The sequence below is a fragment of the Aquimarina sp. AWH4_224 genome (genome assembly GCF_056160245.1).
Window position 1 is genome coordinate 519,044 of the sequence record NZ_JBSWWU010000003.1, and the last position, 57,671, is coordinate 576,714.

Consider the following 57,671-nt stretch of genomic DNA (forward strand, 5'->3'; position numbering starts at 1 on the left):
AAAGAGGAAGCGTATTATGCCACAAATGTGTAATATCTCCATGTATAAAAGGGGAAAACAATACCCCTCTGAGTCCCATGAACGTTCTAGGATACACCCCAAACTGTTTAATATCTAACCCCAGTCGTACTTCTGCCCAAAATACGATCCAGATCAGTAAAACAAACAATATAGGGTATCCAATAACTCCGGTATTAAACTCAAATAACTCCTGATCTCTTTTCATACCCTATAAAGTATCAAAAAAAAGTCCAAAACACCAAATACAGCTAAAATGGCAGTTTTAATTCCCAGGTAAACGATCTATCCTATATTTCTTGTTAAGGATTGTAACTAGCTTTGTACCTTTGTACGTATGGATACAAATCAACCTTTGGCAGAACGGATACGTCCTCAATCGCTTGAAGAATACTTGAGTCAGGAGCACTTGGTAGGGAACGATGGCGCTCTAAGACAGCAAATAAAAAGAGGAGTTATCCCTTCGTTAATCTTATGGGGACCACCAGGTGTAGGAAAAACCACATTAGCTAACATCATTGCCAAAGAGTCTGAACGTCCTTTTTATACTCTTAGTGCCATCAATAGTGGTGTTAAAGAAGTACGTGAAGTTATCGACAAGGCAAAACAAAGTGGAGGGCTTTTCACTTCAAAAAATCCTATTCTATTCATCGATGAAATTCATAGATTTAGTAAATCACAACAAGATTCCCTGTTAGGCGCCGTAGAAAAAGGGTGGATTACACTTATAGGAGCTACCACCGAAAATCCCAGTTTTGAGGTGATCCCTGCATTACTATCCCGCTGTCAGGTATATACACTTAACCCATTTGGCAAAAAGGAGCTAGAAGCCTTGCTTAATAGAGCAATGCTGGAGGATAACCTCTTAAAATCCAAAAATATTGTCCTGGAACAAACCGAATCTTTGTTACGACTGAGTGGTGGAGATGCCAGAAAGTTATTGAATATTTTTGAGCTAATAGTTTCTAGTCAAGACACCAATCCTATTATAATCACAAATGATCTCGTTCTAAAACTTGTCCAGCAAAATACTGTACGGTATGACAAGACTGGTGAACAGCACTACGATATCATCTCAGCTTTTATTAAATCGGTTAGAGGTAGTGATCCTAACGCAGCTGTCTATTGGTTAGCAAGAATGATAGAAGGCGGAGAAGATCTAAAGTTCATTGCAAGAAGGTTAATAATACTAGCTTCAGAAGATATCGGAAACGCTAACCCTACAGCATTAATACTAGCAAATAACACCTTTCAGGCTGTAAACACCATAGGTTATCCTGAAGCCAGGATCATCCTAAGTCAATGTACGGTTTATTTAGCTAGCTCTGCCAAAAGTAATGCTTCTTACATGGCAATAAAAAACGCACAACAATTGGTAAAACAAACCGGGGACTTATCCATCCCTCTACACATTAGAAATGCTCCCACCAAGCTCATGAAAGAACTAGGATATGGTGAAGATTATAAATATTCTCATGATTATCAAAACAATTTTGTAAATCAAGAGTTTTTACCAGACGAAATCGCAAATACCAAACTGTATGATCCTGGTGATAATCAAAGGGAAAATGTGTTTCGAAATTTCCTTAAATCAAGATGGAAAGATAAATATGATTATTAATCAGCTTATTGACGAGCTAAAATATCTTTAATAACTTTATCAGTTACCGGGTTCACTCGTTCCAGGACAAAGTTCCCGAAACCGTCAAAATAACCAGAACCACTCAGGTCTCCCGCATTAATCAGGTAACTATTGTTTCGTTCCAACTGATATATTTTACCTTTAGTACCAGACTGATCCTGATGTAATTCAAATCCAAAACTAGTTTTCTTTAACGTATATGTATTTCCGTTTAAAAGATATTTACTACTTTCTTTTACTGTAGACGCTGTAGGATTTGGTTGTGGTTGTAATTCCTTTTCCTGACTCTTTGGGGTACTTACCGCAGATTCCTTTTCAACAGCTGTTGGTTTTGGTGCCTGTCTTGCTGCCTGTTGCCCTGATCGCGCTCCACTTTCTGCATTACCATTATAACTGTAATTTAGCTCTTCTACACTCTTAAAAGCATCTCTCAAAGCCGCATGATACGCTGTTTTAAAATCCTTTTCTTTGCTTGTACCTTCTGCCGAAGCAAAGACTTCTCTACCATTACAATCCTTTAGCGTAACCACTAGCTTGGTAATAAAAAGTCCAGAATTTTTGGTCACATCCGCCTGTAATCCCTTGCAGCCATTAGTGATAAGATCTGCAGGAAGCTCCTGACCTTGCAATATTGCATGAAAGCCATATTTCTTAAACAAAAACTGAGTCAATGAGTTTAACTGATAGGAATCGTCTTTCTTTAAAAAATTATATCTAGTAGGTACTATTACATATTTATAGTCATTTACACTCTTTTGCGCATTCCCACTAAAAACCATAAAAAAGGCAAGCACTAACAAAAAAACTCTTAACATATCTTTTTACATTATAATATTAAACCCCAATTGAACCGAGGCACCCCTCGCTTTTGCCAGATTGGTGTACTCGAATACATTATTTGCTGAAAGATAAAAATTAAATTTATTAATATGCGTCGAAACTAAAAAACCTAGGTTATATGGTGAAAAATCATCTACAGTATAAGTCACTTTGGTTCGTAAAAAATGAAATAGTCTTTTATAGTAAAACAAAGATGCCGCGTATTGAGGCCTATTTGGCCTGAACTGAGTAAATACCTGAAAACCTACAGCATCTAGGTAAGGAGGATCTTCTCCCTCTATACAATAATAACATCTTCCGTCATCATATTGATTAAATGAATATCGAATAGAGCCATTTAATTTCATCGGTCGCATATTGACGTAAGTATTACTTAAGGTATCCAAGGGAATAGCCTCTTCTAATTCATCAATAAAATTCTGAGACTCTTCTCCAGAAAATTGAATTGGTGTCTCAAATCCTTCAAATATATAATTCCCTCTTGCCCGGTAAGTCTCCACATCGTTAGTATAAAAGACTACACCAAGATCATTTACACTTCCCGTAACACTTAGTTGATCATTAATATTGTGTGTAAATCCAACATCAACTCCAACCCCTAGATTACCTCCTAAAAGTGCTCTTCCAATTAATTTATTAACTGCATTTTTTACTTGATCAGAACCCGTTTCTTCCTCGAGATCTCGTAGAGAAGCATATCCAGATGTGCTCAACTCTACATCAGCATTGCTAACAATATGCTGATATATATTTCTTCCTTGCGGTGTTTCTACTGTTGTAAAAGTCCCTGTATTTCTCGCTGATCGCGCATGAATTATACTCGAATACAATTTAGCTCTTGCTCCAAAAGTAAATTTCTTATTCACTCTTTTATTATACCCAAAATGATATACCATAAGCAACTCACCAGAAGCATTTATCGTAGAAAATCGGAAAGGAACGTTAATAAAATCCCTATTCCCCTGATAAGCCAGCACAGCAAAATCTTTAGGAAAAAAACCAATTACATCTAATTCTTGATAAATCCCAGCGGAAAAATAAACATCCTCATTTCGTTTGCTCTCCCACCCAAAATTGGCAATTTCTAACTGCTGTGTAAGCGTTACATAATCATTGCTCGTAAGGGTATTAAGAGTGGTTTCGATTTTCTCATTGATATCTCTGCCATCATCACCAAAAACATCAAATAAAGAAGCTCCTCTAAATCCCGCATTCAAGTGGATTTGAGATAAAAACGGAATACCTAGATGCTTTTTAAACCCAACCTTGGCTCCTGGATTAAGCATTAAAGATTGAGGCAAATCATTAAAATCATATAAAGTCTCCTTATTTTGAGAATATATATGAGAGCCCCAAAAGATAAAACATAACACTAAAACTGCTCTCATAACTCGTAATTGATAAAATAAGTACCTTTAGATCTTAACTCTAACACCCCTTCCAACCCACTGTTTACATTCTCAACACGTATCGAAGATATCAATCTTCTTGCGCCTCCTAGAACGTCTATGGTAGCACTATCCAAAACAATAACTTCTGTGGTAACCACGGGCTCTGTACCCGGACCGTTACCAGCAGCTGCGGTAAAACTAAAGGCAGGACCGACAATTTGGTTGGCATCATTCAAGAAACCAAAATCAAACTCAAAAGCTCTTTGGATGGTATTTCTAAATTCGAAAGTTAATTCTATTTGCTCCAGATTATCGACAATGAAATCTGTTGCTAAAAGATCATAATCCAAAGTATCTCTAACGACTACTTCTGGAATCACGATTGTTGGATCAATACCAGGATCCACAAATTCGTCGGTTTCAAATCTGGAAAATATAAAATCCACTTCAAAGATGGGGGTAAGTACCACATCTTCTACCTGATCAAAATCCAAATCCTTAACACAAGAAATCGACATCAATGCTATGCAAAATAGGCATAGCAATCTCACTATTTTTTTTGTTTTCATCGTAGGGGCAATGTTTATAATTAACTAAAATACAAATATTTATTTCTAAAGATGATTTTTGATACTTTTTAATTCTGTTACCTGAATGTTGGATGATGGTAAAGTTTCATTGTGATAATTAAAACAAATCGTCTTAAAACCCAAGGCCTCGGCACCCAGAATATCAGCTTCATAGTTATCCCCAATCATTACGCTATGAGTTGTTTTTGCGCCCGATTTTTTTAATGCGTGCTCAAAAATAACAGGGTTGGGTTTCTTCACTCCAACCTCTTCACTATTCGTTACAGTTTTAAAATAGTTATGTATGCCCGCTTTTACCAATTTTGTTTGTTGCACTTCTTTAAAGCCATTGGTAATAATATGCATTTTGTATTTGGGATGTAGATACTCTAATAACTCCTTGGCACCATCAATCAAATAATTATTAAGTGGCAAAAAGTCAATATAATCATCAGACATTTGATCAATCACCTTCGTATCAAACTGCATATCAAAACCAGAAAAGGTCTCTGTGAGTCTTGCTCTTCGCAATTCTTTTTTACCTACTTTTTCTTCTCGATATAGCTTCCAGTACTTCATGTTTATAGGACGATATACCTTCAAAAATTGATCCAATTCTAAATCAATCTGAAACTTTTTAAATATCTCCCCAAAAGCTAAGGATGAATTTTTATCAAAATCCCAGAGAGTATGATCCAAATCAAAAAAAATGTGTTGTATTGAATTATTCATTTTCTATATTCCAAATAAATTCAAAAATAGATTTCCAAAATGATTGATGTTCATGATTCTCACTAAGTACTGTATTAGAGAATACTGTAATAAAAACACCTTTAACCTCTTTTACCCTACCCATTAGGCCCATCATTTCTTTTCTTATTTCATCTTCAGGAGTCAAATCTACATCTTGTCCTACATTCGAAAAGCAAAATGAGTGAATTACCAAAGGGGTCTGCACCTCATAATCCAGGTCGTAAAACATAAACGGAGTACAAGTACCTGCCCTAAACCCAGAATACTTTGCATACCCCATAGAAAAATCCTCTTTTACTTCAAGCTCAATAAAATTACGGTAAGCTTCGGGTAATTTTAATTTAAAAAAAGAACAGATGGTATATTTTAACCTTCGATTTAGAATTCCTTCTATTCTTATTTTTTCCTTTTTAAGGATTTGAAGACTCTCTATCGCTTCATAAGAAGGTTTAAGTCCTACTTCTACATAGTCGGCTATATGTTTTATAACCGTGCGATGCTTAGGTTTATTGTAACCAATGTTTTTTTCGTAGTTAGAAAAGTCTCCTATTCCAAATAAAACTTTAGCTTTATTGGGTTTGCTTTTTTGCAAATCAATAATAAAATCAAAAATATCGTAAGGATCTCTCATGAATCCTAAAAGTACACGTAGGCGATCCCCAAATTCATCTAATTTAAGTCTCCAAAGATCACGAATACCTCCACCAATCGATCGCAAAACCCCTTTGTTTTTGTAAGCAAAAGTTTGACTTACCGCCACAATCGGCATGACCGAAAAAGTTTTTTGTTTAAAGATAAGATCAGGGTATTTCTCTAACAGAATCTTTTTAAATCGATGTGCCCAAATGTCGACAACTGGATCTTTTAAAAAATCATTTTGAAAAGCTATACTTTCGGTAGCAGGAAAACGTCCCATTTGATCTTTTACATGCGGCATATATTCTTCGTACCGGGAGAGTAGATAAAAAGTAGCTGCAAAAATATCATAAGGTAACGCCGCATCTTCATGTTTTACCTCAAAAAAACATTTTACACCTTCCCAATCCGAAACCTGAACCTCTACATCGTTCAAGCCCTGTTCAAAAAGTAAATCAACACTCTGAAAGTACAATTCTTTACCCAAAGGTTGTTTTCCATAGGAAAATTTAGGACCATCGTGTGCAATAAATAGTTCAATTTTGGAAGTTAAATCAATGTCAAGCCCCAAAATTCTCTTACAAATTTGCTTAAAAGTGTAAGAAACTCTGGAAGTGACTTTTTGGGTATGCATCAATAACATAATCTGAGCTACGAGTAAATTGAATCCTGTACCGAATCCTACAACATTGCATCATCGGCAAAGCTAAAATAGCTTTTTTCGCCTATAATCAAGTGATCAATGACCTTAATATCCAAACTTACCCCTGCTTGCTTTAGCTTTTGGGTTAAATTAATATCGGCAGTACTAGGTTTTAACCCTCCACTTGGATGGTTATGACCGATGATGATGTTTGTTGCTCCATACTCTAAGGCATTTCTAAAAACTACCCTAGGGTCTACTACAGTAACTGTCTTCCCGCCAACGCTAATTTGTTTTTGTTGAATCACCTTATTTCCATGATCTAAGTAAAGCACCCAAAACTCTTCATGTTCAAGATCTCCCATAACTCTATCGAATAAAACATACGCATCTCTACTACTAGTAATTACAGGTAGGACTTCAATACCTTCTCCCCTTCTTCGCCCCAACTCTAATCCTGCGATAATCGAAATTGCCTTAGCCTCACCAATACCTTTAAACTGCATGAGATCCTTTAACGATAATTTGCCTAATCTATTTATTTTATGATCGACGCTTGCCAAAATTCTTTTACTTAAAGCCAATGCGCTTTCATCCCTATTTCCAGACCCAATAAGTATAGCTACTAACTCGGCATCCGTAAGCGCATTCTTACCTTTGACGATTAATTTCTCTCTTGGACGATCATTTCCACTCCATTTCTTAATAGAAAAGGAAGAATTTTTATCGATCATATGTTAATTTTTATCGTTAAACAAAAAAATATCCAGAGGTATAATTACAAACTATTTCCCTCAAAAACAATACATTATTCCCCTAAATATCCACAAAAAAACCCAATTCTATTTAACAATCCTTTAATATTATATAGCATATATTTGTTTGAAAATGAAAGTTTTACTATATTTGGGCACCCTTAATCCAAAAATGAATAATTTAAAACCTTCAAATTAACCTATTTATGAAGAATATTTTTACTATCGTTTTATTCCTTACTGCACTTAATTTTTACGGTCAAGACAATAAAGTTTCCTTTCTAAACTTAGTAGGAAATAACATACAAGTCCCAAGAGGATGTGAAGCTGTTTCAGAATATGAATTACAGGCATGTAATGGTACCTCTATTAAGTGGGATTATTATACAGATGATATGTTATCTGCTGTATTCGATGCAACTATTAGTGCTTTCGCTGAAGGTAGCGCTGCAAAGACTGAAGTAAAGTTTACTTCTTTTGGTTCTGAATTAAAAGGTTTCAAATTTAAAACAGGAAACACATATCAGTTCTTCTTAAGAGGAACTATTAAGGATCAACCATTGATGATCAACTTAGGAACTCCTAATGATATAGCTAGCGAAGATGATCTAGACGGTTTCTTAAGTTTATTCTTTGATAAAGTAGGTTAAAATCAAACATATATATTTAGAAAGGCGAGTTAATAAAACTCGCCTTTTTTATTTTTATATAAATAATGTTTTATTTTTGGTATGCATCTATCCAAAAATACCCTCATTATGAAATCACTTTTTGAAGAATCAACCTTACAGGAAATAGAAAATCGCATAGATCAAATTTCTGACACCACTTCTCCTGCCTGGGGAAAAATGAATGCTTCGCAAATGTTTCATCATTGTCAGTTTCCTTTGAAAATTGCTTTGAAAAAAGAGCATCCTGAACTCAAACCTAATTTTCTAGCCAAACTATTCTTCAAAAAATCCATGTATAATGACAAACCTTGGAAAAAAAATCTACCCACCCATTCCAAATTAAAGGTCGAAGATCAAAAAGAGTTTGAGTCTGAAAAACAACAATTACTGGAACTCACAAAAGAGTTTTCGAACCAAAGAGACAAACAGCAATGGGGTCCACACCCGATGTTTGGTAAATTCACCCGAGATCAATGGGGAAAAATGCAATACAAACATTTGGATCATCATCTTAAACAATTTAACGCATAATTCGTGTATCCACCAAAACATCACCAAGATTACAATACAGAAACGATTAAAAGTGTAGCCAAAGCTTATCCTTTTGCTACTCTAGTTTCTTCAGACGGATCCGTTCCTTTCATAACACATGCACCTTTGATATTTCGCAATGATAAACTTGTAGGACATATCGATCGCAACAACCCACATGTTAATTTATTGAAGGAAAATCATTTTGTTACTGCTATTTTTCAGGGACCAAACACTTACATCTCACCTTCAATTTATACAACAAAACAGCTTCCTACCTGGAATTACATTATCGCACATGCCAATGGTAAGGCTAAAACGCTTATAAATCCCGAGGAGATTAAACAATCGATTGTACGAATGACTGAGTTTCTGGAAGGACCCAATCAAAAGTTCATTCTGGATATCGATGACCCACGAATGGATCGATTAGTGCCATACATACATTGTTTCGAAATAGCGATTGATACTTGGGAAGGGAAGTTCAAAATCAGTCAGGATAAAAACCCTAATGACATAGAGAACGCCAAAAAAGAATTAATACAAAACAATCAAAAACAAGTTGCTGATTTTGTAAACCAGATGTACGAACTACACTTTTCGTCTCATTAGATATTAAAACCAGCTCTTTACCTCATCAAAATTTAACCCTCCATAGTTACCACTGCTCATCAAAAGTAGTACGGTATCTGTAAAATCCTGCTGCCTTAAAAAAGTCTGAAATTCATCAGGATTGGTATAAATGATCAAATCATCGCGTTTGAAAGCGCTTTCAATCTGATCTGCAGAAACCTCTTCTAGTTGCTTAATTTTTACGGCATGGGGAGAATAAAATACCACCGCTTTATCTGCAGAGTCAAGAGCTCCTTCGTATTCTTTTAAAAACTCTGCATTGAGACTACTATACGTATGTAACTCCAAACAAGCGATGACTGTCTTGTTTGCATATTGCTCTTTGACAGCTTTTGTAGTAGCACTCACTTTAGACGGGCTATGCGCAAAATCTTTATACGCCACCGAGGTCGAATTCTCGGCTATTTTCTCCAATCGTTTTGACGCTCCTTTGAACGAAGCAATAGCTTCATAAAAATCATCTTCATCGACTCCCATATGTTGGCATATCCATTTGGCTCCAGCCAGATTACTTAGATTATGCGCCCCAAATACTTCTATAGGCATCTCTCCTTCGGGAGTATCGAGAAGGGTACTCCCATCCTCGATGCTATAGACTGGTGTAGTATAAGGAAATTTTCGGATCGGAATTTCGATTGCCTCTGCTAGCTGTTTCACCTCGGCATCTTCTTCATTATACACCAGAGCACCCCCATTAACAATAGAGTTCATAAAAATCCTAAACTGGTCCACATAGTTTTCGTAAGTAGGAAATACATTGATATGATCCCAGGCAATACCGCTTACCAATGCAATATTGGGTTGATATAGATGAAATTTTGGTCTACGATCGATAGGAGACGACAGATACTCATCACCTTCGAGAATCATAAAATCGTTCTCTTCGGTAAGGCGTACCATGGTATCAAAACCTTCTAGTTGTGCCCCTACCATGTAGTCTACATCTTTATCATGATAGTGCAATACGTGCAGAATCATCGATGTAATGGTGGTTTTACCGTGAGACCCCCCAATAACTACACGCGTTTTATTTTTGGATTGTTCATAAAGAAATTCGGGATAAGAATATATAGTAACTCCTAATTCTTGAGCTTTTAGTAATTCTGGGTTATCTTTTTTTGCATGCATCCCCAAAATAATAGCATCAAGATCAGAAGTTATTTTTTCTGGAAACCAACCAAAAGTACTTGGTAATAAATCATATCGATCTAATCTCGATTTTGAAGGTTCAAAAATGGTATCATCGCTTCCTGTAACCTGATATCCTTTTTGATGTAAGGCAATAGCAAGATTGTGCATGGCACTCCCTCCTATTGCTATAAAATGTACACGCATAGCTATTCTTTAATTCTAACGGTAAATATACAAACCAATATGGCATAAGGAAAAGATCCTATTCAAAAATACAGACACACTCAATCAAACCGCAGTTTTACTCATTCCCGGTTTTTTACGTTAGTAATTCTACTTTTTTTAGCATCATCGTATACTTAAAATGTATTTTAAACGATAAAATTATTGTAAAGACTCATTTCAAATATGTAGCTTTATATTGTTTTTAATAAGCATAAAACACTTACTTCAAAAAATGGTATGCCTATTGTTTGAGTTTATTTGACAACCTATAAATCAGTATGATGAAAAAGTATTTTATTCTTACCATATTCTGTCTAACAAACCTATTTTTTATGAACGGTCAACATAACTATCAGGAGGATTGGAAAAAAGTAGTCACTTTTGAACAAAAAGGATTGCCCAAATCTGCCATAGAAGTGGTAAAGACTATATATACCAAGGCTAAAAAAGAAAATAATGATCCTCAAGTCATCAAAGCGTTGTTGTATAAATCAAAGCACTTATTGACCCTAGAAGAAAATGCACAACTTACGATAATCAATGATTTTAAGACCGAAATCAACGAAAGTGCATTTCCCAAGAAAAATATATTAGAAAGTATTCTTGCCAATTTGTACTGGCAATATTTTCAACAAAATAGATGGAAATTTTATAATCGCACAAAAACTGCACAAAAGGTAGATGAGGAAGATTTTAGAAGTTGGGATCTGGACACCTTGTTTGAGGAAATACACACCCATTTTCAAAAGTCGATTCAAAATGGAGTGCTAGCACAGCAAACAGATCTCAAAAAATTTGATGAGATTCTGAACACTTATTATGATTCAAAAAAGTATCGCCCCACGCTTTATGATTTCTTAATGCACAATGCGCTTCAATTTTATAAAACTTCAGAAACTGGTATCACCAAACCTTCGTATGCATTTCGCTTAGATAACCCAAGTTTTTTAAGTGATCATAATACATTCTCTACTTTACGAATTGAATCCAAAGACACCTTGTCTCTACAAGGAAATGCCTTGAAATTATACCAAGACCTCATCCAATTTCATAAAAGAGACACTACTCCAGTAGCGCTTACCGAGGTAAATATCGAGCGCTTAAAATTTATTTATGAACACGCAGTGTTTCCTGACAAACAAGAAGTTTTGTTAAAAACATTACAACTCGAAAAAGAAAAACACAGCCAACACCAGGTATCTGCATTATACGATTTTGAAATTGCATTGCTATATAAAGAACAAGGTTCCTCTTATATTCCAGGACAAAATGAAACGCATAGATGGCGACTAAAAGAAGCTTTAGAAATTTGCAAAAACACCATCGAAAAGTTTCCAGAATCAAGGGGTGCGGATAATTGTGAAGCCCTAAAAGATGAAATTCTTGATCAGCAACTTGACATCAAAACTGAAAAGTTTGTCCCTATACAAACCCCAGGACGCTTATTGGTGTCATACAAGAACCTAAACAAACTATACTTTAAAGCCCTAAAAATAACTCCTAAACAACTCGAAACACTTGAAAGAATCTATGAATTAGAGAAACAGATCAAGTTCCTGAATGGATTGAGAGTTAGTATCACTTGGGATGCCGAAATACGGAATGAAAACGACTACCAAAAACATGATACAGAAGTATTGCTCCCAGAACTAGATGCTGGTTTTTATCTCATATTGGCTACTCAAGAATCAGAGTTATCCAAAGAGACCATGTTTTCTTATGGACATATGCAAATCACAGATTTATCTTTGATTGAACACACTGCTCCTTCTGCATCTATTTTTCAAGTACTAAATCGTCATAACGGAGCACCAGTCTCTAATGCCAAAATACATTTAAAATCTTCTAACCAAGGGTATCGACAAAGTTTGGATAAAACCATCTATACAGACGTTAATGGGCAAGCTTCTTTAAAGCTTAATGAATATTATTATGATGTGACGATTACCGTTACCCACGAAAAGGATAAAGCTATTTTTGAAGGATATTACTTAAACAGAAACTACGAGCCTAATCAAAATGATGACAGCACCCGTTATTCTACATTTCTGTTTACCGATCGCAGCATTTACCGACCTGGTCAAACAGTATATTTTAAAGGAATAAGAATGTCTTCTAAACGCAAAGAAGACTTCAAGGTGGTTCCTAACACTTCTGCTTTTGCCCGCCTAAGAGATGTGAATGGTCAGGAACTAGAAACTTTGCAATTTACCACCAATGAATATGGATCTTTTGCTGGAGAGTTTATCTTGCCTTCTTCTGGACTAACAGGTTTATATACTATACAAACAGACGATTATCAGAGTATTTCTTTTTCGGTAGAAGAATATAAACGCCCAAAGTTTGAAACCAATTTCAACCCTGTAGTAGAAACTTATACTGTTAATGACACTGTAAAGCTTACCGGAACTGCAAAAGCGTATGCCGGTAGTAATATAACTGATGCAAAGGTGGTGTATCGAGTACATCGAAAAGTACAATACCCACGGTGGTGCTACAGGTTTCCTAGCTATAATTCAGATTCGCAAGAAATTGTAAATGGCGAAACTACCACCAATCAAAATGGAGAATACTTCATTAATTTTAAGGCTTTACCAGATCCGACGGTTCTAAAAGAAAATCAACCCATTTTTAATTATGAAGTTACTGCTGATGTTATTGATATCAATGGCGAGACTAGAAGTACCACCACTATTGTTAACGTTGGATATCATTCGATAACGGCTGGTCTAACTATAAATGGAGTCATTAACAAAGAAGAAAAAGATCAAACGATTAGTGTTACCACCACAAATCTTAATGGAGAAGCGGTAGCTGCTAGTGGCACCATCAAAATCTATAAGTTAGAAGCTCCTACGCACCCTTTGCGTAAACGCCCTTGGGCAGCACCCGACTACCCTGGGTTTGAAAAAGAAGCTTTTGAAAAACTGTTCCCTCACGACGCTTTTAAAGATGAACACGATTTTAGAAAGTGGAAAAAAGGAACCTTGGTTTTGAATACCAATTTTAATACGAACACCACCAAAAGTAATCCTTTGGGTAACCAACAAATTACGCTGGGGAATATCAAAAAATGGGAGTCTGGCAAATATGTTGTTGAACTAGAAAGTAAAGACCCTTTTGGGCAGGCAGTAAAAGATATCAGATATACAACGCTCTATCAACAATCTGATAAGGTGATAAGCGATAATCAACTATTTGAAATCACAACCGATAAATCCACGTATAAGAATGGTGATGTTGCTTTGGTGAAATTAAGTTCGGCTTCTGAAGATATCACGGTGACTATAGATATTGAAAAAAACTACAAAATTGTAGAGACACAACTTATCCGACTTTCAAAGAACAGCAAAGTCATAAAAATACCAGTAACCAAAGATGATCTTGGTGGGTTTTCTGTGAATTATAGTTTTGTAAACTATAATAGTTACCAACATGGGGTACTTCCTATTGCAGTACCTTATGAGCCTACGGAGTTAAGCATAGAGACCAAAACATTTAGAGACAAATTACAACCAGGACAGTCTGAAACCTGGAGTTTTACCATCAAAGGACCAAAAGGCGATAAGGTAAGTGCTGAACTATTAGCTAGCATGTATGACATGTCGTTGGATCAGTTCAAACCGCATCAATGGTATTTCACCCCTGTAGCAAGACCACTTTACTATACCCAATATGAACGTCGATCAACCCATAGTTTTGGAGCCAATACATTCCGTCTTTATAACGATCCGAGTTATGGCTCCTATTACGGATACCGATCTTATGATCAGCTAGAATGGTTTGGGTTATACTTTGGACAAGGGTATTCTGGTTTCCGAAGAAGCAAAAAATTGTCTGGTGCTCTGGAAATGACTGCCGCTCCTCTTGCTGCGAAAAGTGCCGAAGTAGCTGATGAAGCAGAATTAAGCGAAGTTGTTGTTGAAGGAAACGAAGATAGACTTAGAGAAGAGGCCAATGCAGAAGCTGACCAGGAAGAAAAGGGAAGTACAGATCAAAAAGACACTTCACTTGAAGGAGTAAAAATCAGGAAAAATCTACAGGAAACAGCGTTCTTTTTGCCACAGCTTACTACGGATCCTGAGGGTAATATCAGTTTTACTTTTACGGCTCCAGAAGCATTGACACAATGGAAATTACAGCTTTTGGCTCACACCAAAGAAATGAACGCAGGTACACAGATGCTAGAAACTGTTACTCAAAAAGAATTAATGGTACTTCCTAATCCTCCACGATTTTTGCGAGAAGGAGACACTATAGTTTTGAGTAGTAAAATTTCTAATCTCTCTGATCAAAATCTGAATGGAGTCGTAGAATTACAGTTATTTGATGCCTTGACTAATGCTAAAATAGATGATAAGTTAAGTAACACCAATGCACGTCAGAATTTTGAAGTGACCACAAAAGGAAATACTAATGTTTCCTGGAAATTGCAAGTGCCCGATGATGTACAAACTGTTCTGTATAAAATTGTAGCCAAGGCGGGTGAGTTTTCTGATGGAGAACAAAGCATGTTACCAGTACTAAGTAATAGAATGCTGGTTACAGAGACGATGCCGATGTGGATTCGCTCTAATCAAAGTAAGACATTTACTTTAGACAAACTTAAAGACAATCGCTCAAATACACTTAAGCATCATAAACTAACGCTAGAGATGACATCAAACCCAGCATGGTATGCCGTACAAGCACTACCCTACTTGATGGAATATCCTTATGAGTGTTCTGAGCAAACCTTCTCTAGATACTATGCCAATGCGTTGGCTAGCCATATCGCAAATTCTACTCCAAGAATACAAGAGGTTTTTAATCAATGGAAATCTACTGATGCTTTATTGAGTAATCTGGAAAAAAATCAGGAATTAAAATCACTGATCATTCAGGAAACCCCATGGTTAAGAGATGCACAAAGTGAAGCGGAGCAAAAGAAACGAATAGCCTTGCTTTTTGACCTTAACCAAATGAACAATGAGTTGCAATCTGCATTAAATAAACTGAAGAAAATGCAATATGGTTCTGGTGCTTTTCCCTGGTTTGAGGGCGGAAGAGAAAATAGATATATCACGCAGCATATTGTAACTGGATTTGGTCATCTAGACAAACTTAACGTAGCCGAATATGACAGCAGTACAAAAAATATGCTTCAAAACGCTATTCGATATCTGGACAATGCTTTTGTAAAAGAATACAAAGAACTGAAAAGATATTGCAAGAAAAATAAAATTGACATCAATAAGAATCACCTTAGCTATACCCAAATTCACTATTTGTATATGAGGAGTTTCTTTCCGGATGTAAAAAGACCAAACAACACCAACGAAGCTTGGGAGTACTATATTGGGCAATCCAAAAAATATTGGTTGAAACAAAATCTGTACGCTCAAGGAATGTTAGCACTAGTTCTACATAGAAACAATGATAATTCTGCAGCTACAAAGATCATTCGATCACTTGACGAGAGAAGTATCAACAACGAAGAGTTGGGTATGTACTGGAAATCAAATGTAGCAAGTTGGTATTGGTATCAGGCGCCAATAGAAACACAGTCTTTAATGATTGAGGTATTTTCTGAAGTAGAAAAAGAACCTAAGCGAACAGAAATAGTTGACAATCTTAAAGTTTGGTTACTTAAAAATAAGCAAACTAACCGATGGCAAACCACAAAAGCAACGGCCAATGCGGTGTATGCATTGCTGCTACAAGGAAGTGATTGGATATCGGTTACCGATATGGTAGACATTGTACTTGGAGATCAAAAAATTGATCCTGCCACTATCGAAGATGTAAGTGTCGAAGCAGGAACCGGATACTTTAAAACCTCTTGGAATGGATCCGAAATACAACCAAACATGGCTACGGCGCAAATTACCAAAAAAGGAAAAGGAATTGCTTGGGGAGCCCTGTACTGGCAATATTTTGAAGATTTGGATAAAATCACAGTTGCAGAAACCCCGCTATCGCTGAAGAAAAAGCTATTTGTAAAAAAGAATACAGATACAGGAGAAGAAATTACTGAAATTACAGATGCTTCCCAGTTGCAACTGGGAGATCTTGTTCGGGTACGCATCGAATTACGATCCGACCGTGCCATGGAATTTGTACATATGAAAGATATGAGAGCCGCAGGCTTTGAACCCATAAATGTGATCTCTCAGTACAAATGGCAAGACGGTTTAGGGTACTACCAAAGCACAAGAGATGCTGCCACTAATTTCTTCTTTGATTATTTACCAAAAGGAGTGCATGTGTTTGAATATGACTTGAGAGTAAATAATAGCGGTGACTTCTCGAATGGAATCACCACCATACAGAGTATGTATGCTCCAGAATTTACAAGCCACTCTGAAGGTATAAGAGTACATATTAATTAATCAAGAGCACCTGCTGTATTACTTTTACGGCAGGTTTATTTTATTTTTTGCTTGCGATTTAAATCTAAATAGCTGTAATTCGTTTTATGGCATTGATAAAAAGGATAGCAAAATATCTATGTTTTGTATTACTAATACCATTAGTGTATTCGATCGTTTCCCTGATCTCAACTTACATCACTGTGAATTCGGAAGACACATCTGCAGCAAAAGATCACACAGTATATCTAAGTTCTAATGGGGTCCACCTGGAAATCATCATTCCCCGATCTGAAATAGCTCCTGCCATATTAGAAGGACTAACCTATACCGATGAGGATTTGTTCTTTTCTTTTGGGTGGGGTGATAAAACGTTCTATGTAGAAACCCCTACATGGGCAGATCTCACTTTCATCAATGGGTTTAGAGCATTGTTTGTAAACACCTCCACCCTACTGCATGTAACCAGATATAATTCAATGCACCAGGACTGGGCTGCCATTAAAATGACATCTCAACAACTGGATCGAATGAACAAGTACATACTTAATGCTTTCCGATTAGATCAAAACCAACAAAAAATATTGTTGCCGGGTATAGGGTATTATAAAAATGATGATTTTTACGAAGCTACCGGTAACTACAACTGTTTTAACACCTGCAACACCTGGGTAAATTCTGGTTTGAAACAAAGCGAAGCCAAAGCCTGTCTCTGGACGCCTTATGATTTTCGACTAATTGACATCCATCAAAACTAATCTTTAATCGGATAACGAAAGATCAAGCTCATTTTCCAGATCTTCCAGTTTTGCCATTGCGGTTTGATAAGCCTGTATTTGTCGTTGGATCAGGATTCCGTAACCAATAATCATGTTCTCGTAGCGATGATCCTGAATCAACCCCTCGTCATCAACCGGATAAAAATCTCTATATCTGATCTTTTCAAAAAAATATGGCCTGGTGATGGTTCTTACATAGTCGTTAAGCACCTTTTCTTTTTCTTTTACTTCGTTTAAATATTCGTAGACTGTAATTATTTTTTTCCGAAGCTTGTAATCTTTTATCAACTCAAAGTCACCCGACTCTTTAATATTTTCAAGGGTAATCGTAGAAGACTTATAACTTATTGTATTCAACAAACTGGGAGATAGTGTGCGTAATCGTACATCACCATAGTTTCCTATACGCATGATGTTTTTTAGAGTGTCGATTTTAGAAAGCTGTACCTCGCAATAGGACAATGTATTCTTAAGGCTTTCTATATTCGATTGGTTTTCAATATCAAAACTTGTGATATAATCTTTCAGCAAGCCATTTTGCTTTTTCGACTCACTCCAACTATTTAACCGAAAAGCCAATGTAATACCAATAATAACAATCAGTAGATCTATTATTTTCGATTTCCAATCTATATGCCACCAAAAACCAAATATGGATCGAGCAATCTTTTTTACAACTAGTAGTAGTTTCATCCCCAAGGTATTCTTCTAAAAAGGGATAAAATTAACAATTTATATTCACACTCAATCCAATCCGTTTTATGTCCAAAATTAATTCAGAAAAAAAAGGAAACCCGCTATGGATTTCCTTTTCTTTAAGTATCAAAAACTATATCAGTGAACAGTCATTATTTAGGCATCATTACAGACTCTATGGTATGAACAATACCATTGGTAGCTTCTAAGTCATTTACCATTAACCTACCAGCGTTTCCTGCTTTGTCTATAAGGTAGATTTTATCTCTTTTCATCGAAGCTAGCAAGCGTACACCTCCCAAGGTTTTTAGCGTAACACTACCTCCATTTTCTTTGATCGCTTTTACAATATCGTCTCTATTAATAAGCCCCGGAATGATATGGCAATTCATGATTTGAGTAAGTTTAGTTTTACTTTCCGGTTTTTTAAGACTTTCTATTAATTTAGGGTGCAGTTTTTCGATGGCTCCGTTTAAAGGAACAAATACAGTGTAAGGCCCTTTTTTTGCTAGCAATTCTTTGAATTCGGTATCTGCAATAAGGGTATTAAATTTTTCGAAACCAATATCTCCTGATACTAATTCTGAAAGGTTGGGTATTTTTTCTTCAGTAACAATATTCGCCTGAGCGATCAATTTGTCATTTTTATCCTTGGTATCCATTTTTTTGGACTCAGAACAGGATGTGAAAAATAAAAAACTAGATGCTAAAAGTGCGAAAAGGGGTTTGTTAAAATTCATGCTTTAAATTTAGTTTCGTCAAAAAATGTGCTCTACTACAAAACTGTTTTCTGAGGATTGTAGTATGATTTTATCTGTTAAATATATTTCAAGAAAAGTTAAAGCTTGTTAACAAATGAGTATCCGTTTGAGTTGGATTAGAATGCGTTCTTATTTGAAAAATTTCCAGAATGCGAAGTCTTTGTTAAAACCAATTCCTGATGAGATATATTTGGTATATTTAAAGAATTCATACTATACACAACCTTACAAACCTTTTACCACATGAAGATGTTTACTTTGTGTTTTTTGATCGTACTCTCCAATTTGATGATCAGCTGCACGAACACTACACCCCATCCTGCAAATCAGGAAAAAGAGCTCTTAGCAGCCGTAAACGAATTTAATCAAGCTTTTAAAGAAGGTAATGTTAAAAAATTAGCATCTATGATTACAGATGATTATCATCATACCAACGGAAACGCAAAGCCTATTGGTAAAGATGATTGGATTGGGTACTTAACCAAACGAAGTGTTCAAATTGAAAATGGCGATATCAAAGTAAATGCATATCAAATGGAGGAAACAGATATCAAATTCCATGATAATACGGCCATTCTTACTGCAAAAATTACCGTTTCCACTTCAAAAGGGGATACTACACAACAAAATCAATATCGGGTTACTAATTTTTGGGTACATCAAGACGGGAATTGGAAAAGAGCTGGGTTTCATGATGGAAAAATAGAGTAATCTTAATCCTTTAAAATCATAAGATATTATGCGAGGTAGATCTGTTAAAATTATCCTTCTTGTATTGATAGTATTTCTAGGCTATGTTTTTTACACACTACAATCCACAGGATTTTTTAGAACTGTGGAAAATCATTTTGAGGGTTCAGTACTAAAACAAATACCTTTGCATGGTGCAGAAGATATTACCATAAGCCATACTGATAATTTTGCGCTTGTTTCTTCTACAAAAAGAAATATCTACCCACCTACCGAAGAAGAATCAGGCGGACTCTATAAATTAGATTTACAGAACAATTCGTTTACCACTATTCATCTCAGCAAATCCTTTTCTAAACCTTTTGCTCCACATGGGGTTTCTATGTTCAAAAAAGATGGAGCATATACTATTCTTGCGGTAAATCACACCAAAAATGGACACTCTATAGAAAAATTCAGATTAATGGGTGATAGCTTGGTGTTTGAAAAAACATATTCACATCCATCTATGATTAGCCCTAATGATGTTGTATTGATTGATCAAAATCGATTCTATTTTACGAATGATCATGGGTATACCAAAGGAATGGGAAAGTTTTTTGAGGAATATCTGGGCCTGTCGGTTTCGAATGTAGTTTATTTTGATGGAACTGATTTTATTGAAGTCGCCGATGGAATAGCTTATGCTAACGGGATTAACTTTGATCCTAGCAAAAACTTGTTGTATGTAGCCTCTCCCAGAGGTTTTGAAATTAAGGTATATTCTAGAAATCCAGATGGGACCTTAATTTTTACTGAAGATATCCCCTGTGGTACCGGAGTAGATAATGTAGAAATTGACCCCAAAGGGAATTTATGGACAGCTGGACATCCGAACCTACTTAGATTTAAAGCATATGCCAAAGGAAACAAAACCACCGCTCCTTCAGAAATCATCAAAGTAACGTATCGCAAAAAAGGAGATTATACCACAGAAAGTATCTTTGTAGATAAAGGTGATTTGATGTCCGGATCTTCGGTAGCCACTCCTTTTCAGGATATGATTCTTACGGGCAATGTAATGGATAATAAATTCTTGATTCTAAAGAACTAGATCAATATCATAAAGTTAAATTCAAGAATAAACTATTGATATATCAACAATTTTTATATATTTGAATCATTCTATTCGTTATGAAGAACCAAGACATTGAAAATGTAATTTTGTTTCAAATTGACAAGACCAGCAAAATTTCGAAACAATACTCCCAGCGAGAGTTTGATCAAAAAAAGCTGGGAATTACTATTGAACAATGGATTTTATTAAAAATAATAGAAGAAACACAACCTATCTCGCAAAGAGAACTTGCGGATAAATCCCTAAGAGATCCCGCTTCGATCACAAGAACACTGGATATTCTGGAGAAGAAACAATTTATTCAAAGAAAACCTATACCTAATAATCGAAGACAATACCATATCGAACTTACAATCCAAGGAAACGCTTTCGTAAAAAATAATATGGAAATGATCAAAGCGCATAGAAGAAAAAGTATTGAAGGACTTAGTTCTGAAGAAATTGAATCCTTGAGAACGATTTTATTAAAAATACAGAAAAACATGAGTTAGTTTTTTTTGATTTTAATATTGATATATCAACCATTGATTTAACATGATTAAATATTAACCTAAAAATTCGTATACAATGAAAAACACCATTTTAATTGGATTGATTGTGTTGTTTGCAAACGCACCTGTACAGGCTCAATCCACAGATGAAAAAGAAATTAAAGACACCGTACTTGCCTTTGCCAAGGCGGGAGATCAAAATGACGTTCAGACGCTAGAACAACACCTTGACTCAAATTATCGGGTAGTGATGAATAGGCTTTTTGGAAGTTCTGAAGTGGCCATCGTCCCCCGGTCTGTTTATCTTCAAAAGATAAAAAGTAAAGAATGGGGAGGAGACCAACGCCAGGTTAGCTTCAAAAACATAATTGTTAATGAAAACGTAGCTACCGCCAAAGTGGTCCTTAAAGGTAAAAAAGCCACTTTTGTTTCTCTTATGGATCTAATCAAAACCGAAAAAGGGTCCTGGAAACTTATTAGCGACACACCCATTATTTTGTAATAGTAAAAAAAACACCCTGTTGGATGATCCTCAGGGTGTTTTTTGATTATCAGAAAAAGCCTATTTTTAAAGGGTAAATCAGATACTATTTCTTTCATGTTAACTTCACTGCGCGAGCATGTTCTCAAATTCGTAAAACCTTCAGAAAAAGAGCTTCAGTTGCTGTTGGATGCTGTTGAAACCGAAGTGATTTCCAATAAACAATATCTAATCAAAGAGGGACAGTATTGTTTATATCTACACTTCATTGTCAAAGGGTGTTTTCGATCTTATTTTATACATAATAGTGGCGCAGAAAAAGTAATCAATTTTGGTATCGAAAATTGGTGGATCACAGATTTTGATAGTTTTATTCATAGCCGTCCTTCCGAACTTCATATACAAGCCGCAGAAGACTCTATCGTACTCAAAATCAGCAAACAAAAATTAGATCTTTTGTTACAGGAATCTATCGTAATTAATCAATACTTCAGAATGATCCATGAAAAAGTACGTATAGCCGATCAAAGACGGATCAAATTTATGTACAGCCTTTCGGGAGAAGAATTATATCATTCTTTTTGTGAGCATAATCCAAAATTCGTGCAACGTGTCCCTCAATATATGTTAGCTTCATATCTTGGTTTTACCCCAGAATTTTTAAGTAAAATAAGAGCACGTAAAAAAAAGTGATATATTTCTTGAACTAGATTAATTTTTGGCTGGTATTACCTTTCGAATTTTGTAGTGTATATTAAAAAATATAACGACATGAAAACAGAAAGAATTAATATCAATCAGATTACACCAAAGGCATACCAACCTTTATTTGATCTTCACCAATACTTAAAAAACAGCACATTATCACCAGCCGAATTTTTGCTTATTGAAATAAGAGCATCTCAAATCAACGGTTGTGCTTATTGCTTACAAATGCATATCAAAGATGCTGTTGACAAAGGAGAAAAACAATATCGGATACATGCCTTACCCGTCTGGGAAGAATCTCCATTTTTTACTGAAGATGAAAAAATCATCCTACAAATGACCGAGCAAATTACAATGATTTCGCAACAGGGGTTGAGTGACGAGCTTTACCAAACAGCAATGGATCATTTTGATGCTACCAAAGTTGCCGATATCATCATGGCTGTTTGTGCAATAAATACATGGAACCGAATAGGTAAAGCTACACTAATGACACCTGAAGCTTCTCAATCCTAAACACATTGTAAAAAGACAACACTAATTAAGCGTTTAACATCTTCCAGAGTTGATCTTTTAACTCTTGCAATCCTTTTTGGGCAACTGAAGAAATAAACAAATAAGAAACCTTCAGTTGCTCATCAAGTTCTGCTTTCAGTTCTTCTTTTAATTCGTCATCCAACATATCAGATTTTGATATAGCAATAAGTCGTTCTTTATCCAAAAGTTCCGGATTGTATCTACGTAACTCATCCAGTAAAATTTCATATTGCTCTTTGATGTCTGGAGCGTCTGCTGGAATCAAAAACAATAAGGTAGAATTGCGTTCTATATGACGTAGAAAACGATGTCCAATACCTTTTCCTTCGGCAGCTCCTTCGATAATTCCAGGAATATCTGCCATCACAAAAGTTTGAAAATCTCTGTATTCAACAATTCCAAGATTAGGCTTTAGTGTGGTAAACTCATAATCTGCAATCTTAGGTTTTGCCGCTGTAATCACAGATAAAAGTGTGGATTTACCAGCATTAGGGAAACCGACTAATCCCACATCTGCCAATACTTTTAACTCCAAAGTAATATCGTGCTGCTGCCCTTCTATCCCAGGCTGAGCATATCTAGGAGTTTGATTGGTGGCACTTTTAAAATGCCAGTTTCCTCTACCTCCCATTCCTCCTTCAGCCACGATGTACTCTTGACCATCTTCTGTAATTTCGGTGATTACATTTTGGGTTTCTGTATCTCGGATTACCGTTCCCAACGGGACATCTATAAAGATATCTTCCCCATCGGCTCCGGTACTTCTATTTTTACTACCATGTCCACCATGTCCAGCTCTGAAGTGCCTTTTGAATTTGAGGTGATACAAGGTCCACATATTAGAATTTGCACGTAAGACAATATGTCCTCCTCTACCCCCATCTCCACCGTCGGGTCCACCTTTTTGGATATACTTTTCGCGATGCAAATGCACAGATCCCTTACCTCCGTTTCCGGAAGTAACGTGTAGTTTTACGTAATCTACAAAATTCCCTTCAGTCATAGTTCAATACTTAATCTTTCTAGATCAGGATCGTTAATCTATTTGTATACCTTTTATATCTTTTAAAACTATGATAAGTTATCTATAGTCTTGCTTAGTCTATCTGTAATTTCTTCGATAGCTCCAACTCCATCCACACCAAAGTACTTACTTTGTTTCTGATAATAGTTCTTCAGGATTGCAGTCTCGTCGTAATATACTTTGATACGGTTTCTAATTACTCCTTCATCTGCATCATCCGCTCTTCCAGAAGTTTTTCCTCTCTCTAATAATCGATTTACCAATACCTCATCATCTACTTCTAGAGCAATCATGGCACTTACTTCTGACCCTTTATCTTCTAACAATGTAGCTAATGAATCTGCTTGTGCTTCAGTTCTTGGAAAACCATCAAAAATAAAACCGTTAGCTTCAGGATTTTTTTCTACCTCAGCATTCAGCATATTAATGGTAACTTCATCAGGAACCAATTGTCCTTTATCGATATATGATTTAGCCAGTGTACCTAATTCGGTTGCATTTTTGATATTGTACCGAAATACATCTCCTGTAGAAATATGCACCAGGTTGTATTTTTCTTTCAAAACTTCTGCTTGGGTTCCTTTTCCTGCTCCCGGAGGACCGAATAGCACTAAATTTGTCATTTTATTCATTTTTAATTGGTAAACATCTGTAAGATTACGACCTAATCCATTATAATCCAGACCATATCCCACAATAAACCGATTTGGGATTGTGATCCCAACATAATCGATGGTAATCTCTTTGGTATATACTTCTTCTTTAAAAAACAGGGTAGCAATCTTAACCGTTTTACAGCCCTTATCCTTCAACATTTGTGTAAGAACTTCTATGGTATTTCCCGTATCTACTATATCTTCTAGAATCACTACTGTTCTATCAGATACATCTTCATCTAATCCTATGAGTTCCTGTACCTTGTTTGTAGTTTGCGTACCTTGGTAAGAAGCCAGCTTTACAAAACTAACTTCACAATCACCTTCATATCTTTTGAGCACTTCAGAAAAGAACATAAATGCTCCGTTAAGCACCCCAATAAACAATGGGGTTTTGCCTTCAAAGTCTTGATTAAGGTCCTTAGATAGCTTGTCTATTGCCGTAGTAATTTGATCTTCAGCAATAAATGGAACGAATTGTAGATCGTGCAACGTAATCATGCTATCTTTTTAGGTTTCGGTGATCTTCCTTTTTTTATTAAAGCGGCAAAGATAATGATAAATACACTTTGACTACACTATTTAACCGCTATAATTATGGTAAATCCTTCTGAAAAAATTATTTTTGCGTTTTTAAGCCAAAAAATACCCCAATAATGACAAACTTTTTTTCGTCAAAATTTAAGCTCGGAATTCTGGGAGGAGGACAATTAGGAAAGATGATGCTGTATGAAACCAGAAAGTATGATATCAAGACATTTGTTCTTGATCCTAATCCAGAGGCACCTTGCAAAGTGGGTTGTGATCACTTTCAACAAGGTAGTCTTATGGACTATGATACTGTATATAATTTCGGAAAAAAGGTGGATGTACTCACCTTTGAAATCGAAACCGTAAATATTAAAGCCCTTGCACAATTAGAGAAAGAAGGAAAAAAGGTATACCCAAGTTCAAAAACACTAGAAAATATTCAAAACAAAGGACGTCAAAAGTTATTTTATCAAAAATACCATATCCCTACCGCTCCTTTTGTTGTATTCTCTAATAAAGCACATTTGGCAGAAGGGATTACCAATAACAAAATCAGACTTCCATTTGTATGGAAAAGTACGCAAGGGGGGTATGATGGTAAAGGTGTATCTATTATAAAGACAGGTGCAGATCTAGCAAAATTACCCGATGTAGAATGTATTGCAGAAGAAATGGTTAATTTCAAAAATGAATTGGCCGTTATTGTAGTACGTAACCCGAGCGGGGAGATTAAAACCTATCCGGTGGTAGAAATGGAATTTCATCCAGAAGCAAATCAGGTAGAATATGTGATTTGTCCAGCTCGAATTGATGATAAAGTGGCTCAAAAAGCCATAACTGTAGCTCAAAAAGTTTCTGAATCTTTTGAACATGTAGGTATCCTAGCAGTAGAAATGTTTCAGACTCAGGAAGATGAAATTCTGGTCAACGAAGTAGCACCAAGGCCTCATAATAGTGGTCATTATAGTATCGAAGCGAGTTACACCAATCAATTTGAACAGCATATCAGAGCAATTCTAGATTTACCCCTTGGAGCCACAGAAAGTAAGGTTGGCGGAATTATGGTTAATTTGGTAGGTGCCGAAGGCTACGCCGGAGACGTTGAGTATGAAAATATCGAAAAAATAATGCAGATGAGAGGGGTTACTCCTCATATCTACGGTAAACAGCAAACGAGACCGTTTAGAAAAATGGGACACGTTACCATTATCAATGAAGATATTAATGAAGCTAGAAAGATTGCTGAAAAAGTAAAAAACACCATTAAGGTGATTAGTAAATAAATTTTAAAAAGCATTTTTATTAATAATAGCAAACAGAATTAATCAATGAGCAAGGTAGGAATTATTATGGGTAGTACCAGTGACATGCCCGTTATGGAAAAGGCCGTAGAAGTTTTACAAGGTTTTGATATTGAAGTAGAAGTTGATATCGTTTCGGCGCATAGAACACCTGAAAAACTATTTGATTATGCCCAAAATGCTCATACCAGAGGTATCAATGTGATTATTGCAGGTGCTGGCGGAGCTGCACATCTACCAGGTATGGTCGCCTCTCTTTCTCCACTTCCTGTAATTGGTGTTCCGGTAAAATCTAGAAATTCTATCGATGGATGGGATTCTGTATTATCTATACTTCAGATGCCAGGTGGAGTTCCAGTGGCTACGGTAGCATTAGACGGCGCGCTCAATGCAGGGATTCTGGCTGCACAAATTATTGGTGCTCAAGACAAATGTGTGTTAGACAAAATAGTAATCTACAAAGAGGGGTTAAAGCAAAAAGTTATCCAAGGAGCAAAGGACATAAAGAAGTAAAATTTACACCCATTTTTTGCGCATAAAAAAAGAGTCACTTTTCAGTGACTCTTTTAAATATTAGGTCTTACAAAGGAATATAACAATATTTATTAACCAACTTAAATATATTACACAAAAAAATTCATCGTAAGACCATACTCTTAAAACCTAGTACAAAGGTAAAACCTTACTTTGATTACACAATAAAAGTAATAAAAACTTATTAACAATTTTCGATAAAACACGTATTTTATCGACAAAATTCATATAAGGACGTCTTTAAAATTTAATTTGATCGAAAAAGCATACAATTTTTTCGATTTTTACAAGTAAAAATCATACTAATAAAATAAAAAGAGCTGCAATTTTTTGCAGCTCTTTCAATATATTTGGTCTACGTAATGAAAAATAATTATTAACATCCATACCCCTGATACAATAATGTAGCTATTCTCATTACAAGACCATCACTAATAAACCTAATCCAAAACTAGGTGAATAAAGATTAGTGAAAGCCAAAATTGATGAAATCAATCCTTCATTTATCGATAAAATACACTATTTTTCGACAAACGAACTTGATAAAAATGTACAACAAGAAATTACTATAAATAATGAATAATCCGTTACTAGAATATTTTGATCAGGCACCTTTTTCAAAAATAAAATCTGAACATTTTCTTCCTGCAATAAAGAATGGAATCGCAAAAGCCCGTAAAGAAATTGATACTATTGTTGATAATGAAGACGCCCCCACCTTTAACAATACGATAGAAGCTTTGGATTACAGTGGTCAGCTTTTGGATAGAGTAACCAGTGTATTTTTTAACCTAAATAGCGCTGAGACTAATGAAGAAATTCAAAAAATCGCCCAAGAATCCTCTCCATTGTTATCTGAATTTAAGAACGACATTTCGTTAAATGAAAAGTTATTCAAAAAAATAGAGGTTATATATCAACAAAAAGACAGTCTTGATTTAAATCCAGAACAGCAAACATTACTCAAAAAGAAGTACAAATCATTCTCTAGAAATGGAGCCAATCTTCCCGAAAATAAAAAAGAACAACTACGGGATATTGATATGAAACTTTCTAAATTAAGCTTGAAATTTGGAGAGAATGTTCTTGCAGAAACCAATAAGTTTGAAATGCTTATTACAAACGAATCGGAGTTATCAGGACTTCCTGATGGAGCCAAGGAAGCTGCAAAGGCCATGGCAGAAGCCAAAGACAAAAAAGGCTGGTTATTTACCTTGGATTATCCTAGTTATGTCCCTTTTATGACATATGCCGATAATAGAGACCTTCGTAAAAAACTTTCTATAGCTTTTGGATCAAAAAGCTTCAAAAATGACGATGTAGACAACCAGGATATTGTTTTACAAATTGCGAATTTAAGACATCAAAGAGCACAACTATTAGGGTACGATTCTCATGCACATTTTGTATTGGAAGAAAGAATGGCCGAAACACCCGAAAAAGTATTCTCCTTCCTTAATGACATTCTGAAAAAAGCAAAACCTGCTGCCGAAAGAGAATTTCAACAATTAACCAATTTTGCAAAACAACTAGATGGCATAGACGCTTTGCAAAAATGGGACGGAGCCTATTATTCTGAAAAGTTAAAACAACAACTTTTTGATCTTAACGACGAAAAACTGAAGCCTTATTTTAAGCTTGAAAACGTAATCAACGGAGTGTTTGAAGTGGCTTCCAAATTATTTGGACTTCGTTTTGAAGAAGTAAATACCATAGATCGTTATCACGACGAAGTAAAAACATACGAAGTATTTGACCTTGACGGCAATTTTATCTCGCTGTTTTATGCAGATTTTCATCCAAGACCTGGTAAGCGAAATGGAGCCTGGATGACTTCGTACAAATCTCAAATGAGAGAAGAACAAAAGAATATACGACCACATGTTTCGATAGTATGTAATTTTACCAAACCCACACCTAGTAAACCTTCTTTACTAACCTTTAATGAAGTAACCACCTTGTTTCATGAGTTTGGTCATGCACTGCATGGTATGCTAGCCAATACTACGTACCCCAGTCTTTCGGGAACTAGTGTATTTTGGGATTTTGTAGAGTTACCAAGTCAAATTCTAGAAAACTGGTGCTACGAAAAAGAAACTCTGGAATTGTTCGCAAAGCATTACGAAACCGGAGAAGTAATCCCAATGGAGTTGGTACAGAAAATCAAAGAATCTGCAACTTTTATGGAAGGTATGGCAACTCTTCGACAATTAAGTTTTGGACTACTGGATATGTCTTGGCACGCTCAGGATCCAAGTGAAATTACAGATGTAAAAGCACATGAGAAAAAAGTATTTGCCGAAACATCAATGTATCCAGATGTAGCAGAAAATTGTATGAGCACGGCATTCTCACATATTTTTCAAGGGGGATACTCTGCAGGTTACTACTCCTATAAATGGGCAGAAGTACTGGACGCGGATGCGTTTGAATATTTTAAGGAAAACGGAATATTTAACAAAGAAATTGCCACACGCTTTCAAGATCATGTTTTATCCAAAGGAGGAACCGAAAATCCTATGGAGTTATATAAACGGTTTCGCGGACAAGAACCTAAACCTGAAGCTTTGTTAAAGCGAGCAGGATTAATAAAGTAATTACATTATATAGAAAAGGTGCTTCAATATTTTTTGAAGCACCTTTTTTATGCTCTGGACCTTATTGAATAACTATTTTTTGTGTCAAAGAATCCTCTCCTTTGGTTTCCAGAGTGATCAAATACACTCCCGCTTGTAGAGATAATTGTTTGGCAGAAATTGTATTGGTGCCAGAAGTCAACTCCATATGCTTGATCTCTCTGCCTAATAGCGTATGTATCGAAGCATGAACAGCAGTTGAAACTTTTGTAGGCATATTGATGGTAAAGCTATCCGTAGTTGGATTTGGAGTAATTTTTACTGCTGCCAAAATTCCCTCGCCTTCTGTTCCCAAAACTGGAGTAATATCTCCAAAGTCAATCCTTTCTTTTAAAGCACCCGAACAAGAACCTTCATATATTTTCACATTAGAAAACACAGAAGTATTACCACTTCCGGCATCATTATCGTTAACAAATACCAAACGATTCATAGTTCCTGTATAAAAAGTCCCCACAGGAATAGTATATGTTGTAGTACCACTGGAGTAATTGTCATAATTAGTCACTCCATAATTTTGTGACCCGTGAACTTTGAAATATCTAGAAGAAGTCAAACTGTTATCATCTTCAAAACCGATTCCATGAATTTCTCCCTGATTGCTGCTGCTAAACTCAAATTCTATTACTGTCGATGCAGTCACTACATAATCATATGCTATAGATTTCCAGGTATTATTTTGTAAAGACAGCCCTGATCCGCCATTAACCACAGAAAAATCACCTGCATTGTCCTGATTAGAGAATGAGGAAACCGTAAAATCATTAAAATTTAAAGCCGTACAGTTACCAGGACCAGGATCTACACCAGACTCAGTTAATTTCACATCATCTACTGCAACGTCTCCTTGCCAACTATTTCCTGTAACCGTATTGAAACGTAACTGTATCGTTGATCCGATATAGGATGCAAGATCAACAGAAGCATCATTCCAGGCACTTCCCTGGTCTCCAGATTGAGCAAATACACTTGTCCATGATGTACCATTATCAGCACTTACTTCTACTGCCAAGTTTCCTACTGCACTTCCTTGCATATGGTATTTGAAACTAAAAGTTGCCGAAGATAAAACGCTCAAATCAAAACAGGGAGATGTAAGAATAGCCTGCTTATTAGGAAAGCCTGTTCCATTTCCAGAAGCTTCTACATATATATAAGAAGAACCTTCGGCAGCATTGTTTGGCCCTGTGCCATTAGAAGGTGTTCCATTACTATCTGCTGTCCAGTTCAAATCATCGCTAGTGGATTGCACCCAACTTCCTACATTACTTTCAAAACCTTGTTGATACGGATAAGTAGTGATACTGGTGGCACATGTATCTCCACCTCCTGGACCTCCTGACACTCCGTTGGAAATTTCTATTAAATATTCCAGAGCCAGCTTAGCAAATTTGGCTGAGTGGGTTGCATTTGGCGTAGGTGATCGATCAAAGGTATCTCTTGTCGTATGGATATGAGGATTGTGTTCACCAAATCTTGCTTCAAAAGGAAAGGTAACGGGATATCCTTCTTGTGCCCAGCTATAATGGTCTGAACATCCATAATTACATTGAGAAGTACCATAGGTAATCTTGTGTGTACCTGAAGCATTATAATGATTCAATAAGCTGATCATAAAATCGTTTAAGGTATCATCGTTATAAGAGTCCGTAGAAATAAAAGCATCGTTTGTAGATCCTTTGTAGTTGGTCATATCCAACTGCATATAACTCACCACATTGACATTACGACTTCGGTAGTCCTCGGCAATCTCTCTAGATCCTCTTAATCCCACCTCTTCTGCGGCAAATGCCATAAATTCGATCGTTCTTTTGGGTGTAAAATTCATAGAAAACAATACGCGAGCTGCTTCAGTAATAGTTGCAATTCCAGAGGCATTATCATCTGCTCCTGGTGCATTTGCATTGTTGCCTCCAGCGGTAGAATCTGCATGTCCTCCTAGCACAACAAATTCATCCGGTTTTTCTGAACCGGTGATCGTCATTACCAACGATGGCATTGCAGTACTTGTGTGTTCTACTACTCTTACCGAAACATCACTACGCCCACCTGCAATACTTTCCCACTTGGTTTTTAGGTCCAAAATAGCTTGTCGTGCAGTGTTGGTGGTATGATAACGTGTGCCGTAATTTTCCCACTCCTGAATTTGATCAGCAATATTAAGATTGTTCACTAAATCCAGACTTTGCCTTACCAAAGCATCTTGAGTAATAGCGTAACTCATCTTTTGCTGAACGGTATTCGACATTTTGGAGATAGCCCCAATTGCCGCGATGGCTTTTTTGGCCGAACTTTCATAAACAAATCCAGGACCATGTACCAATACTTTGTGATGTAGCTCTTCTGCAGCTTTATCACTGAGTTTTACAGCGCTGTAGCCATTGGCAGATTTCAGAATTTGAATATCATCTGGATGATTTAACAATAGATCTTTTGCATCATTGGTTTGCATTGTTGCAAAAAACATGTCTTTGGTTTGTTGGGCATAGCTATGCGAAAAGAGTAAGCATAGCAACCCTACTGAAATAATTAGGTTTAATTTTTTCATTATAAGTACGAGTTTGTGTTAGTACTATAACTTACACAAAATCAACACATAACAAAAACGGAGGAGCCACAAAATAATAACTGTATTCACCTAGAAAAATTCTTCAAAAAAGGTCTTTACAGCACCAAACTTTCAATGTTTTTTGAAAGTTTGATATTTTTTGTATATTTGTCCTATGAAATACGATGACGCAAAAAGTAAATTTATTTCGACCTGGGGTTCCCTGGGAACCTTATGGGGAATCAATAAAGCCATGGCACAAATCCATGCATTGTTATTAATTTCTCCAGAACCACTTTCTATGGAAGATATCATGGAAGAACTGCATATCTCCAGAGGAAATACTAGTATGAATCTTCGTCAACTGATGGACTGGGGAATCGTTTTTAAGGAAAACAAAATTGGAGAACGCAAAGAGTTCTTCACCTCAGAAAAAGACGTTCAAGAATTAGCACGACAAATTGCTAAGGAAAGAAGCCGAAGAGAGCTACAACCAACTATCAAGATTTTGAATGATGTCTCGAACATAAAGGATGATGGTACGGATAAAACCAAAGAGTTAATCAAACAGACCAAAGCATTACACGAAATGGCAGAGACGCTAGACATTATGATGAACAAGGTGGTGGGCCAAGGAAACAACTGGATTACAAAAGCATTGGTAAAATTGGTTAAATAAAACAATAATGCATTTCAAGTAAAGGAGCATAGGCCTCCTTTTATTTTTCAATATAAGTTTCAATATTTTTTGAAAGTTTTAAATTAACAAAACATGGAAACATATATCCCAAACTGGATTATTATTACCGCTGGAGCTGGTCAAATATTTACAGCATTGATCTACCCATACATCCGCCTTCAGGTGTTTGATTGGTACAACGATGTGAAACAACTAAAACCCCTAAATCAAGAAATCGCAAAGACCTATGGTAGATACATTCAAGGGTTAAACTTTTCTTTTGGATTGATTGCGATACTACTCACGACACATCTTAAAGAACAATCTGTACTTGCAATAGCCTTAACTGGACTTATTGCAGCCTACTGGATAGGAAAAGTAGCTACTCAGGTCGCCTACTACCCTATGTACGACATTCCTCAGAAAACGATCTTTAAAATAGGGAGTTATTTTATGAATTGTCTTTTCGTACTATTCGCCATTGTCAATACACTATTACTTATCCATAATTGCGTTGGGTATTTTAACATCTAAATTCAATATTATGAGCATCATTTCCATTACAGAAAGACGAAGACAAAAACGATCAGCTTCAAAGCAGAACATTACTACTTTTTATAATGAAGCCACCGAAGACTATGAATTTTGGAGTAAAGATTTTAATATGCATTTTGGATATTATATCCCATTCAAAACTAGTCTATTGAAAAGAGATACTATGCTTAATGAGATGAATCGTCAGGTATTCAATCGATTGCAAGTTCCTAAACGCAATTCTTTGGTAGTTGATTTAGGATGTGGTATAGGCGGTACTATGAGGTATGGACTCCGCCAATATCCTTTATTACGTATCATAGGGATCACCTTATCCCCTTTTCAGGTTAGAGAGGGAAACAAGCGATTAGCCAATATGAACGGACTTATTCTAGAAGAAAACTATCATAATACATCTTTCAAAAACAATTCTGTAGATGCTGCTTATGCTATAGAAAGCTTATGTCATTCTGGACATAACTACCTTGCATTAAAAGAAGCTCATCGTATACTAAAACCAGGTGCTAGATTAGTAATAGCAGATGCTTTTCTTAAAAAAGAAGAAACCCAGTTATGTATAGGAAGTAATTATTGCTACAAACAACTATGTCGAGGATGGAGTCTACAAGGATTAGGGAGCATTCAACAAGTACAAAACCGTTTGAAAGAATTGGGATTCTCTAAAATAACAATTAACAACGTCTCCCATCGAGTAGCACCTTCCGTTTTGCATGTGCCGTTTGCTATAACCGGTTTTATGCTAAAAAAGCTTTTCAAAAAACAACCCTTAAAACCACAAAGCATTAAAAATTTAAAAGGCTCTTTGTTTGCCTTACTGTCCGGATTACATTTTAAATCATTTGGATATTATATCATAACTGCAGAAAAGTAAAAAGATGACCAAATTGCAATTTAAAACTTTGATCCATTCGCCCATCAACCAGGTTTTTGATCTATCGAGAAATATTGATTTTCATATGCTTTCTGCAAAACAAACAAATGAAAAAGCTATAGCAGGAAGAACATCTGGATTAATAGAACTGAACGAAACTGTAACTTGGCGAGGGAAGCATTTTGGTTTTCACCTACACCACAAAAGCGTTATTTCTCAATTCAATTATCCATATTCATTTACTGACGAAATGCTGCAGGGAAAGTTCGAATACTTTAAACATCAACATCATTTTAAGGAAGTAGCAAATGGTACTCTCATGACCGACATTGTAGAATATGATGTACCATATGGTCTAGTAGGACGTATTTTCGATTATTTTTTATTAAAAAAACACTTAACTCAATTCCTTAAAAAACGGAATCATTCTCTAAAATTTTATTTAGAAACAAACTGTAAGGTTGAAATAAAAACAACTACTTAATACACATTCTGTAAAGCATATATTAATATTCAACTTTTTATCCTATTTTTGGTGAATACAACAATAGATACGATCATGTCAACAAACACCATAGACCCCACTACATGGGTTGATAAATACAGTGATTATCTGTTTAACTACACCATCGTAAGAGTTGATGACAAGGAAATAGCGCAGGATTTGGTTCAAGAGACTTTTTTTGCAGGCCTGAAATCAATGAAAAACTTCAAAGGTGAAGCTAGTGAGCGCACCTGGCTGATATCGATACTGAAAAGAAAAATTATTGATCATTATAGAAAGATTAATAGTAATAAAGGTAAGGCAGAGGTTAGAATCAACTACACCGGAGATAGTGAAACCGAAGGTGATTGGCTGGAAGAACGTGTTGCTGATCCTTTTGACAAAAATGCAGAAGGTGATATTGAGAATGAAGAATTAGGGATGGCAATCCATAATTGCTTAGGAAAATTACCTGAAAAGCAAGCTTCCATTTTCAAAATGAAAACGATACAAGGTTTCGATACAGAAGCCATTTGTAATGAATTTGATATAACCGCGTCTAACCTGTGGGTAATCATCCATCGTGCTCGTACGGCCATGGCTGAATGCCTTGAAAAAGATTGGTTTTAAGTAAAATGAAAAAGGGAAACAAAATTTTCGTAAGCTGTTCTGATGCAAATCATTTTTGTGACAAAAATCAGTATAAAGAAGCCTCTTTATGGGAAAAAATAAGGCTGAGTTTACATCTTATATATTGTAGAGCTTGTAGAAAGTATTCTGCTAACAATAATAAATTAAGTAAGCTGGTAAAAGACCCTAAAGTAATTAGCATGGAACAAAATGTAAAGAATGCTATGAAAGAACGACTAAAACAAAAAATGAGTGAATAAGATTCTTTCCCCCCAGAAAGAATGTAGATTTTATATAACAAACGCCCCCTAAAATAAAAAAAGAACAAAAATTGTAATGAGCACTTCTACATCAAATAGACTATTTGTATCCTGTGAGGAAGCAAAACATATCTGTGACAAAAATCAGTATGGAGAGGCTTCGTTCATGGAAGTTATCAAACTTAACATACGTTTGATATATTGTAAGGTAACCAGAGCGTATTCAAGAAGGAATACCAAGCTTACCAAAACAATGAAAAAAGCTGAAGTACAAACTATAAGCTCTTCCCAAAAGGAAGAAATGAAAAAACTTCTGGAAAAAGAGTTAAGCAAATAGTTCTTTTAGTATCAGCAAAATAAGTAACCACATTACCGGAACACTTTCTACCCAAAAAGAACAGTAATATTCTGATTGTTTCTTATCGGTCCCCCAAAGAAACAATAAACTGATGGTAGTGACCAAAATGGTACTTAAAATTTCTATCGGAGACAATTCATCTTTAATAGCAGTTAGTAATAAAAACAACACTAATAAGGCGCTCCCGAACACCTTGGTTTTGGTGATTCCAATTTTTTGAGGCACAGTTACTAGCTTCTCATCATCATATTCCAGGTCTCTTATCTCAAAAGGAAGCATCATCACTACGATAAACAAAAAGCGTTGTATCATTTCTATGGACATATCAAAACTTATAGCCTCCTCGGCATAAGTTAGAGGCACCAAAACTGTGATCCCCGCCCAAACGATCGCAATGATAAAAATTTTGATCCCCGCTACACTCCTTAAGTTCTTTTTATTTGGAAAAACCGGAACCGTATAAAGCACTGTCAACAAAATAAAGGGAATCATATACAACAAAGTATCTCTGGAAACATCAAAAGCGAGATATAAAAATACCAAAAGTGATCCCCAGGTAAGTATCTGAATACCCTTCATAGACTTGTTTAATCGTCTATGATACAATTTGGAAACCTTTGAATATTTCACAAAATTGTAGGCTGCTATAGCTCCAAAAAAACTAAAAAGAAGAAAAGCATAGCGTTCTGAAACACCGAGCTTTATAAAGGTAATTTGTACCAAAGCACAAATAGCTAATGCAACATGAATACTACCGTTAATATAAAATTGAAATAGGCTTTTTAAGGTTTTCACACTGTAAATTTAGGGTAATCTGTTAATAACACTCGAAAATGGTTAAAAACTTGGCACGGTCGAGTTAATTAATTGTGAAATTTTTAGCAATTAAATATGTACTTTTGCCGTCTGAATCTCAACTGTTTTTTTAGCTATGAAAACTGACTCATTTAAACTGCGTCATATAGGCCCTTCAGAGAAGGATCTGGACAGCATGTTAAACACTATCAAAGCTGATTCGATGGAACAACTGGTATATGAAACTGTTCCTGATGATATTCTTTTAAAAAATCCATTGAATCTGGATGCTGCGATGAGTGAACAAGAATATTCTGCTCACATACAGAAATTATCCTCAAAAAATAAAGTTTTTAAATCCTATATCGGTTTAGGATATCACGAAGCTTGTTTACCAGCTGTTATTCAGCGTAATATTCTCGAAAATCCGGGATGGTATACCGCTTATACTCCTTATCAGGCCGAAATCGCACAAGGAAGATTAGAAGCATTATTGAATTACCAAACCATGATCTGTGATCTTACAGGTATGGAATTGGCCAATGCATCTTTGCTGGATGAGAGTACAGCGGCAGCAGAATCAATGACAATGCTTTTTGCGGTACGTTCTAGAGCCCAGAAAAAAAATGGAACCAACAAGTTTTTTGTTTCCGAAGAAATTCTACCTCAGACACTTTCTTTATTAAAAACCCGTGCAATTCCATTAGGTATTGAGTTGGTAATAGGTGATCACCAGCAATTTGATTTCTCTGAAGATTTTTACGGTGCTATTCTACAATATCCTGGTAAATCAGGACAGGTATATGATTATGCCGGTTTTATAGAAAAAGCACATCAATCTGAAATAAAAGTAGCTGTTGCAGCTGATATTCTAAGTTTGGTAATGCTAAAATCTCCTGGAAGTATCGGTGCAGATGTGGTAGTAGGAACTACACAACGTTTCGGTATTCCTTTAGGATACGGAGGACCACACGCAGCATACTTTGCTACAAAAGAAGAATTTAAAAGAAATATCCCTGGACGTATTATCGGAGTCACTCAAGATACTGATGGCAACCGAGCGCTAAGAATGGCGTTGCAAACCAGAGAACAACATATCAAACGGGACAAAGCTACATCTAATATTTGTACTGCCCAGGTACTCCTGGCTGTTATGGCAGGTATGTATGCGGTTTACCATGGTCCGGAAGGATTAACATATATTGCAAACAAAGTAAACACTCTAACTACTCAATTGAGTGTTGCAGTAGAAAAATTAGGGTATCAACAGCTTAATACTGCCTATTTTGATACTATCCGTATTGCTGCTGATGCAAAAGAAATTCAGCAAATCGCCGTGGAGCATGAAGTAAACTTTTATTATCCTGATGCGAATACGGTTTCAATTTCAATCAACGAAGCTACCACAGTAAAAGATATTAATACCATCATTGCCATCTTTGCCAAAGCAAAAGGCACAGCAACGATTGCTATTGATGAGCATGTTACAACTGGTTTTGATGTAACTGTCAAGAGAGATACTGAGTTTTTGACTAATGAAGTATTTAATACGTACCACTCTGAAACGGAGTTGATGCGTTATATCAAAAAGTTAGAGCGTAAAGACCTTTCTTTGAATCATTCTATGATTCCTCTAGGTTCTTGTACAATGAAACTTAACGCTGCTTCAGAAATGTTGCCGTTAAGCAATCCGCAATGGGGGAACATTCACCCATTTGCTCCGTTGAATCAGGCAGAAGGTTATCAGATCGTTCTTAAAAAGCTGGAAGATCAACTTAATGAGATTACAGGTTTTGCTGCCACTTCATTGCAGCCTAACTCTGGCGCTCAAGGAGAGTTTGCCGGTCTAATGGTGATAAGAGCCTATCACGAATCTCGTAACGATCATCACAGAAACATTTGTTTGATTCCTTCATCAGCTCATGGAACAAACCCTGCTTCTGCTGTAATGGCGGGAATGAAAGTAGTGGTTACCAAAGCTACCGAAGAAGGAAACATCGATGTTGATGATTTGAGAGAAAAAGCGCTTCAGCATAAGGATAACTTAGCTGCACTTATGGTTACGTATCCTTCTACTCATGGAGTATACGAATCGGCAATAAAAGAAATTACCAAAATCATTCATGATAATGGTGGACAAGTATATATGGATGGAGCCAATATGAATGCACAGGTAGGACTCACCAATCCTGGAGCTATTGGAGCCGATGTTTGTCACCTTAATTTACATAAAACATTTGCTATTCCACATGGAGGAGGTGGCCCTGGAGTGGGTCCAATTTGCGTTGCAAAACAATTGGCACCATTCCTTCCTAGTAATCCTATCATACCAACGGGAGGAGAAGAAGCAATAACGGCTATATCTAGTGCCCCTTGGGGTTCTGCATTGGCTTGTTTGATTTCTTACGGATATATTACTATGCTTGGAGCCAAAGGATTAAAAGAAGCTACCGAGTATGCTATTCTTAATGCCAACTATATTAAAGAACGTTTAGACGGACATTATGATGTGTTATACACTGGTGAGCGAGGAAGAGCTGCACACGAAATGATTGTGGACTGTAGACCTTTTAAAGCAAATGGAATAGAAGTTACCGATATTGCAAAACGATTAATGGATTATGGATTTCATGCACCTACGGTATCCTTCCCTGTAGCTGGAACGATAATGATCGAGCCTACAGAAAGTGAAAGTAAAGCAGAACTAGATCGTTTCTGTGACGCTATGATATCTATACGTCAAGAGATCGCTGAAGCCAGCAAAGACAATCCTAACAATGTGATGAAAAATGCGCCTCATACTATGAGAATGCTTACTTCAGATCAATGGGATTTCCCGTATAGCAGAGAGCAAGCGGCTTATCCCCTATCTTATGTTGCGGATAATAAATTCTGGCCAACGGTACGAAGAGTAGATGATGCATACGGAGATCGCAACCTTATTTGTACTTGTACTCCTATCGAAGAATATATGGAAGCAGAAGCTTAATTAAAAGTTTAGATAGTAAAAAGAGGCAACAAAAAGTTGCCTCTTTTTTTTAATACCAACATAATGAGAGATATTTCTTCAAGACAAGATATTGAGCATATAATGCAAACTTTCTATACCGAAGCACTTGTTGACCCTATAATCGGGGATTTCTTTACCAAAATAGCCCGTCTACATCTTGAAGAACATTTACCAGAAATTACTGACTTTTGGGAACAACAGTTATTTAGAAAAGGGCGCTATCAAAAAAATGTATTACAAATCCATTTAGATCTTAATGGCAAAAAGAAGTTTGAAGAAATTCATTTTCAAACCTGGCTTGCTTTATTCAATAAAGCTATTGATCAAAACTTCGAAGGAGACCTTGCCAATCTGATGAAAACAAGAGCACTTTCTATCGCTACTGTGATGCGTATAAAAATGCAGTAAAAAGCAAATTATCAGGGGTTTTCATGCAAAAACCTAAGGTTGGGCATCGTAATTTTTATTATGCATGCATAGCAAAAAAGATTGTATTACCTATCTTATGTATTCAATAGGAAAAGGAATACAATGAACATTAAGATAACCGGCACAGGAAGCTACATACCAGCACTAATAGAGCAAAACGAGGATTTTTTAAGTCATCAGTTTTTGAACGCAGATGGTACCGAAATACATCATCCAACTTCAGTAGTCATTGAAAAATTCAAAAAAATCACTGGTATTGAAGAGCGTAGATATGCTTCTCAAGAACAAAATACCTCTGATCTGGCCTTTCTATCCGCAAAAGCAGCCATAAAAGACTCAGAAGTTGACCCTGAAACTTTGGACTATATCATTGTAGCACACAACTTTGGCGATGTAGACAAAAATACTTCGCAAGCCGATACAGTTCCTAGTCTAGCCGCAAGAGTTAAACACAAATTGCAAATCAAAAACCCATATTGTGTCGCCTATGATTTGTTGTTTGGTTGTCCCGGTTGGATAGAAGGGGTGATACAAGCGCAATCGTTTATCAAAAGTAAAATGGCTAAAAAATGCCTCATCATTGGGGCAGAGACTTTATCCCGAGTGATCGATGCACATGATCGGGATTCTATGATTTATTCTGATGGTGCCGGAGCTTCAATAATTGAGGTTTCTGAAGATAAAGGAGGTATCATTTCTTCGATAAGCGCATCCTACACCTTGGAAGAAGCCAACTTCTTATTTTTCGGAAAAACCTATAATCAAAATACTACCGACTCCAACAAATACATCAAAATGTACGGTAGAAAGATCTATGAATTTGCCCTAAATCATGTTCCAAAAGCAATGAAAGCTTGTTTAGATAAAACGGATGTTGGTATTGGTGATATCAAAAAAATACTTATCCATCAAGCTAATGAAAAAATGGATGAAGCCATTGTAAAACGGTTTTATGAGCTTTATGGAAAAGAAGTTCCTGAAAACGTGATGCCGATGAGCATACAAAAACTTGGTAATAGTAGTGTAGCCACTATTCCTACCCTCTATGATCTTATCCTAAACCATAAAATTGACGATCAAACCATTAATAAAGGTGATTATTTACTATTTGCCAGTGTTGGTGCCGGAATGAACATCAATGCCTTTCTATATCAGCATTAGATATTCATAAAAATATAAGAACAAGTGCAGCTAATCTTAGTAATTGTCTATTTTTACAGGCAATAATGCACTTATTACTATGTACGAAGGAACTTTTCCTCATAAACGCTATCAAAAAACGCTAGAATTCTTACGGAGTCACACCCCTGCCCCTTCCAACATTCTGGATCTTGGGGTACGAAACCCTTTTGTAGAATTCATGGAAAAAGAAGGATACACGGTCGCAAATACCACAGGCGAAGATCTGGATCTTGATACAACAGCTGTTATAAATGAGGGTTTTGATATGGTTACGGCTTTTGAAATTTTTGAACATCTAATAGCACCTTTCAATGTGCTTCGAGATATAAAGGCTAACAAATTAGTTGCTTCTATTCCATTAAAACTGTGGTTCTCTCCGGCATACCGCAGTAAGACTGATCCCTGGGACAGACACTATCACGAATTCGAAGACTGGCAATTTGATTGGTTATTAGAAAAGGCGGGGTGGAAAATCATTGCAAGAGAAAAATGGACACATCCGGTAAAAAAAATAGGATTCAGACCTTTGTTACGACTTTTTACTCCACGCTATTATATGGTTTATGCAGAAAGGATAACAGATTAAAAAATCAATAAAATTTGAAGGTTTATATCGTCATACCTGCTCATAACGAAGAACGCTTTATCGCCAAAACTTTGGATTCTTTGGTTTCGCAAACGCTACTACCTCAGAAGATCGTTGTGGTTAATGACAATTCTAATGACAATACCGAAGCTATCGTTACTGGTTATTCCGAGCAATATAACTTCATAACACAGATAAAAACTTCGGCTTCAGAACTTCATTTACCAGGTAGCAAAGTCATCAATGCTTTTTACAACGGATATGAAACATTAGATCAGGACTACGATATCATCTGTAAGTTTGATGCCGATTTGATTTTTCCCAACAATTATATAGAAAAAATGGTTTCTCATTTCGAATCCAATTCTAGAATTGGTATGGTGGGAGGTTTTTGTTTTATCCAGAAAAACGAAGAATGGGTGCTAGAGAATTTAACCAACAAAGATCATATCCGTGGGGCGCTTAAAGCGTATAGAAAAGATTGTTTTGCAGATATTGACGGATTAAAGACAGCAATGGGTTGGGACACCATAGACGAACTTCTAGCACAATATCATCATTGGGAGATCAAAACTGATGAACACTTAGCAGTGAAACATCTGAAACCGACTGGAAACACCTACAATCCCAAAGCAAAATACAAACAAGGAGAAGCTTTTTACAGAATGCGTTATGGGTTTTGGATTACCCTAATTGCCTCAATAAAGTTAGCATTGCTCAAAAAACGACCTATTCTTATCAAAGATTATATCACGGGCTTTTTTAAAGCCAAAAAAGAAAAGAAAACTTATCTTATATCTGCCAATGAAGGTAAGTTTGTCCGTGCATTACGATGGAAAAAAATTAGAAAAAAACTACTCTAACCCTTCTTCTCTTGAACCTCGTAAATGTTAAAATTAAACAAAAACAGACAGACTTGTCTGTTTTTTATCTATGTTTGTACCATGAAACATTCATTAATTAGGCAACATATCATTGAAACCGCATCTAATCTGTTTTATCGTAACGGATATAATCTAACCGGAATCAATGAAATTATCAAAGAAGCAGGCATTGCCAAAGCTACTTTGTACAATCATTTTGCTTCAAAAGAAGATATTTGCCTTGCCTATCTTCAATATAAGAACAGCACCTTTACCAAAGACATCAAAGATTTTGTAAATCAAGCTGAAGAAGGTAAGGATCAACTATATGCATTGTTTGGGTTTTTACAGAAATTCTTTGATCAGAAGGATTTTAATGGATGTTGGTGCTTAAATACCATTGCAGAACTCCCACATGGAAGCGAAAGAGTGCAACAGGAAATTCAGAAACAAAAAGAAGAATTTATCCAATTTATTAAGGCTTTAATCAATAAAAATTTGAGCCAAGCTACTGATCAAGAAGAAGAACTATTAGCGAGAAAGATTTATTTATTGTACGAAAGTGCAATTTCAGAAAGTAAACTACATCAAAGCAAATGGCCTATCGAGACGGGCCTGTCACTTTGCAGAAGTTTAGTAGCATAATTTTTTTTATCAAAAAAAGACAGACTTGTCTGTTCAATATTAACTTAAAACTATAAAACATGAACACATTTAGTAACAAAGTTGCCTTAGTCATAGGAGGAACTAGCGGAATCGGTAAAGCTACCGTACAAAATCTAATTAACGAAGGTGCAACGGTGCACGTAGTAGGAAGAAATACTGCAAAAATAGAAGACGCGGCCAACGTTATCAAACACAAGGTAGATATAACTAGTCAGGACAGTGTAAACGCCTTAATCAACAAAATTGAAAGTCTTGATCGTTTGGATCATCTGGTAAATGCTTCAGGAATCTTTGGACCGAAGTCATTTTTGGATCACACGGTAGCCGATTACGATTCGTATCAGGATCTTAACAGAGGGTTTTTCTTTATTACCCAAGCTGCTGCCAAGAAGATGAAAGAAAATCAGTACGGGTCCATTGTAAATGTAGGTTCTATGTGGGCTAAACAAGCGGTTAAGGCCACTCCGTCCTCTGCGTACTCCATGCAAAAAGCAGGTTTACATTCGCTTACGCAACACCTAGCGATGGAACTTGCTGATGAAGGTATACGAGTAAATGCGGTTTCTCCTGCGGTGGTAGAGACTCCTGTATACGATAGCGTGTTCGGAAGTGCCGAAGAAGCGAAAAAAGCATTGGTAGGTTTCAACAATTTCCACCCGATCGGAAGAAACGGAACCCCACAAGATATCGCGGATAGTATCACCTTTTTACTTTCTGACAAGGCATCTTGGGTAACTGGTGCTATTTGGGATACTGATGGAGGAGTAATAGCTGGTAGAAACTAATCTAAATTCGAATTACGCTATGTATGACATGAATAACCTAAAGCAATTAGGTCAACTTGGTAAAAATGCCGAAAAGGCAATGAAAGCATTTCAGGCTTTTGATAGTATTGCATTAGAAGAAGGTGCTATTCCGGTAAAATATAAAGAGCTAATGGCAGTTGCTGTAGCGTTAACCACACAATGTCCTTATTGTCTGGAAATCCATAAAAACAACGCCATAAAACATGGTGCAACTCAAGAAGAGTTGGCTGAAACTACATTTATTGCAGCTGCACTTAGAGCAGGTGCTGCAGTGGTCCATGGTACACATTTAATGGAAAAATAAAGCCAACTTTTATGCTAAAATAAAGAGTAAAGCTATACCACAGCTTTACTCTTTATTTTTAATTTTGAAATGCAATGAGAACAGACGTTACGATTATTGGGGCAGGGTTAACTGGGCTATTACTAGCATATAGACTGCAACAACACGGTATATCATTTACCGTTGTAGAAGCTCGAGATCGACTAGGAGGTCGAATACACACCACTTATACTCCCGATCATACTCCAATAGAAATGGGTGCCACCTGGTTAGGAACACAACATACCACTTTATTCAAACTACTACAGGAATTAAAAATTCCTGTTTTTGAGCAATCAATGGGAGGCATCACACTTTTTGAATCCTTATCTACTTCACCACCTCAACGCATTCAAATACCCGAAAACCAACCATCAAGTTATAGAATACAAGGAGGAACCAGTACATTGACACACCAACTGGCCAATACCATACCTGCAAACCACATAGCATTAGGTTGTAAAGTCAACGAAATTAGCTATGATGGGATCAATAGATGTATTGTAAAGACCGAAAACCAACAATTTACATCCAATAAAGTAGTATCTACCATTCCTCCAATGTTATTGATGAATACGGTAAAATTTACTCCCAACTTACCTAAAAACATAATCACTCTTGCCAACCAAACACACACATGGATGCGTGACTCCATAAAGGTAGGACTTTCTTTTTCTAAACCTTTTTGGAAAGAACATCAATATTCTGGTGCTGTTTTTAGTAATGTGGGACCGGTAACAGAATTGTATGATCATTCTAATTACGAAAACAACAAATACGCCCTAAAAGGTTTTATCAAAAATGAAATGCATCTCGACACTGCTAAAGAAAGACAAACCAAAGTTCTAAATCAGCTTCAAAAGATGTTTGGCAATGACATTCTTTCTTACACTTCATATCATGAAACCCTCTGGAGAAATGAAGCTTTCACCACGTTTGATGCAAATCAGTTTATTTTCCCACATCAAAACAACGGAAACCCAGCCTATCAAAATGGATTTTATGACAATAACTTCTACATCGCAGGATCAGAAACCTCTCCCCAGTTTGGAGGATATATGGAAGGAGCAGTAAGAAGCGCACAAAACACACTTCGACAACTTCTATAATTCCTTTTTTATCTAGACCGAAACCGACAATAACAAAAAAGTGAGCTACCTAAAGTTCGTCTATTCATTACCTCATGCAATTTGGACCGCAAATTTACGGTGGATATAAAAGCAAAACTTTAATGAAAGGTTAAATGCTAAGGATATTTTTTTTTCTATTTTAGCTTTTCTAATTGGGAATATATGTTTTATCTAGACGATATTGGTCGTTATTTTTTAATGTTAAAAGGAGTTTTTAGTCGCATGACTAAAGGTTCTGTTTTACGAAATTTAATATTTAAAGAAATAGACGACTTAATTATAGGATCCTTGGGTATAACAGTATTCCTTGCTTTCTTTATTGGTGCGGTAGTTGCTATCCAAACGGCACTTAACCTTACCAATCCTTTGATCCCCAAAAAACTGATCGCTTTTGCTTCTCGACAATCGGTGATTTTGGAGTTTGCACCTACTTTTATTTCGGTTATCATGGCAGGTAAAGTAGGGTCTTTTATTACTTCAAGTATTGGAACTATGCGGGTAACCGAACAAATTGATGCACTCGAAGTAATGGGTATCAATTCCTTAAACTACCTGGTATTTCCAAAAATCATAGCTATGCTCACCTATCCTTTTGTAATCGCTATTGCAATGTTTATCGGTATTGTTGGGGCTTATGTAGCCGGAGTATATGGAGGGTTTATATCGAGTACTGATTTTCTGATTGGATTACGAGAAGAGTTTATGCCGTTTCACCTTACCTATGCGTTTATAAAAACCTTTTTCTTTGCTTTTCTATTAGCTACCATTCCATCGTTTCATGGATATTATATGAAAGGAGGAGCATTGGAAGTTGGTAAAGCCAGCACTACAGCTTTTGTATGGACTACTGTGGTTATCATTATCTCTAATTATTTAATCACTCAATTATTACTTAGCTAATGATAGAAGTAAAAGGTTTACATAAAGGATTTAACGGAGAAGAGATTTTGAAAGGAATCACAACTACTTTTGATCGTGGAAAAACAAATTTGATCATTGGGCAAAGTGGTAGTGGTAAAACGGTTTTCCTGAAATGTTTATTAGGACTATTTACTCCAGAAAAAGGAACTATCTGTTATGACGGAGCAACGTATTCTGATTTGAACGAACAAGAACAAAGGGACCTTAGAGAACAAATGGGGATGGTATTTCAAGGGAGTGCATTATTTGATTCTATGACAGTAGAAGAGAATGTTATGTTCCCTCTTATGATGTTTACAAAACAGAGTAAAGAGGAAATGTTACACCGAGTACATGAAGTACTTCAGCGTGTTAATCTTGAAAACGCAGAGAAAAAGTTACCTTCTGAAATTAGTGGAGGAATGCAAAAGCGTGTTGCTATTGCCAGAGCAGTAGTAACCCAACCTAAATACTTATTTTGTGACGAACCCAACTCTGGTTTAGATCCAAGAACTGCTATCGTAATTGACAATCTAATAAAAGAACTCACTGAAGAGAATGATATCACTACGGTAATCAACACACATGATATGAATTCTGTGATGGAGATCGGTGAAAAAATCGTTTTTCTCCAGAAAGGACACCTGGAATGGGAAGGTGACAAAACCCAAATTTTTAAAACCGACAACCAAGCCGTTACCGATTTTGTGTACTCTTCCAACCTTTTCAAAAAGGTGAGAGATGCACAACTAAAAGGTTTGTAGTATCCTACACAATCCTAAAAGAGTTTTTGGCCATATCGTATTATTCGAGATATAAGGTATCTGCTTTCAATTCTCTGGTAATCCATTCTCTTAATCTTTGATTTCTGTCGACCTCAAGACTATCAGACACTTTAAACTTCCATCTTGGGAAGATGACCTGCACGGTATCCATACGCAAGAAATTTGATTTCAACATCTCTGCATATCCCAGCGTTTCCAAATCCGGAAAACGAATTTTGGCATCTTTAGAAATATTAAAATAAGGTAGTACCTCTACTGGAACCTCCTTATTTGCTTCTCTCAGGCTAGTTTCCAGACCGGCCATTTGTATTTTAAGATCTTCGATCTCATCCAACAACTTATCATTCTCCTTTTGCATGCGATCTAGCTCTACAATTGCGCGGTCATAGGCTTTTGATACCTGATCCAATCCACGGGCTTTATTCCCATTAATGGTCAGCTCAAAATCTGAAATATGCTTGTAATTTTTAATTTCATTTTTCAAATCACTCATCACTGCTTCTGGCATTTCTCCATCAAAATATAGTTTAATGGTTCTTTCGTTGTAATTATAGAAGTCCTTACGCAAGTATAAATTTTCATTCGCATTCACCTCATCTTCTATAAAATGAGAATAATCGCGTTCTGCATTACTTTCTTTTAACGTTACATAAAATGTATAACTTGCTGGGATCATCGCCAATATAGCCAATAATGACGCTAATTGTGCAGTACGCTTTCGCTTTGCAGAATTTGCATACCGTATCATCGGGAAACGCAATAGCTTGGCAACGATAAAGGTAGATAATGCAATAAATATAGCATTGATACTGAATAGATATAATGCTCCCAAAAAGAAGTTGGGTTCCCAAACAGCAATCCCATATCCCACAGTACATAATGGCGGCATTAATGCGGTAGCAATTGCTACTCCCGCTATAGCATTAGGCATGGTTCCTTTCTTTGATTTTGCGACTATTAATGCCAATCCACCAGATACTGCTACCAATACATCCAAAATGGTTGGCGCTGTTCTCGATTCTAACTCTGGTGTGAGTTCGGTAAGTGGAGAGAGCCAAAAATATAAGGTAGCTGCTGCAACACTTAATCCAACCATCACTCCAAGATTGATTAGAGATCTTCTTAAAGTATCGATATCATTAATAGCAATAGATAATCCAACCCCAACGATCGGACCCATTAACGGAGAGATTAACATGGCTCCTATTACTACTGCAGTCGAACTTACATTAAGCCCAATAGATGCCACAAAGACCGAAAATATAAGAATCCAAGCCGTATGCCCTTTGAAAGGAATATCATTCTTAACATCCTCTATAGTTTGATCCTTATCTGTTTCAGACCTTATGTCCAGTAACTCTCGAAGAAATGTTTTTATGCTTGTAAACAGACCTTTGGCATCTCTTTTTACAGACTCGGTCATTTCTTCTTGATTAGATACTGGCGGTTTGGTATTCTCTTCCATTGTATTACGTATATTTTTCTCCAAAGGTATCTTTTACTTCTGTACGTACCTCCTTTATATGTTGTTCCTTTTTCTTGGGATAAATTAGCAGCACCTCTTCTTTATCTACAATGATATAATCTGTCAATCCATCTACAACTACAATTTTATCCTTCGTAGTTCTTATCATATTCCCCGATGCATCCTGAGTCAGGACTCTTGCATTAACCACTGCGTTTTTTTCATTGGTTTTATCCAATTTATCGTATAATGACCCCCATGTTCCTAAATCATTCCAATCAAAACTAGCAGGAAGAACAAATACATTTTTTGCTTTTTCCAAAATAGCATAGTCTATAGAAATATTTTCTGCCAATGCATAATGGGTTGCAATAAATGCTTTTTCTTGTTCGGTATTGTAGACATCCTCTCCTTTCTTGAACAATGTAGTCATTTCTTCCTGAAATTGAGCAAACGCATTAACAATGCTACTTACACTCCAGATAAAAATTCCAGCATTCCAAAGATAGTTTCCTTCGTTCAAAAAAGTCTTTGCCGTTTCGTAGTCGGGTTTTTCGGTAAACTGCTCTACCTTCTTGATTGCACTATCTTCTTTATGATATTTGATATACCCATACCCTGTATTCGGAAATGTAGGTTGGATTCCCAAGGTCATCAACATTTCTTTGGCACTACAGGCTTTGAAACTTTGTTGCAAGTCAGCGATAAAAGCATCTTCATCCTCGATCCAATGATCACTTGGTGCTACAACCATAACGCCATCAGGATTCTCCTTTTGAATTTTGAGTGCTGCATAAAGAATACAAGGCGCTGTATTTCTCATTGCTGGTTCTGTGACCACCTGCTTTGGTGTAACCGATGGCAACTGTTCTAATACCAAATCGTTATACAACTCATTGGTTAAAATGTAAATATTCTCTACGGGTACAATCTTGGCCAAACGAGAAAATGTTTTTTGTATCAAGGTTTCTCCCGTACCCAACATGTCATGAAATTGCTTTGGAAAACTAGTTGTGCTAACGGGCCAAAAACGAGACCCTACTCCACCGGCCATCAATATGGCATAATAATTTTTGTTCATAAGTTAATGTAACAGTTCTACTTCTGCATTGGGGTTAAATAGGTATACTCTACCTGTTGCAATTTCGACGCACTCATATCGTTTTACCTTTTTATTTCCTTTTCTGAAAATTTTTCCATTGTATAATCTAAAGGTACTTCCGAAAGGTAATTCAAATATATAACTTTTATCATTGTCTGGATCATATTGCTTTAAGGCTAACGACAATTTTTCGTCTGTATCACTACTAGCCCGGGGATTTTTGAAATGATTAGCAATAACCGGCAATAATTTTGATGGAAAAACTTCTGGATTTATATAGGGCAACATTAATTGCTGAAAAACTCTTTTCCACTCTATCCCATGAGGCTTGATAAAACGGCCATACTTTTCAAAAGCAACCAGGTGGGCGATTTCATGAATAAGCGTAATTAAAAATCGATACTTATTGAGTGAAGCATTTACTGTAATCTGATGTCTCCCATCTGAGGTTCTGCGATAATCCCCATGACGAGTCACTCTTTCATTAACGATCTTAAGGTGCACATTACAGGTAACAATCAAATCAAAGGCTTGATCAATAGCTCTTTCAGGAATATATCGCGCTAAAATCTCTTTCACGAGTGAAAAATACAAAATTAAGCGCATCACAAAGATACGCTTGTATTAATTTTATTTTCTTATCCATTTGAAATACACCAGAACCAATACCGCCAAAAATACAATAGGCCAAATATAAAAGAGCATCAACGTGGCATTTTGAATAATCGACCAACCAAAAGAGAACCCTTCTTTTGCCCTACTTACAAAACTAGGTTCGTATACTGTAGGCTCAGGTTTAGGAACAACAACCTCATACAAATCTATCTGTATCGTACTAAAAGAAACCTTATTGCTTAAATACTGTATTCGTCCCTGAGCTGCTTTTATTTCTTCCTGAATATCTTTTATTTTATCCTCAGCCTTCAAAATATCTTCGACCGTTTTGGCTTTTGACCTCAAAACAGCTTCGTAACGTTCCTTTACTTCTAGTCTTGTTTTCAATCTACTGGACACATCCATATACTCCTCGGTTACATCTACTGTAGAAACATTCTTATGATCTACAAATTCAGCCCACTTACAAACACTATCCAAAACCACATCAAATTTATCTTTTGGTACGCGAATCACAAATCTGTTTTCTTTGGAATAATTGGTGTGCGTAAATCTTTCGTCGGCGACATACCCTTGATGCAATGTCACAAAGGCTTTTGCTCTTTTTGTAACCTCTTCAACACTTTTTACTTTAAGACGACAATTTGCATTCTTGATAATTTTTGTCTCAAAGGAGTGATCATCAACCTTCTTTTTTTGTACTCCTTGCCTATCTTCTTCTTGGATTTCGTAACTGTTAAACTCCAATGTTTCTCCCGTGGGTTCAAGAGCAATTGATTCTGAATGCATATCCAGATTACTTTTTTCTTGGCTACATGAAAGATGAAAGAACACAAAACTCACCAACAACACTTTTCCTAATTTTAACGTATTCATTGTTATATTTTTTATCTTGTTAAACTGAAATCAAAAGTATTTGAAGGTCATGGACATGAGTTGTAGCTTATTTGTAAAACACTTGTAATCTGTTTTACAAAGCGTAATTACCTTTTTATCAAAAACTTAGAAAATCACTACAGAGGACAACATATTATTTAATCAGCTTAAAAAAGCTGTGGCTCAGGAGTTTTTATCAAAAAACAATGCTTCAAGCAAGGATATTTCTCTTTGGAAAGGACAGGATATCATTTCTTTTCAAGAGGACCTACAACAAAAAGTAAAAGGAAGTATTAGCGAAAAATCGTTTTATAGTTACTTTAAGAATGCTCCTGAAAAACTCCCTAGAGTAGACATCCTAAATCTGCTTTCTCAATATTGTGATTATAAAAATTGGAATGATTTTAAAGCTACGCATTCCGAAGACCAATTAAAGAACAAAAGACCTGTTCTTTTAAAAGCAACTATTCTTTTACTATCGAGCCTGGTTCTGTTGACCGTTATATATATGTTCACTCCAAAAACCAACACTTTTAATTTTTGTTTTATTGATCAGGATCGAAAACAACCGATCAATACGATCCCTATGGATATTATCATTCTTAATGATCAACAATCTCCCTTCTACACCAAAAGTGATAGTTTAGGGTGTTTTAGTTGGACTACCAAAGATGATTTTATTCAATTTGTGGTACAATCCCCATATCATAAAACAGATACGATTTACCGAATTGTTTCTTCAATAAAAAATGAAGAAATACAAATACGAACAGATGACTACGCGTTAATGCTCCATTACTACGCCAATGGTAAGATAGAAGACTGGGAACATCGCAAGCAAGAACTATCTCAACTCATCGCAAAAGATGCTACCATTTTTCAGGTATTGCCTCATGGATTAGGCATTGAGATGTATTCTAAGATAAAATTTATCAATACGCTTACGACTCCAACAGAACAATTAAAAAATATAGAGATTATAGAATCCAAAAGATTGAATGGACAAATTGTAAAACTAAAATTCAGAGTACGATTATGAAGTTTCAATTCAGTTATATCATCTTCGCCATTCTCCTCTTTATAGGATGTTCAAAAAGAGCTTCAAAAGAGGCTAATGACCTGTATGTACCTGAATTCGAGTTTTCTGAAACGAGTACGGAAACCAGTATAGTTTCTGAAGAAGAAGCTTATAAAATCCTAGTGACTCAGAAATTAAAAGCTTTACTAGATGAAAAGCAGCTGATCAAAACTCATCCCAAATTTAAAATAACTTCAGAAGCAGAAAACATCATCAGAAAAACAACAGATACCCTTATTTCAAAAATTGAATTCATCAATTCGTTTCAGGCTGTTTCTGACTCGGTACAATCGGTAAAAACAAAAATCATCTATCCTACCGCTATAGATACCATATTAACTGTTATCAAAACAAGTACAACAACCATTGATGGAGAACTCTTGAAAACAACCCAGGTTTATTTTGAAAGGCTTAAAACAAAAGTAGAGAACAACAATTAGCAGTTAGCGCTTCCCTTTTGATTATGGAGTACTGTTGGACACTTGTAGCACTTTACCATTATAAAAGCTGTTCCCTGTAAGAGAAAAACCTTTGATATAACTTGCCATTTCAAGAGCCGATAAGGGAGCTTGATATCCAGGAAAAGCTTCTTCCAACATTTCAGTTTGCACCGCTCCAAGAGCAAGTACATTAAAAGCAATCCCACTCTCCTTATATTCTTCTGCCAGCAATTCGCTCAAAGTGATTACCGCTCCTTTACTTGAGCTGTACGCCGCCAAACCAGGAAACTTCATACTTCCTTGTATGCCTCCCATACTGCTCACGGTAACCACATGGCTTCCCGACTTCATAAATGGAAGAATTAACCGGGTAATTTCTGCCACGCCAAAAACATTTACCCGATACACCTCTTCAAATTCTTTTGTAGTAATTTCAGCAAAAGGTTTATTCAGTAATTTCCCAGCATTATTGATCAAAACATCGACCTGATCCCAATTTTCAGTAACAAAATCAGTCATTTTTGCAAGATCTTGTGGTTCACAAATATCAAAAGCAAAACTGGCTATGTTTTTATGATTTAATTTTTGAATCGGGGCTTCATTACGGGATAAGGCAAGTACTTTATGTCCTTCGTCTGCAAACAATTTTGCTAATTCATACCCTATACCCCGGCTTGCCCCCGTTATAATAATATTTTTATGACTCATTTGTGTAAGCTGATTATTTTAACTTGATTTCTTTTTCAGAAGTGCTTGCAATCTTCACAACTGCCGGCAGACAATAATTGATCAATTCTGCCATAAATTCTAAGTTCAATGCAGCAACCTCATCATCTACATGATGATAATAATCATAATTAGTAAAATCGAAAGTAGATATGGTTTGACAAGGCACATTAAATTGTTTGAAAAAAGGAAAATTATCACTGCGTTGAAACAACTGATACTGTTTTGCTTTTGGTAAAAAACCTATAAGTTCCATACCTGAATATTCATTTAATTTTGCTGCCATATTTGATTTTTCATATCCGGTGAGATACGCTTTATATGATTTTCCGTTTAAAGGAACACCGATCATTTCAAAATTGACCATGGTATATATATCCATACCTTTATCCTTAAGTACTTCTGCCAAATGTTTGGAACCCAATAATCCCTTTTCTTCCGCCCCAAAAAGAACAAATAAAATGCTTCGTTTATTCGATTTAAGCTTAGCCAGTTGTTTGGCCAAAGCCAAAACCGCAGTGCTCCCTGCTGCATTATCGTTGGCTCCATTAGCAATAGCATCTCCGTTCACTTCGCTACCTTTTCCAATATGATCCAAATGAGCTCCAACCAATACGAATTGATTAGCAAGTTCTTTATCATTCCCTTTTAGGTAACCCACCACGTTCATCGTAGGAACACCTTTGGCTTCAAAATTATCTCGATACGAATCAAAATAAGGCACCACTCCCATGGATTGAAATTCCTTTTCTACGAACTGCACAGCAGCTTCATATCCTTTACTCCCAGTATCTCTACCTTCTAACTCATCGCTTGCCAAAAACTTCATAGTCGCTTCTATATATTCTTTGGTGATATCTCCCTTCAAATCTTTTAGATCATCCGTCTTAATGATCTGAGGAAGCGTATCTTTTACATCAGACTGAGCCACAACGGTAGCTTGTTTACAAGCAAAAGACAAACTTAATACTGCTATTATCCCTAAATACTTTTTCATACCTCAATTATTTGATGCTAAAGATAAAAAAATCCCGCCTCAAGGTGAAGCGGGATCCTACAATAAGTTTTATTATCACTACGCCAGCATGGTCACTGGGTTTTCTAGATATTGTTTTAAAGTTTGTAAAAACTGAGCTCCGGTAGCTCCGTCTACTGTTCTATGGTCACAAGCCAAAGTTACTTTCATGGTATTTCCTACCACAACCTGCCCATCTTTTACTACTGGTTTTTGAACAATTGCTCCTACAGATAAGATAGCAGAATTAGGCTGATTAATAATAGAAGTAAATTCTTGAATCCCAAACATTCCGAGATTAGAAACCGTAAAAGTACTTCCCGACATTTCTTGTGGAGTCAATTTCTTATCTCTGGCTTTTGTCGCAAGCTCTCGGACAAGTAAATCTATTTCCATAATATTCATCCTATCCGTAAAAGGCAGTACCGGTACTACAAGTCCATCAGGAACAGCTACCGCAACACCAATACTGATGTGTTTATTAAACACAGTAACATCTTCTTTCCAGGTAGTATTTACTTTAGGATGCTTTCGCAATGCCATTGCACATGCCTTAACCACCATATCATTAAAAGAAACCTTAACATCTGGTAATTCATTGATCAATTTCCTTGATGATATCGCATTATCCATATCTACTTCTATAGTAAGATAATAATGAGGTGCGGTAAACTTGGATGCTGAAAGTCCTCTAGCAATCGCTTTACGCATTTGAGAGTTTTTAACCTCTTCAAAGCTTACTTCTCCAGCAGGAACGAATGCCTGAACGGCAGGACTTGCTGTTGTTTCCTTCGACTCTGCTGGCGCTGACACTGACGGAACAAAAGATTCTACATCCTTTTTAACAATACGTCCATTTTCCCCAGTTCCTTTTACCTGAGAAAGATCTATACCTTTATCACTAGCTATTTTTTTAGCTAGAGGAGATGCAAATATTCTGCCTCCAGATGTACTAGTATTAGTCGTTGTTGAAGTTTGCAATTCTTCTTTTTCAGCTTCAGGTTGTGCTGCACTGGTAGTTGAAGTTTCGCTTTTAGCGCTAGTCGCAACAGTTCCATCTTTAAGCCCAGAAACATCTGTACCTGCTGGCCCGATAATCGCTAATAACGCATCTACGGGTGCAGTTTGCCCTTCTTCAATACCAATATGAAGTAATGTCCCATTATAAAATGATTCAAACTCCATGGTTGCTTTATCGGTCTCTATTTCAGCAAGAATATCTCCTTCCTCAACAGCATCACCTACTTTTTTCAACCAGGTAGCCACCGTTCCTTCTTCCATCGTATCACTTAAACGTGGCATTGTAATGATCTCAACACCTTCTGGTATTTCTGTAGTAGTATTGGTTGCAGTAGGTGCTTCTTCATCCTTCTTTTCATCTGAAGCTTCAGGTGCAACTGTAGCGTCTCCATTTAATAATGCAGATATATCTTCACCTTCGTCACCAATAATTGCTAATAATTTATCGACCGGAGCTGTTTCTCCTTCTTCAATACCAATATGCAACAAAGTCCCTTCGTAAAACGATTCGAACTCCATTGTTGCCTTATCAGTTTCTATTTCGGCAAGGATATCTCCTTCACTAATTTTATCTCCTTTTTTTACAAGCCACTTTGCAACTACCCCTTCTTCCATGGTATCGCTTAAACGTGGCATATTGATTACTGTAGCCATAATTTATTGTGGTTTGTGTGATAAAAATGGATAATCATCTTGTTCGTACACTACATCATACATCACATTCTTTTCTGGGAATGGTGATTCTTCTGCAAACTTCTGACATTCAGCCACACGATCCTTCACTCTTTTGTCTATTGTTGCTATTTCTTCGTCGGTAGCATATTTTTTCTCTTTGATAATATCCAACACCTGAGTAATCGGATCTATTTTTTGATACTCTGCTACCTCATCCTTGGTACGGTACTTTTGTGCATCACTCATGGAATGCCCTCTATAGCGATAGGTTTTCAGCTCCAAAAATGTTGGCCCTCCACCCGTTCTTGCTCTTGTAATCGCTTCATCCAGAGCTTCTGCTACTTTTACAGGATTCATGGCATCTACTGGACCACAAGGCATTTCATAACCCAATCCCAATTTCCAAATATCGGTATGATTTGCCGTTCTTTCTACCGAGGTCCCCATCGCATAACCATTATTCTCTACACAAAATACAACTGGTAAATTCCAAAGCATTGCCAGGTTAAAAGTCTCGTGCAAAGATCCTTGTCTTGTAGCTCCATCACCCATAAAAGTAAGTGTAACAGCGTCTCTTTTGTGATACTTATCAGCGAATGCCAATCCTGCACCTAAAGGGATTTGTCCTCCTACTATACCGTGTCCCCCATAAAAACGATGTTCTTTTGAGAAAATATGCATAGATCCTCCTAAACCTTGCGAAGTACCGGTTCCTTTGCCATAGAGTTCAGCCATTACTCGTTTTGGGTCTTCTCCCATACCAATAGGCTGAACATGATTACGATATGCCGTAATCATTCGGTCTTTTGTAAGATCCATGGCATGCAAAGCCCCTGCCAAGATAGCCTCTTGGCCATTATACAAGTGTAAAAACCCTCTTACTTTCTGTTGGATATAGACTTGAGCAAGTTTATCTTCAAACTTCCTCCAGAAAAGCATTTCTTCATACCAGTTAAGGTATACTTCTTTGGTTATTTTTTTCATTTACAATTGTGCTGATAAGTGTAACAATTAATTACCTAAAATGATAATTATTAAATTTTTCCGATTTCGTTCAAAACTGAACGAAA

Annotated in this window: 56 protein-coding genes (1 of these 56 cut by a window edge); 34 read left to right on the forward strand and 22 right to left on the reverse strand. The window is 36.2% G+C overall.

Annotation, left to right across the window (positions count from 1 at the left end):
• Nucleotides 1-226 carry the beginning of a rhomboid family intramembrane serine protease gene (locus ACXAGJ_RS08450; RefSeq protein ID WP_474838859.1) on the reverse strand. The gene continues 527 nt to the left of window position 1, outside the view, so only the first 226 of its 753 coding nucleotides appear in the window; its start codon is at nucleotides 224-226; its stop codon lies beyond the left edge, outside the window.
• Nucleotides 227-355: 129 nt separating this feature from the next.
• Between ACXAGJ_RS08450 and ACXAGJ_RS08455 the strand changes: the two genes are divergently transcribed.
• On the forward strand, nucleotides 356-1,639 hold the full coding sequence (locus ACXAGJ_RS08455) for a replication-associated recombination protein A (protein WP_474838861.1): 1,284 nt from the start codon (nucleotides 356-358) through the stop codon (nucleotides 1,637-1,639).
• Nucleotides 1,640-1,644: 5 nt separating this feature from the next.
• Here the strand turns inward: ACXAGJ_RS08455 and ACXAGJ_RS08460 are convergent, their stop codons facing one another.
• Genes ACXAGJ_RS08460 through radC form a run of 6 tightly spaced genes read right to left on the reverse strand, consistent with a single transcriptional unit; the run spans nucleotide 1,645 to nucleotide 7,226 of the window.
• On the reverse strand, nucleotides 1,645-2,475 hold the full coding sequence (locus tag ACXAGJ_RS08460; RefSeq protein WP_474838863.1) for a hypothetical protein: 831 nt from the start codon (nucleotides 2,473-2,475) through the stop codon (nucleotides 1,645-1,647).
• Between the two features lie 6 nt (nucleotides 2,476-2,481).
• Nucleotides 2,482-3,888, reverse strand: coding sequence for a DUF5723 family protein (locus ACXAGJ_RS08465; protein ID WP_474838865.1), 1,407 nt, complete (start codon nucleotides 3,886-3,888; stop codon nucleotides 2,482-2,484).
• Nucleotides 3,885-4,460 carry a hypothetical protein gene (locus ACXAGJ_RS08470; RefSeq protein WP_474838867.1) on the reverse strand — a complete coding sequence of 192 codons (576 nt, stop codon included), beginning with the start codon at nucleotides 4,458-4,460 and terminating at the stop codon, nucleotides 3,885-3,887. Before ACXAGJ_RS08470 ends, ACXAGJ_RS08465 begins: the two co-directional genes overlap by 4 nt.
• Nucleotides 4,461-4,505: 45 nt before the next feature.
• Nucleotides 4,506-5,192, reverse strand: a complete 687-nt coding sequence (locus tag ACXAGJ_RS08475; protein WP_474838869.1) for a YjjG family noncanonical pyrimidine nucleotidase — start codon at nucleotides 5,190-5,192, stop codon at nucleotides 4,506-4,508.
• Nucleotides 5,185-6,483 (reverse strand): polysaccharide deacetylase family protein, encoded by a 1,299-nt coding sequence (locus ACXAGJ_RS08480; protein ID WP_474838871.1) that lies wholly within the window; start codon nucleotides 6,481-6,483, stop codon nucleotides 5,185-5,187. The genes ACXAGJ_RS08475 and ACXAGJ_RS08480 overlap by 8 nt, the downstream gene beginning before the upstream one ends.
• 47 nt (nucleotides 6,484-6,530) lie before the next feature.
• Nucleotides 6,531-7,226, reverse strand: a complete 696-nt coding sequence (gene radC / locus ACXAGJ_RS08485; RefSeq protein WP_474838873.1) for a RadC family protein — start codon at nucleotides 7,224-7,226, stop codon at nucleotides 6,531-6,533.
• A 227-nt stretch (nucleotides 7,227-7,453) separates the two neighbouring features.
• Between radC and ACXAGJ_RS08490 the strand changes: the two genes are divergently transcribed.
• The 3 genes from ACXAGJ_RS08490 to ACXAGJ_RS08500 all read left to right on the forward strand — a co-directional run bounded on the left by ACXAGJ_RS08490 (nucleotide 7,454) and on the right by ACXAGJ_RS08500 (nucleotide 9,061).
• Nucleotides 7,454-7,897, forward strand: coding sequence for a hypothetical protein (locus ACXAGJ_RS08490; RefSeq protein ID WP_073316808.1), 444 nt, complete (start codon nucleotides 7,454-7,456; stop codon nucleotides 7,895-7,897).
• A 108-nt stretch (nucleotides 7,898-8,005) separates the two neighbouring features.
• Nucleotides 8,006-8,449 carry a DUF1569 domain-containing protein gene (locus ACXAGJ_RS08495; RefSeq protein ID WP_474838875.1) on the forward strand — a complete coding sequence of 148 codons (444 nt, stop codon included), beginning with the start codon at nucleotides 8,006-8,008 and terminating at the stop codon, nucleotides 8,447-8,449.
• A gap of 3 nt (nucleotides 8,450-8,452) precedes the next feature.
• The gene (locus tag ACXAGJ_RS08500; RefSeq protein WP_474838877.1) at nucleotides 8,453-9,061 is read left to right on the forward strand and encodes an FMN-binding negative transcriptional regulator; all 609 of its coding nucleotides are present in this window, start codon (nucleotides 8,453-8,455) and stop codon (nucleotides 9,059-9,061) included.
• 3 nt (nucleotides 9,062-9,064) lie between these two features.
• On the opposite strand, the gene ACXAGJ_RS08505 is transcribed toward ACXAGJ_RS08500, so the two are convergent.
• Nucleotides 9,065-10,417, reverse strand: a complete 1,353-nt coding sequence (locus ACXAGJ_RS08505) for a UDP-N-acetylmuramate--L-alanine ligase (RefSeq protein WP_474838879.1) — start codon at nucleotides 10,415-10,417, stop codon at nucleotides 9,065-9,067.
• 353 nt (nucleotides 10,418-10,770) lie between these two features.
• Between ACXAGJ_RS08505 and ACXAGJ_RS08510 the strand changes: the two genes are divergently transcribed.
• Both ACXAGJ_RS08510 and ACXAGJ_RS08515 read left to right on the forward strand, forming a co-directional pair.
• Nucleotides 10,771-16,809, forward strand: coding sequence for an alpha-2-macroglobulin family protein (locus ACXAGJ_RS08510; protein ID WP_474838881.1), 6,039 nt, complete (start codon nucleotides 10,771-10,773; stop codon nucleotides 16,807-16,809).
• Between the two features lie 182 nt (nucleotides 16,810-16,991).
• A complete protein-coding gene (locus ACXAGJ_RS08515) occupies nucleotides 16,992-17,546 on the forward strand; it encodes a DUF2459 domain-containing protein (RefSeq protein ID WP_474838883.1) in 555 nt (184 codons plus the stop codon).
• 3 nt (nucleotides 17,547-17,549) lie between these two features.
• On the opposite strand, the gene ACXAGJ_RS08520 is transcribed toward ACXAGJ_RS08515, so the two are convergent.
• Nucleotides 17,550-18,260 (reverse strand): hypothetical protein, encoded by a 711-nt coding sequence (locus ACXAGJ_RS08520; protein WP_474838884.1) that lies wholly within the window; start codon nucleotides 18,258-18,260, stop codon nucleotides 17,550-17,552.
• A gap of 155 nt (nucleotides 18,261-18,415) precedes the next feature.
• Nucleotides 18,416-18,925 (reverse strand): fasciclin domain-containing protein, encoded by a 510-nt coding sequence (locus ACXAGJ_RS08525; RefSeq protein WP_474838886.1) that lies wholly within the window; start codon nucleotides 18,923-18,925, stop codon nucleotides 18,416-18,418.
• A 342-nt stretch (nucleotides 18,926-19,267) separates the two neighbouring features.
• On the opposite strand from ACXAGJ_RS08525, the gene ACXAGJ_RS08530 reads away from it, so the two are divergent.
• The 6 genes from ACXAGJ_RS08530 (at nucleotide 19,268) to ACXAGJ_RS08555 (ending at nucleotide 23,027) form a co-directional block, all read left to right on the forward strand.
• A complete protein-coding gene (locus tag ACXAGJ_RS08530) occupies nucleotides 19,268-19,735 on the forward strand; it encodes a nuclear transport factor 2 family protein (protein WP_474838888.1) in 468 nt (155 codons plus the stop codon).
• A 124-nt stretch (nucleotides 19,736-19,859) separates the two neighbouring features.
• Nucleotides 19,860-20,807 (forward strand): strictosidine synthase family protein, encoded by a 948-nt coding sequence (locus ACXAGJ_RS08535; RefSeq protein WP_474838890.1) that lies wholly within the window; start codon nucleotides 19,860-19,862, stop codon nucleotides 20,805-20,807.
• A gap of 80 nt (nucleotides 20,808-20,887) precedes the next feature.
• Nucleotides 20,888-21,322, forward strand: coding sequence for a MarR family winged helix-turn-helix transcriptional regulator (locus tag ACXAGJ_RS08540; RefSeq protein ID WP_474838892.1), 435 nt, complete (start codon nucleotides 20,888-20,890; stop codon nucleotides 21,320-21,322).
• Between the two features lie 76 nt (nucleotides 21,323-21,398).
• Nucleotides 21,399-21,824, forward strand: coding sequence for a nuclear transport factor 2 family protein (locus ACXAGJ_RS08545; RefSeq protein ID WP_474838894.1), 426 nt, complete (start codon nucleotides 21,399-21,401; stop codon nucleotides 21,822-21,824).
• A 96-nt stretch (nucleotides 21,825-21,920) separates the two neighbouring features.
• Nucleotides 21,921-22,496 (forward strand): Crp/Fnr family transcriptional regulator, encoded by a 576-nt coding sequence (locus ACXAGJ_RS08550; protein ID WP_474838896.1) that lies wholly within the window; start codon nucleotides 21,921-21,923, stop codon nucleotides 22,494-22,496.
• Between the two features lie 78 nt (nucleotides 22,497-22,574).
• On the forward strand, nucleotides 22,575-23,027 hold the full coding sequence (locus tag ACXAGJ_RS08555; RefSeq protein ID WP_474838898.1) for a carboxymuconolactone decarboxylase family protein: 453 nt from the start codon (nucleotides 22,575-22,577) through the stop codon (nucleotides 23,025-23,027).
• Between the two features lie 25 nt (nucleotides 23,028-23,052).
• On the opposite strand, the gene obgE is transcribed toward ACXAGJ_RS08555, so the two are convergent.
• The gene (obgE, locus tag ACXAGJ_RS08560; protein WP_474838900.1) at nucleotides 23,053-24,051 is read right to left on the reverse strand and encodes a GTPase ObgE; all 999 of its coding nucleotides are present in this window, start codon (nucleotides 24,049-24,051) and stop codon (nucleotides 23,053-23,055) included.
• 68 nt (nucleotides 24,052-24,119) lie between these two features.
• Nucleotides 24,120-25,229, reverse strand: a complete 1,110-nt coding sequence (locus ACXAGJ_RS08565) for an adenylate kinase (protein ID WP_474838902.1) — start codon at nucleotides 25,227-25,229, stop codon at nucleotides 24,120-24,122.
• Between the two features lie 155 nt (nucleotides 25,230-25,384).
• Here ACXAGJ_RS08565 and ACXAGJ_RS08570 point away from each other — a divergent pair, with 155 nt between their 5' ends.
• From ACXAGJ_RS08570 to ACXAGJ_RS08580, 3 genes are all read left to right on the forward strand, one after another.
• Nucleotides 25,385-26,542, forward strand: coding sequence for a 5-(carboxyamino)imidazole ribonucleotide synthase (locus ACXAGJ_RS08570; RefSeq protein ID WP_474838904.1), 1,158 nt, complete (start codon nucleotides 25,385-25,387; stop codon nucleotides 26,540-26,542).
• Between the two features lie 45 nt (nucleotides 26,543-26,587).
• Nucleotides 26,588-27,073 (forward strand): 5-(carboxyamino)imidazole ribonucleotide mutase, encoded by a 486-nt coding sequence (purE, locus tag ACXAGJ_RS08575; protein WP_474838906.1) that lies wholly within the window; start codon nucleotides 26,588-26,590, stop codon nucleotides 27,071-27,073.
• Between the two features lie 596 nt (nucleotides 27,074-27,669).
• On the forward strand, nucleotides 27,670-29,691 hold the full coding sequence (locus ACXAGJ_RS08580) for a M3 family metallopeptidase (protein ID WP_474838908.1): 2,022 nt from the start codon (nucleotides 27,670-27,672) through the stop codon (nucleotides 29,689-29,691).
• 61 nt (nucleotides 29,692-29,752) lie between these two features.
• On the opposite strand, the gene ACXAGJ_RS08585 is transcribed toward ACXAGJ_RS08580, so the two are convergent.
• Nucleotides 29,753-32,278 (reverse strand): M20/M25/M40 family metallo-hydrolase, encoded by a 2,526-nt coding sequence (locus tag ACXAGJ_RS08585; RefSeq protein ID WP_474838910.1) that lies wholly within the window; start codon nucleotides 32,276-32,278, stop codon nucleotides 29,753-29,755.
• 175 nt (nucleotides 32,279-32,453) lie between these two features.
• Here ACXAGJ_RS08585 and ACXAGJ_RS08590 point away from each other — a divergent pair, with 175 nt between their 5' ends.
• The 6 genes from ACXAGJ_RS08590 (at nucleotide 32,454) to ACXAGJ_RS08615 (ending at nucleotide 36,094) form a co-directional block, all read left to right on the forward strand.
• Nucleotides 32,454-32,957 carry a GbsR/MarR family transcriptional regulator gene (locus ACXAGJ_RS08590; protein WP_073316760.1) on the forward strand — a complete coding sequence of 168 codons (504 nt, stop codon included), beginning with the start codon at nucleotides 32,454-32,456 and terminating at the stop codon, nucleotides 32,955-32,957.
• A 93-nt stretch (nucleotides 32,958-33,050) separates the two neighbouring features.
• Nucleotides 33,051-33,491: a hypothetical protein gene (locus tag ACXAGJ_RS08595; RefSeq protein ID WP_474838912.1), complete on the forward strand. Its 441-nt coding sequence runs from the start codon at nucleotides 33,051-33,053 to the stop codon at nucleotides 33,489-33,491.
• 10 nt (nucleotides 33,492-33,501) lie between these two features.
• Entirely contained in the window at nucleotides 33,502-34,383 is an 882-nt protein-coding gene (locus ACXAGJ_RS08600) for an SAM-dependent methyltransferase (protein ID WP_474838914.1), read from the forward strand.
• A gap of 4 nt (nucleotides 34,384-34,387) precedes the next feature.
• On the forward strand, nucleotides 34,388-34,867 hold the full coding sequence (locus ACXAGJ_RS08605) for an SRPBCC family protein (RefSeq protein WP_474838915.1): 480 nt from the start codon (nucleotides 34,388-34,390) through the stop codon (nucleotides 34,865-34,867).
• A 75-nt stretch (nucleotides 34,868-34,942) separates the two neighbouring features.
• Entirely contained in the window at nucleotides 34,943-35,497 is a 555-nt protein-coding gene (locus ACXAGJ_RS08610; RefSeq protein WP_473282252.1) for a sigma-70 family RNA polymerase sigma factor, read from the forward strand.
• A gap of 336 nt (nucleotides 35,498-35,833) precedes the next feature.
• Nucleotides 35,834-36,094 carry a hypothetical protein gene (locus ACXAGJ_RS08615; RefSeq protein WP_473282256.1) on the forward strand — a complete coding sequence of 87 codons (261 nt, stop codon included), beginning with the start codon at nucleotides 35,834-35,836 and terminating at the stop codon, nucleotides 36,092-36,094.
• On the opposite strand, the gene ACXAGJ_RS08620 is transcribed toward ACXAGJ_RS08615, so the two are convergent.
• A complete protein-coding gene (locus ACXAGJ_RS08620; RefSeq protein WP_473282258.1) occupies nucleotides 36,083-36,910 on the reverse strand; it encodes a UbiA prenyltransferase family protein in 828 nt (275 codons plus the stop codon). The two genes, ACXAGJ_RS08615 and ACXAGJ_RS08620, sit on opposite strands and share 12 nt — an antisense overlap.
• A gap of 136 nt (nucleotides 36,911-37,046) precedes the next feature.
• Here ACXAGJ_RS08620 and gcvP point away from each other — a divergent pair, with 136 nt between their 5' ends.
• The 11 genes from gcvP (at nucleotide 37,047) to ACXAGJ_RS08675 (ending at nucleotide 47,568) form a co-directional block, all read left to right on the forward strand.
• The gene (gene gcvP, locus ACXAGJ_RS08625) at nucleotides 37,047-39,899 is read left to right on the forward strand and encodes an aminomethyl-transferring glycine dehydrogenase (protein ID WP_474838918.1); all 2,853 of its coding nucleotides are present in this window, start codon (nucleotides 37,047-37,049) and stop codon (nucleotides 39,897-39,899) included.
• A gap of 63 nt (nucleotides 39,900-39,962) precedes the next feature.
• Entirely contained in the window at nucleotides 39,963-40,328 is a 366-nt protein-coding gene (locus ACXAGJ_RS08630) for a group III truncated hemoglobin (protein ID WP_474838920.1), read from the forward strand.
• Between the two features lie 123 nt (nucleotides 40,329-40,451).
• Complete coding sequence (locus tag ACXAGJ_RS08635; protein ID WP_474838922.1) at nucleotides 40,452-41,510, forward strand: 3-oxoacyl-ACP synthase III family protein; 1,059 nt, start codon at nucleotides 40,452-40,454, stop codon at nucleotides 41,508-41,510.
• 79 nt (nucleotides 41,511-41,589) lie between these two features.
• The gene (locus ACXAGJ_RS08640) at nucleotides 41,590-42,117 is read left to right on the forward strand and encodes a class I SAM-dependent methyltransferase (protein ID WP_474839007.1); all 528 of its coding nucleotides are present in this window, start codon (nucleotides 41,590-41,592) and stop codon (nucleotides 42,115-42,117) included.
• Nucleotides 42,118-42,131: 14 nt separating this feature from the next.
• Nucleotides 42,132-42,980: a glycosyltransferase family 2 protein gene (locus ACXAGJ_RS08645; RefSeq protein WP_474838924.1), complete on the forward strand. Its 849-nt coding sequence runs from the start codon at nucleotides 42,132-42,134 to the stop codon at nucleotides 42,978-42,980.
• An 81-nt stretch (nucleotides 42,981-43,061) separates the two neighbouring features.
• Nucleotides 43,062-43,625, forward strand: a complete 564-nt coding sequence (locus tag ACXAGJ_RS08650; RefSeq protein ID WP_473282268.1) for a TetR family transcriptional regulator — start codon at nucleotides 43,062-43,064, stop codon at nucleotides 43,623-43,625.
• Nucleotides 43,626-43,684: 59 nt separating this feature from the next.
• Entirely contained in the window at nucleotides 43,685-44,431 is a 747-nt protein-coding gene (locus ACXAGJ_RS08655) for an SDR family NAD(P)-dependent oxidoreductase (protein ID WP_474838927.1), read from the forward strand.
• Between the two features lie 28 nt (nucleotides 44,432-44,459).
• Complete coding sequence (locus tag ACXAGJ_RS08660; protein ID WP_474838929.1) at nucleotides 44,460-44,756, forward strand: carboxymuconolactone decarboxylase family protein; 297 nt, start codon at nucleotides 44,460-44,462, stop codon at nucleotides 44,754-44,756.
• A gap of 74 nt (nucleotides 44,757-44,830) precedes the next feature.
• Entirely contained in the window at nucleotides 44,831-45,883 is a 1,053-nt protein-coding gene (locus ACXAGJ_RS08665) for a flavin monoamine oxidase family protein (protein WP_474838931.1), read from the forward strand.
• Nucleotides 45,884-46,066: 183 nt separating this feature from the next.
• Nucleotides 46,067-46,804 (forward strand): MlaE family ABC transporter permease, encoded by a 738-nt coding sequence (locus ACXAGJ_RS08670; RefSeq protein WP_073316728.1) that lies wholly within the window; start codon nucleotides 46,067-46,069, stop codon nucleotides 46,802-46,804.
• A complete protein-coding gene (locus ACXAGJ_RS08675; RefSeq protein ID WP_474838933.1) occupies nucleotides 46,804-47,568 on the forward strand; it encodes an ABC transporter ATP-binding protein in 765 nt (254 codons plus the stop codon). Before ACXAGJ_RS08670 ends, ACXAGJ_RS08675 begins: the two co-directional genes overlap by 1 nt.
• 40 nt (nucleotides 47,569-47,608) lie before the next feature.
• On the opposite strand, the gene ACXAGJ_RS08680 is transcribed toward ACXAGJ_RS08675, so the two are convergent.
• The 4 genes from ACXAGJ_RS08680 to ACXAGJ_RS08695 are packed head-to-tail and all read right to left on the reverse strand — an operon-like array spanning nucleotide 47,609 to nucleotide 51,647.
• Nucleotides 47,609-49,078: a DUF389 domain-containing protein gene (locus ACXAGJ_RS08680; protein ID WP_474838935.1), complete on the reverse strand. Its 1,470-nt coding sequence runs from the start codon at nucleotides 49,076-49,078 to the stop codon at nucleotides 47,609-47,611.
• A complete protein-coding gene (locus tag ACXAGJ_RS08685) occupies nucleotides 49,059-50,135 on the reverse strand; it encodes a mannose-1-phosphate guanylyltransferase (protein ID WP_474838937.1) in 1,077 nt (358 codons plus the stop codon). The genes ACXAGJ_RS08680 and ACXAGJ_RS08685 overlap by 20 nt, the downstream gene beginning before the upstream one ends.
• A gap of 3 nt (nucleotides 50,136-50,138) precedes the next feature.
• Entirely contained in the window at nucleotides 50,139-50,735 is a 597-nt protein-coding gene (locus ACXAGJ_RS08690) for a SprT-like domain-containing protein (RefSeq protein ID WP_474838939.1), read from the reverse strand.
• Nucleotides 50,736-50,786: 51 nt separating this feature from the next.
• Entirely contained in the window at nucleotides 50,787-51,647 is an 861-nt protein-coding gene (locus ACXAGJ_RS08695; protein WP_474838941.1) for a DUF4349 domain-containing protein, read from the reverse strand.
• A gap of 178 nt (nucleotides 51,648-51,825) precedes the next feature.
• Here ACXAGJ_RS08695 and ACXAGJ_RS08700 point away from each other — a divergent pair, with 178 nt between their 5' ends.
• Complete coding sequence (locus tag ACXAGJ_RS08700; RefSeq protein ID WP_474838943.1) at nucleotides 51,826-52,686, forward strand: hypothetical protein; 861 nt, start codon at nucleotides 51,826-51,828, stop codon at nucleotides 52,684-52,686.
• Nucleotides 52,683-53,165 carry a hypothetical protein gene (locus ACXAGJ_RS08705; RefSeq protein ID WP_474838945.1) on the forward strand — a complete coding sequence of 161 codons (483 nt, stop codon included), beginning with the start codon at nucleotides 52,683-52,685 and terminating at the stop codon, nucleotides 53,163-53,165. Before ACXAGJ_RS08700 ends, ACXAGJ_RS08705 begins: the two co-directional genes overlap by 4 nt.
• Nucleotides 53,166-53,186: 21 nt before the next feature.
• On the opposite strand, the gene ACXAGJ_RS08710 is transcribed toward ACXAGJ_RS08705, so the two are convergent.
• The 4 genes from ACXAGJ_RS08710 to pdhA form a co-directional block, all read right to left on the reverse strand.
• A complete protein-coding gene (locus ACXAGJ_RS08710) occupies nucleotides 53,187-53,873 on the reverse strand; it encodes an SDR family NAD(P)-dependent oxidoreductase (protein ID WP_474838947.1) in 687 nt (228 codons plus the stop codon).
• A gap of 13 nt (nucleotides 53,874-53,886) precedes the next feature.
• Nucleotides 53,887-54,888 carry a M20/M25/M40 family metallo-hydrolase gene (locus ACXAGJ_RS08715; protein WP_474838949.1) on the reverse strand — a complete coding sequence of 334 codons (1,002 nt, stop codon included), beginning with the start codon at nucleotides 54,886-54,888 and terminating at the stop codon, nucleotides 53,887-53,889.
• Between the two features lie 78 nt (nucleotides 54,889-54,966).
• Nucleotides 54,967-56,580, reverse strand: coding sequence for a pyruvate dehydrogenase complex dihydrolipoamide acetyltransferase (locus tag ACXAGJ_RS08720; RefSeq protein WP_474838951.1), 1,614 nt, complete (start codon nucleotides 56,578-56,580; stop codon nucleotides 54,967-54,969).
• 3 nt (nucleotides 56,581-56,583) lie between these two features.
• Nucleotides 56,584-57,585: a pyruvate dehydrogenase (acetyl-transferring) E1 component subunit alpha gene (gene pdhA, locus ACXAGJ_RS08725; RefSeq protein WP_474838953.1), complete on the reverse strand. Its 1,002-nt coding sequence runs from the start codon at nucleotides 57,583-57,585 to the stop codon at nucleotides 56,584-56,586.
• Between the last annotated feature and the right edge of the window lie 86 nt (nucleotides 57,586-57,671).

Excerpts from the sequence above, each read along its gene's own strand:
- ACXAGJ_RS08455 (WP_474838861.1), top strand. The coding sequence starts at position 356 with ATGGATACAAATCAACCTTTGGCAGAACGGATACGTCCTCAATCGCTT.
- ACXAGJ_RS08460 (WP_474838863.1), bottom strand. The coding sequence starts at position 2,475 with ATGTTAAGAGTTTTTTTGTTAGTGCTTGCCTTTTTTATGGTTTTTAGT.
- ACXAGJ_RS08465 (WP_474838865.1), bottom strand. The coding sequence starts at position 3,888 with ATGAGAGCAGTTTTAGTGTTATGTTTTATCTTTTGGGGCTCTCATATA.
- ACXAGJ_RS08470 (WP_474838867.1), bottom strand. The coding sequence starts at position 4,460 with ATGAAAACAAAAAAAATAGTGAGATTGCTATGCCTATTTTGCATAGCA.
- ACXAGJ_RS08475 (WP_474838869.1), bottom strand. The coding sequence starts at position 5,192 with ATGAATAATTCAATACAACACATTTTTTTTGATTTGGATCATACTCTC.
- ACXAGJ_RS08480 (WP_474838871.1), bottom strand. The coding sequence starts at position 6,483 with ATGCATACCCAAAAAGTCACTTCCAGAGTTTCTTACACTTTTAAGCAA.
- radC (WP_474838873.1), bottom strand. The coding sequence starts at position 7,226 with ATGATCGATAAAAATTCTTCCTTTTCTATTAAGAAATGGAGTGGAAAT.
- ACXAGJ_RS08490 (WP_073316808.1), top strand. The coding sequence starts at position 7,454 with ATGAAGAATATTTTTACTATCGTTTTATTCCTTACTGCACTTAATTTT.
- ACXAGJ_RS08495 (WP_474838875.1), top strand. The coding sequence starts at position 8,006 with ATGAAATCACTTTTTGAAGAATCAACCTTACAGGAAATAGAAAATCGC.
- ACXAGJ_RS08505 (WP_474838879.1), bottom strand. The coding sequence starts at position 10,417 with ATGCGTGTACATTTTATAGCAATAGGAGGGAGTGCCATGCACAATCTT.
- ACXAGJ_RS08510 (WP_474838881.1), top strand. The coding sequence starts at position 10,771 with ATGAACGGTCAACATAACTATCAGGAGGATTGGAAAAAAGTAGTCACT.
- ACXAGJ_RS08520 (WP_474838884.1), bottom strand. The coding sequence starts at position 18,260 with ATGAAACTACTACTAGTTGTAAAAAAGATTGCTCGATCCATATTTGGT.
- ACXAGJ_RS08525 (WP_474838886.1), bottom strand. The coding sequence starts at position 18,925 with ATGGATACCAAGGATAAAAATGACAAATTGATCGCTCAGGCGAATATT.
- ACXAGJ_RS08530 (WP_474838888.1), top strand. The coding sequence starts at position 19,268 with ATGAAGATGTTTACTTTGTGTTTTTTGATCGTACTCTCCAATTTGATG.
- ACXAGJ_RS08540 (WP_474838892.1), top strand. The coding sequence starts at position 20,888 with ATGAAGAACCAAGACATTGAAAATGTAATTTTGTTTCAAATTGACAAG.
- ACXAGJ_RS08545 (WP_474838894.1), top strand. The coding sequence starts at position 21,399 with ATGAAAAACACCATTTTAATTGGATTGATTGTGTTGTTTGCAAACGCA.
- ACXAGJ_RS08550 (WP_474838896.1), top strand. The coding sequence starts at position 21,921 with ATGTTAACTTCACTGCGCGAGCATGTTCTCAAATTCGTAAAACCTTCA.
- ACXAGJ_RS08555 (WP_474838898.1), top strand. The coding sequence starts at position 22,575 with ATGAAAACAGAAAGAATTAATATCAATCAGATTACACCAAAGGCATAC.
- obgE (WP_474838900.1), bottom strand. The coding sequence starts at position 24,051 with ATGACTGAAGGGAATTTTGTAGATTACGTAAAACTACACGTTACTTCC.
- ACXAGJ_RS08565 (WP_474838902.1), bottom strand. The coding sequence starts at position 25,229 with ATGATTACGTTGCACGATCTACAATTCGTTCCATTTATTGCTGAAGAT.
- ACXAGJ_RS08570 (WP_474838904.1), top strand. The coding sequence starts at position 25,385 with ATGACAAACTTTTTTTCGTCAAAATTTAAGCTCGGAATTCTGGGAGGA.
- purE (WP_474838906.1), top strand. The coding sequence starts at position 26,588 with ATGAGCAAGGTAGGAATTATTATGGGTAGTACCAGTGACATGCCCGTT.
- ACXAGJ_RS08580 (WP_474838908.1), top strand. The coding sequence starts at position 27,670 with ATGAATAATCCGTTACTAGAATATTTTGATCAGGCACCTTTTTCAAAA.
- ACXAGJ_RS08585 (WP_474838910.1), bottom strand. The coding sequence starts at position 32,278 with ATGAAAAAATTAAACCTAATTATTTCAGTAGGGTTGCTATGCTTACTC.
- ACXAGJ_RS08590 (WP_073316760.1), top strand. The coding sequence starts at position 32,454 with ATGAAATACGATGACGCAAAAAGTAAATTTATTTCGACCTGGGGTTCC.
- ACXAGJ_RS08595 (WP_474838912.1), top strand. The coding sequence starts at position 33,051 with ATGGAAACATATATCCCAAACTGGATTATTATTACCGCTGGAGCTGGT.
- ACXAGJ_RS08600 (WP_474838914.1), top strand. The coding sequence starts at position 33,502 with ATGAGCATCATTTCCATTACAGAAAGACGAAGACAAAAACGATCAGCT.
- ACXAGJ_RS08605 (WP_474838915.1), top strand. The coding sequence starts at position 34,388 with ATGACCAAATTGCAATTTAAAACTTTGATCCATTCGCCCATCAACCAG.
- ACXAGJ_RS08610 (WP_473282252.1), top strand. The coding sequence starts at position 34,943 with ATGTCAACAAACACCATAGACCCCACTACATGGGTTGATAAATACAGT.
- ACXAGJ_RS08615 (WP_473282256.1), top strand. The coding sequence starts at position 35,834 with ATGAGCACTTCTACATCAAATAGACTATTTGTATCCTGTGAGGAAGCA.
- gcvP (WP_474838918.1), top strand. The coding sequence starts at position 37,047 with ATGAAAACTGACTCATTTAAACTGCGTCATATAGGCCCTTCAGAGAAG.
- ACXAGJ_RS08630 (WP_474838920.1), top strand. The coding sequence starts at position 39,963 with ATGAGAGATATTTCTTCAAGACAAGATATTGAGCATATAATGCAAACT.
- ACXAGJ_RS08635 (WP_474838922.1), top strand. The coding sequence starts at position 40,452 with ATGAACATTAAGATAACCGGCACAGGAAGCTACATACCAGCACTAATA.
- ACXAGJ_RS08640 (WP_474839007.1), top strand. The coding sequence starts at position 41,590 with ATGTACGAAGGAACTTTTCCTCATAAACGCTATCAAAAAACGCTAGAA.
- ACXAGJ_RS08650 (WP_473282268.1), top strand. The coding sequence starts at position 43,062 with ATGAAACATTCATTAATTAGGCAACATATCATTGAAACCGCATCTAAT.
- ACXAGJ_RS08655 (WP_474838927.1), top strand. The coding sequence starts at position 43,685 with ATGAACACATTTAGTAACAAAGTTGCCTTAGTCATAGGAGGAACTAGC.
- ACXAGJ_RS08660 (WP_474838929.1), top strand. The coding sequence starts at position 44,460 with ATGAATAACCTAAAGCAATTAGGTCAACTTGGTAAAAATGCCGAAAAG.
- ACXAGJ_RS08665 (WP_474838931.1), top strand. The coding sequence starts at position 44,831 with ATGAGAACAGACGTTACGATTATTGGGGCAGGGTTAACTGGGCTATTA.
- ACXAGJ_RS08670 (WP_073316728.1), top strand. The coding sequence starts at position 46,067 with ATGTTTTATCTAGACGATATTGGTCGTTATTTTTTAATGTTAAAAGGA.
- ACXAGJ_RS08675 (WP_474838933.1), top strand. The coding sequence starts at position 46,804 with ATGATAGAAGTAAAAGGTTTACATAAAGGATTTAACGGAGAAGAGATT.
- ACXAGJ_RS08685 (WP_474838937.1), bottom strand. The coding sequence starts at position 50,135 with ATGAACAAAAATTATTATGCCATATTGATGGCCGGTGGAGTAGGGTCT.
- ACXAGJ_RS08695 (WP_474838941.1), bottom strand. The coding sequence starts at position 51,647 with ATGAATACGTTAAAATTAGGAAAAGTGTTGTTGGTGAGTTTTGTGTTC.
- ACXAGJ_RS08705 (WP_474838945.1), top strand. The coding sequence starts at position 52,683 with ATGAAGTTTCAATTCAGTTATATCATCTTCGCCATTCTCCTCTTTATA.
- ACXAGJ_RS08710 (WP_474838947.1), bottom strand. The coding sequence starts at position 53,873 with ATGAGTCATAAAAATATTATTATAACGGGGGCAAGCCGGGGTATAGGG.
- ACXAGJ_RS08715 (WP_474838949.1), bottom strand. The coding sequence starts at position 54,888 with ATGAAAAAGTATTTAGGGATAATAGCAGTATTAAGTTTGTCTTTTGCT.
- ACXAGJ_RS08720 (WP_474838951.1), bottom strand. The coding sequence starts at position 56,580 with ATGGCTACAGTAATCAATATGCCACGTTTAAGCGATACCATGGAAGAA.
- pdhA (WP_474838953.1), bottom strand. The coding sequence starts at position 57,585 with ATGAAAAAAATAACCAAAGAAGTATACCTTAACTGGTATGAAGAAATG.